At 67.2% G+C, this 56,371-nt stretch carries 51 protein-coding genes and 1 pseudogene (1 of these 52 cut by a window edge); 32 read left to right on the top strand and 20 right to left on the bottom strand.

The genetic code is table 11. The features are described 5' to 3' along the window. The 17 genes from AVHM3334_RS08845 to AVHM3334_RS08765 form a co-directional block, all read left to right on the top strand. On the top strand, positions 1–1,173 hold the 3' portion of the coding sequence (locus AVHM3334_RS08845) for a peptidase (RefSeq protein ID WP_284411482.1). It extends 6 nt beyond the left edge of the window; only the last 1,173 of its 1,179 coding nucleotides appear in the window; its start codon lies off the left edge, out of view; it ends in the stop codon at positions 1,171–1,173. 28 nt (positions 1,174–1,201) lie between these two features. Next, positions 1,202–2,137, top strand: a complete 936-nt coding sequence (locus AVHM3334_RS08840; protein WP_284411480.1) for a major capsid protein — start codon at positions 1,202–1,204, stop codon at positions 2,135–2,137. A gap of 35 nt (positions 2,138–2,172) precedes the next feature. Further along, positions 2,173–2,592, top strand: a complete 420-nt coding sequence (locus AVHM3334_RS08835; RefSeq protein ID WP_284411478.1) for a hypothetical protein — start codon at positions 2,173–2,175, stop codon at positions 2,590–2,592. Beyond that, the gene (locus tag AVHM3334_RS08830) at positions 2,582–2,908 is read left to right on the top strand and encodes a DUF2190 family protein (RefSeq protein ID WP_284411476.1); all 327 of its coding nucleotides are present in this window, start codon (positions 2,582–2,584) and stop codon (positions 2,906–2,908) included. Before AVHM3334_RS08835 ends, AVHM3334_RS08830 begins: the two co-directional genes overlap by 11 nt. 474 nt (positions 2,909–3,382) lie before the next feature. Then, a complete protein-coding gene (locus AVHM3334_RS08825) occupies positions 3,383–3,856 on the top strand; it encodes a phage tail terminator protein (protein WP_284411475.1) in 474 nt (157 codons plus the stop codon). 18 nt (positions 3,857–3,874) lie between these two features. Further along, on the top strand, positions 3,875–4,639 hold the full coding sequence (locus AVHM3334_RS08820; RefSeq protein WP_284411473.1) for a phage tail tube protein: 765 nt from the start codon (positions 3,875–3,877) through the stop codon (positions 4,637–4,639). A 91-nt stretch (positions 4,640–4,730) separates the two neighbouring features. Continuing rightward, on the top strand, positions 4,731–8,852 hold the full coding sequence (locus tag AVHM3334_RS08815; RefSeq protein ID WP_284411471.1) for a tape measure protein: 4,122 nt from the start codon (positions 4,731–4,733) through the stop codon (positions 8,850–8,852). 14 nt (positions 8,853–8,866) lie between these two features. After that, positions 8,867–9,262: a hypothetical protein gene (locus AVHM3334_RS08810; protein WP_284411469.1), complete on the top strand. Its 396-nt coding sequence runs from the start codon at positions 8,867–8,869 to the stop codon at positions 9,260–9,262. A gap of 3 nt (positions 9,263–9,265) precedes the next feature. Continuing rightward, a complete protein-coding gene (locus AVHM3334_RS08805; RefSeq protein WP_284411467.1) occupies positions 9,266–12,838 on the top strand; it encodes a hypothetical protein in 3,573 nt (1,190 codons plus the stop codon). 32 nt (positions 12,839–12,870) lie between these two features. Then, positions 12,871–14,046, top strand: a complete 1,176-nt coding sequence (locus AVHM3334_RS08800) for a hypothetical protein (RefSeq protein WP_284411465.1) — start codon at positions 12,871–12,873, stop codon at positions 14,044–14,046. Then, positions 14,046–15,443, top strand: a complete 1,398-nt coding sequence (locus AVHM3334_RS08795) for a LamG-like jellyroll fold domain-containing protein (RefSeq protein ID WP_284411463.1) — start codon at positions 14,046–14,048, stop codon at positions 15,441–15,443. Before AVHM3334_RS08800 ends, AVHM3334_RS08795 begins: the two co-directional genes overlap by 1 nt. Then, positions 15,440–15,871 (top strand): hypothetical protein, encoded by a 432-nt coding sequence (locus tag AVHM3334_RS08790; RefSeq protein WP_284411461.1) that lies wholly within the window; start codon positions 15,440–15,442, stop codon positions 15,869–15,871. The genes AVHM3334_RS08795 and AVHM3334_RS08790 overlap by 4 nt, the downstream gene beginning before the upstream one ends. An 8-nt stretch (positions 15,872–15,879) precedes the next feature. Further along, entirely contained in the window at positions 15,880–17,775 is a 1,896-nt protein-coding gene (locus AVHM3334_RS08785) for a hypothetical protein (protein WP_284411459.1), read from the top strand. Next, positions 17,768–17,989 carry a hypothetical protein gene (locus tag AVHM3334_RS08780; protein ID WP_284411457.1) on the top strand — a complete coding sequence of 74 codons (222 nt, stop codon included), beginning with the start codon at positions 17,768–17,770 and terminating at the stop codon, positions 17,987–17,989. The genes AVHM3334_RS08785 and AVHM3334_RS08780 overlap by 8 nt, the downstream gene beginning before the upstream one ends. Before the next feature lie 12 nt (positions 17,990–18,001). After that, entirely contained in the window at positions 18,002–18,199 is a 198-nt protein-coding gene (locus tag AVHM3334_RS08775) for a hypothetical protein (protein WP_284411454.1), read from the top strand. Positions 18,200–18,375: 176 nt separating this feature from the next. Next, positions 18,376–19,044: a lysozyme inhibitor LprI family protein gene (locus AVHM3334_RS08770; protein ID WP_284411452.1), complete on the top strand. Its 669-nt coding sequence runs from the start codon at positions 18,376–18,378 to the stop codon at positions 19,042–19,044. A 126-nt stretch (positions 19,045–19,170) separates the two neighbouring features. Beyond that, positions 19,171–19,620, top strand: coding sequence for a lysozyme inhibitor LprI family protein (locus AVHM3334_RS08765; RefSeq protein WP_284411451.1), 450 nt, complete (start codon positions 19,171–19,173; stop codon positions 19,618–19,620). 54 nt (positions 19,621–19,674) lie between these two features. On the opposite strand, the gene AVHM3334_RS08760 is transcribed toward AVHM3334_RS08765, so the two are convergent. Together AVHM3334_RS08760 and AVHM3334_RS08755 are read right to left on the bottom strand one after the other, a co-directional pair. Next, positions 19,675–20,085, bottom strand: coding sequence for a structural protein P5 (locus AVHM3334_RS08760; RefSeq protein WP_284411449.1), 411 nt, complete (start codon positions 20,083–20,085; stop codon positions 19,675–19,677). A gap of 393 nt (positions 20,086–20,478) precedes the next feature. Beyond that, positions 20,479–20,805 carry a DUF1840 domain-containing protein gene (locus tag AVHM3334_RS08755; protein ID WP_284411447.1) on the bottom strand — a complete coding sequence of 109 codons (327 nt, stop codon included), beginning with the start codon at positions 20,803–20,805 and terminating at the stop codon, positions 20,479–20,481. A gap of 253 nt (positions 20,806–21,058) precedes the next feature. Here AVHM3334_RS08755 and AVHM3334_RS08750 point away from each other — a divergent pair, with 253 nt between their 5' ends. The 8 genes from AVHM3334_RS08750 to AVHM3334_RS08715 all read left to right on the top strand — a co-directional run bounded on the left by AVHM3334_RS08750 (position 21,059) and on the right by AVHM3334_RS08715 (position 29,353). After that, complete coding sequence (locus tag AVHM3334_RS08750; RefSeq protein ID WP_284411445.1) at positions 21,059–23,491, top strand: bifunctional salicylyl-CoA 5-hydroxylase/oxidoreductase; 2,433 nt, start codon at positions 21,059–21,061, stop codon at positions 23,489–23,491. A gap of 5 nt (positions 23,492–23,496) precedes the next feature. Further along, a complete protein-coding gene (locus tag AVHM3334_RS08745) occupies positions 23,497–23,994 on the top strand; it encodes a MarR family winged helix-turn-helix transcriptional regulator (RefSeq protein ID WP_284411443.1) in 498 nt (165 codons plus the stop codon). Next, positions 23,991–24,845: an enoyl-CoA hydratase family protein gene (locus AVHM3334_RS08740; RefSeq protein WP_284411441.1), complete on the top strand. Its 855-nt coding sequence runs from the start codon at positions 23,991–23,993 to the stop codon at positions 24,843–24,845. Before AVHM3334_RS08745 ends, AVHM3334_RS08740 begins: the two co-directional genes overlap by 4 nt. 4 nt (positions 24,846–24,849) lie before the next feature. Continuing rightward, entirely contained in the window at positions 24,850–26,196 is a 1,347-nt protein-coding gene (locus AVHM3334_RS08735; protein WP_284411439.1) for an acyl-CoA dehydrogenase family protein, read from the top strand. 6 nt (positions 26,197–26,202) lie between these two features. Next, on the top strand, positions 26,203–27,876 hold the full coding sequence (locus tag AVHM3334_RS08730) for an AMP-binding protein (RefSeq protein WP_284411437.1): 1,674 nt from the start codon (positions 26,203–26,205) through the stop codon (positions 27,874–27,876). Positions 27,877–27,878: 2 nt separating this feature from the next. After that, positions 27,879–28,274: a RidA family protein gene (locus tag AVHM3334_RS08725; protein WP_502869884.1), complete on the top strand. Its 396-nt coding sequence runs from the start codon at positions 27,879–27,881 to the stop codon at positions 28,272–28,274. 108 nt (positions 28,275–28,382) lie between these two features. Beyond that, positions 28,383–28,553, top strand: coding sequence for a hypothetical protein (locus AVHM3334_RS08720; RefSeq protein WP_284411433.1), 171 nt, complete (start codon positions 28,383–28,385; stop codon positions 28,551–28,553). Positions 28,554–28,804: 251 nt separating this feature from the next. Beyond that, positions 28,805–29,353 (top strand): hypothetical protein, encoded by a 549-nt coding sequence (locus AVHM3334_RS08715; RefSeq protein WP_284411431.1) that lies wholly within the window; start codon positions 28,805–28,807, stop codon positions 29,351–29,353. A 15-nt stretch (positions 29,354–29,368) separates the two neighbouring features. Here AVHM3334_RS08715 and AVHM3334_RS08710 read toward each other — a convergent pair whose 3' ends face one another. After that, positions 29,369–30,058 carry a DNA-3-methyladenine glycosylase I gene (locus AVHM3334_RS08710; protein WP_284411429.1) on the bottom strand — a complete coding sequence of 230 codons (690 nt, stop codon included), beginning with the start codon at positions 30,056–30,058 and terminating at the stop codon, positions 29,369–29,371. 128 nt (positions 30,059–30,186) lie between these two features. On the opposite strand from AVHM3334_RS08710, the gene AVHM3334_RS08705 reads away from it, so the two are divergent. Continuing rightward, the gene (locus tag AVHM3334_RS08705) at positions 30,187–31,368 is read left to right on the top strand and encodes an aminopeptidase (protein WP_284411427.1); all 1,182 of its coding nucleotides are present in this window, start codon (positions 30,187–30,189) and stop codon (positions 31,366–31,368) included. Continuing rightward, on the top strand, positions 31,361–31,669 hold the full coding sequence (locus AVHM3334_RS08700) for a polyhydroxyalkanoic acid system family protein (protein ID WP_284411425.1): 309 nt from the start codon (positions 31,361–31,363) through the stop codon (positions 31,667–31,669). Before AVHM3334_RS08705 ends, AVHM3334_RS08700 begins: the two co-directional genes overlap by 8 nt. A 71-nt stretch (positions 31,670–31,740) precedes the next feature. Here AVHM3334_RS08700 and AVHM3334_RS08695 read toward each other — a convergent pair whose 3' ends face one another. From AVHM3334_RS08695 to AVHM3334_RS08680, 4 genes are all read right to left on the bottom strand, one after another. Continuing rightward, on the bottom strand, positions 31,741–31,995 hold the full coding sequence (locus tag AVHM3334_RS08695; protein WP_092744899.1) for an acyl-CoA-binding protein: 255 nt from the start codon (positions 31,993–31,995) through the stop codon (positions 31,741–31,743). A 180-nt stretch (positions 31,996–32,175) separates the two neighbouring features. Further along, entirely contained in the window at positions 32,176–34,050 is a 1,875-nt protein-coding gene (locus AVHM3334_RS08690; RefSeq protein WP_284411420.1) for a methyl-accepting chemotaxis protein, read from the bottom strand. A 153-nt stretch (positions 34,051–34,203) separates the two neighbouring features. After that, the gene (locus tag AVHM3334_RS08685; RefSeq protein ID WP_284411418.1) at positions 34,204–35,307 is read right to left on the bottom strand and encodes a M14 family metallopeptidase; all 1,104 of its coding nucleotides are present in this window, start codon (positions 35,305–35,307) and stop codon (positions 34,204–34,206) included. Between the two features lie 163 nt (positions 35,308–35,470). Then, positions 35,471–36,676: a M20 aminoacylase family protein gene (locus AVHM3334_RS08680; RefSeq protein WP_284411416.1), complete on the bottom strand. Its 1,206-nt coding sequence runs from the start codon at positions 36,674–36,676 to the stop codon at positions 35,471–35,473. Between the two features lie 81 nt (positions 36,677–36,757). On the opposite strand from AVHM3334_RS08680, the gene argE reads away from it, so the two are divergent. After that, positions 36,758–37,912, top strand: a complete 1,155-nt coding sequence (gene argE / locus AVHM3334_RS08675; RefSeq protein WP_284411414.1) for an acetylornithine deacetylase — start codon at positions 36,758–36,760, stop codon at positions 37,910–37,912. Between the two features lie 22 nt (positions 37,913–37,934). On the opposite strand, the gene AVHM3334_RS08670 is transcribed toward argE, so the two are convergent. Beyond that, a complete protein-coding gene (locus AVHM3334_RS08670) occupies positions 37,935–39,077 on the bottom strand; it encodes an ABC transporter substrate-binding protein (protein ID WP_284411412.1) in 1,143 nt (380 codons plus the stop codon). Between the two features lie 96 nt (positions 39,078–39,173). On the opposite strand from AVHM3334_RS08670, the gene AVHM3334_RS08665 reads away from it, so the two are divergent. Beyond that, positions 39,174–41,270 (top strand): molybdopterin-containing oxidoreductase family protein, encoded by a 2,097-nt coding sequence (locus tag AVHM3334_RS08665; RefSeq protein WP_284411411.1) that lies wholly within the window; start codon positions 39,174–39,176, stop codon positions 41,268–41,270. A 236-nt stretch (positions 41,271–41,506) separates the two neighbouring features. On the opposite strand, the gene AVHM3334_RS08660 is transcribed toward AVHM3334_RS08665, so the two are convergent. Together AVHM3334_RS08660 and AVHM3334_RS08655 are read right to left on the bottom strand one after the other, a co-directional pair. Continuing rightward, the gene (locus AVHM3334_RS08660; protein WP_284411409.1) at positions 41,507–42,160 is read right to left on the bottom strand and encodes a DUF4276 family protein; all 654 of its coding nucleotides are present in this window, start codon (positions 42,158–42,160) and stop codon (positions 41,507–41,509) included. Then, positions 42,157–43,257 (bottom strand): AAA family ATPase, encoded by a 1,101-nt coding sequence (locus AVHM3334_RS08655; protein WP_284411631.1) that lies wholly within the window; start codon positions 43,255–43,257, stop codon positions 42,157–42,159. The genes AVHM3334_RS08660 and AVHM3334_RS08655 overlap by 4 nt, the downstream gene beginning before the upstream one ends. Before the next feature lie 458 nt (positions 43,258–43,715). Between AVHM3334_RS08655 and AVHM3334_RS08650 the strand changes: the two genes are divergently transcribed. Next, positions 43,716–44,153: an Hsp20/alpha crystallin family protein gene (locus AVHM3334_RS08650; protein WP_284411407.1), complete on the top strand. Its 438-nt coding sequence runs from the start codon at positions 43,716–43,718 to the stop codon at positions 44,151–44,153. 36 nt (positions 44,154–44,189) lie between these two features. After that, positions 44,190–44,651 (top strand): Hsp20/alpha crystallin family protein, encoded by a 462-nt coding sequence (locus AVHM3334_RS08645; protein WP_284411405.1) that lies wholly within the window; start codon positions 44,190–44,192, stop codon positions 44,649–44,651. 169 nt (positions 44,652–44,820) lie between these two features. Here AVHM3334_RS08645 and AVHM3334_RS08640 read toward each other — a convergent pair whose 3' ends face one another. The 5 genes from AVHM3334_RS08640 to AVHM3334_RS08620 form a co-directional block, all read right to left on the bottom strand. Continuing rightward, a complete protein-coding gene (locus tag AVHM3334_RS08640; protein ID WP_502869882.1) occupies positions 44,821–46,521 on the bottom strand; it encodes an MFS transporter in 1,701 nt (566 codons plus the stop codon). Then, a complete protein-coding gene (locus AVHM3334_RS08635; RefSeq protein WP_284411401.1) occupies positions 46,454–46,918 on the bottom strand; it encodes a DoxX family protein in 465 nt (154 codons plus the stop codon). The genes AVHM3334_RS08640 and AVHM3334_RS08635 overlap by 68 nt, the downstream gene beginning before the upstream one ends. A gap of 17 nt (positions 46,919–46,935) precedes the next feature. Continuing rightward, positions 46,936–48,828, bottom strand: coding sequence for an amidohydrolase (locus AVHM3334_RS08630; protein ID WP_284411629.1), 1,893 nt, complete (start codon positions 48,826–48,828; stop codon positions 46,936–46,938). A 56-nt stretch (positions 48,829–48,884) separates the two neighbouring features. Beyond that, on the bottom strand, positions 48,885–49,580 hold the full coding sequence (locus AVHM3334_RS08625) for a hydrolase (RefSeq protein ID WP_284411399.1): 696 nt from the start codon (positions 49,578–49,580) through the stop codon (positions 48,885–48,887). A 102-nt stretch (positions 49,581–49,682) separates the two neighbouring features. Beyond that, positions 49,683–50,411 carry a pirin family protein gene (locus tag AVHM3334_RS08620; protein WP_284411398.1) on the bottom strand — a complete coding sequence of 243 codons (729 nt, stop codon included), beginning with the start codon at positions 50,409–50,411 and terminating at the stop codon, positions 49,683–49,685. A 186-nt stretch (positions 50,412–50,597) separates the two neighbouring features. On the opposite strand from AVHM3334_RS08620, the gene AVHM3334_RS08615 reads away from it, so the two are divergent. Further along, positions 50,598–51,500, top strand: coding sequence for a LysR family transcriptional regulator (locus tag AVHM3334_RS08615; protein WP_284411397.1), 903 nt, complete (start codon positions 50,598–50,600; stop codon positions 51,498–51,500). Positions 51,501–51,630: 130 nt separating this feature from the next. Here AVHM3334_RS08615 and AVHM3334_RS08610 read toward each other — a convergent pair whose 3' ends face one another. The 5 genes and pseudogenes from AVHM3334_RS08610 to AVHM3334_RS08590 all read right to left on the bottom strand — a co-directional run. Further along, positions 51,631–52,245 (bottom strand): chorismate--pyruvate lyase family protein, encoded by a 615-nt coding sequence (locus tag AVHM3334_RS08610; RefSeq protein ID WP_284411395.1) that lies wholly within the window; start codon positions 52,243–52,245, stop codon positions 51,631–51,633. A 48-nt stretch (positions 52,246–52,293) separates the two neighbouring features. Further along, positions 52,294–53,550 (bottom strand): FAD-dependent monooxygenase, encoded by a 1,257-nt coding sequence (locus AVHM3334_RS08605; RefSeq protein WP_284411394.1) that lies wholly within the window; start codon positions 53,548–53,550, stop codon positions 52,294–52,296. A gap of 259 nt (positions 53,551–53,809) precedes the next feature. Beyond that, the gene (locus AVHM3334_RS08600) at positions 53,810–54,493 is read right to left on the bottom strand and encodes a type 1 glutamine amidotransferase domain-containing protein (protein ID WP_284411392.1); all 684 of its coding nucleotides are present in this window, start codon (positions 54,491–54,493) and stop codon (positions 53,810–53,812) included. A gap of 184 nt (positions 54,494–54,677) precedes the next feature. After that, positions 54,678–55,841: an iron-containing alcohol dehydrogenase gene (locus AVHM3334_RS08595; protein WP_284411390.1), complete on the bottom strand. Its 1,164-nt coding sequence runs from the start codon at positions 55,839–55,841 to the stop codon at positions 54,678–54,680. 230 nt (positions 55,842–56,071) lie between these two features. After that, positions 56,072–56,245 (bottom strand): annotated as a pseudogene (locus AVHM3334_RS08590) (integrase core domain-containing protein); the annotation flags it as partial. Between the last annotated feature and the right edge of the window lie 126 nt (positions 56,246–56,371).

Here is a 56,371-nt window from a genome sequence, read left to right as displayed (position 1 = left end):
CAAGTCGCCCCCGCCACCAAGCCCCTGCACATCTTCAAGCCCGGCCGCTGGACGACCGTCGCAGGCGAGACCATCGAGTTCGGCGATGCCGATCTGGCCGCCACCGCCGCCGCCTACGACCCCAAGATTCACAAGGCCCCCATCGTCAAGGGCCATCCCGCGCTTGACGCGCCTGCCCAGGGCTGGGCGGATCAGCTGGTTGTGCAGGCCCGCGGCCTCTACGCGCTGCCGTCCAAGGTCGACCCAGCGTTTGCCGAAGAGGCACGCACTGGCCGCTGGGGCACGGTCAGCGCCAAGTTCTACCGGCCCGATGCCACCAACAACCCCGTGCCTGGCGTGTGGTACCTGCGGCACATCGGCGTGCTGGGTGCGCATCCTCCCGGCGTCAAGGGCCTGGACGACCCCGAGTTCGGCGATGCAGACGACGGCTGCGTTTGCTTTGCGGAGGGCGTGGCCTTCGGCGAGTGGGACGCCATGACGACTGCCAATCTGCTGCGCAACCTGCGCGAGTGGGTTCTGGGCAAGTTCGGCCAGGAAGACGCTGACAAGGTGCTCCCCAACTACGACGTGCGCGCTCTTGAGCTGAGCGCTGCCGAGACGGTCAACGAAACCCGCCAGGCGCAAGGCCTGCCCGTGGCGTTCGCCCAAGGCGAAGCCTCCCCCACCGATCCACCACCAAAGGAGTCCGCAGTGACCGAAGAAGAAGCCGCGCGTTTGCGCACCGAAAACGAGGCCCAGGCACGGCAGATCGCCGTGCTGCAGGCCGCTGACAAAGAGCGCAAGCAGGCCGCAGTGCTGGCCGAGAACGCTGCCTTCGCCGAAAGCATGGCCGGCGAAGCACGCATCCCCACCGCCCTCAAGGGCCAGGTGGCGGCCATCGGCGCGCAACTGCAGGCCGCTCCCGACGTGGCGTTCGGCGAAGGCGCTGACAAGAAGCCGCTGCACCAGGTGTTCCGCGACCTGCTGCAGGCGCTGCCCAAGCAAGTGGAGTTCGGCGAGCAGGCCACCCGCGAACGTGCCGCGGGGGATGGCGCCGACGCCACCACGCCCGTGGAGTTCGCCGAAGGCGCCGACCCAGACCGCGTGGCCCTGGACAAGCGCATCCGTGCGCATGCCAAAGAGCACAAGGTGGACTACGCCACCGCGGCCCACGCCGTGATGCGCAACAAGTAACCGACCCCCATACCTCAAGGAGAAACACATGGGACGTTTGAGCAAACTGCGCGTGGTGGACCCGGTCCTCAGCGCGCTGGCCATCGGCTACAGCAACGCCGCCTTCGTGGGCGACCAGTTGCTGCCGTTCGTGACGCTGGACAAGGAAGGCGGGAAGATCCCGCGCTTTGGCAAGGAAGCGTTCAAGGTCTACGCGACCGAGCGCGCGCTGCGGGCCAAGTCCAACCGGATCAACCCGGAAGACCTCGACGGCATCGACGTCAGCCTGGACGAGCACGATCTGGAATACCCGATCGACTACCGCGAAGACGCTGAAGCCGCCTTTCCGCTGCAGGCGCATGCCACCAATCGCGTGGTGGAGGGCATCCGCCTGCGCCACGAAGCCATGGTGGCCGGCATGACCCAGAACCCGGCCAACTACCCGACGGGCAACAAGGTCGTCCTGTCTGGCACGGACGTGTTCACCAACGAAGAAAGCGACCCCGAGGGCGTGGTGGACGATGCCAAGGCCGCCGTGCGTAACAAGGTGGTCAAGGAGCCGAACACCATGGTGATCGGCTACAAGAGCTGGCGCGCCCTCAAGCGCCACCCCAAGCTCAAGGCGATCCTGAGCGACACACGCTCGCGCCTGGTGCAACTGGCCGACCTGCGCGAGATCTTCGAGATCGAGAACATCGTGGTGGGCAAGGGGGTGTATGCCACCGATGCGGGCGCGGTGACAGACCTGTGGGGCGGCACGCTGGTGCTCGCCTATGTCCCCACCGCTGCCCCGGCCGCTGCTGGCGATGCACCCGTGCGCTCGGCCTACGAGCCCAGCTTCGGCTACACGCTGCGCAAGAGGGGCAATCCGGTGGTGGACACCCGCACCGAAGACGGCAAGCTGGAAATCATCCGCAACACGGACATCTTCCGCCCCTACATGCTCGGCGCGGAAGCGGGCTACCTCGTGGCGGGAGCGGCTTGATCATGGCCACCGCAAAGAGATCCACCCCGAACTCCGTGGCCGCCGGTTCGACCGCTGACACGCAAGGCGCAGCCGATGCCAGTACCACCCCGACCGAAGGCGCCCCTGCGGCCCAAGACGCCAGTACCGCGCCGGTGGCCCAGGCGGCCGGCACGGCAGCGCTGGAAACGCCGCAGAACGGGCAAGCCAGTGCAGGCGATGGCCCGATCGGCCGCGACCTCGGCGAGTCGAGTGACTCGGGCGACCTGGGCGGCGCGCCGGCAGTAGCAGGCGATCCACCGGTGCCTGGTCGTGAAGCCTTCGGCATGCGCACCTACATCGTGGGCTCGGTGCCCATCCGCCACAACGGCCGCGTCTATGGCGTCGGCTACGACATCGAACTGTGGGGTGCCGAGGCGCAGCGCCTGGCGGGCCTCGTGATTCCGATCCCTGAAGGAGCAACCCATGTTGACTGAGAAAATTCTCATGGCCACCTCGGTGCTGGCCACCGGTGCGCTGCAGCGCTTTCGCTTTGCCAACTTCGCGGGCGCCACCGCGGTCGCCACCGATCCGGCGCTGGGTGTGCCCAACACCAACTACGACATCGGCGAGCAAGCCGGAGTGAGCACGCACGGTGAGATCCTGGTGGAAGCCGGCGGGGCGATCGCGCTGGGTGCCCAGGTCCAGCCGGACGCGCAAGGCCGGGCCATCACGCTCGCCAGTGGCGCAGCCTTTGGCCGTGCCCGCGATGCGGCGACGGCCGCTGGCGACCTCATCCGCGTACAGCGCTGAAGCCTGGTCCCACGATGGCCGCCTATGCCACCTTGACCGACCTGGCCAACGCCGCCACCGATGGCTGGCGCGAGCTGGCACAGCGCGGCGCTCCGGAAGCAGTGCTGGACAGCGCGCTACTTTCGGTAGCGGCCGGCGGTGGCGACACTAGTGCCTGGGAGCCCGAGGCGGTGGCGGTTGCAGCCGCCGCCCTGGCTCGACTGCAGGACGCACTGGATCGTGCCAGCCGCCATGCCGACACCTACCTCTTCCCGCGCTACCGCGTGCGCATGCCGCTGCCGGATGACCTGGTGAAGGGCAGCAGCCTGCCCAGCGCCGTCGCGGCGATCGCGCTCAAGCGCTTGTATGGCAGTTCCGTGCCCGAGGATCTGCGCCGCGGCGCAGCCTGGGCGGCACCGATACCGAGGTGGCGCAACCCGCCGGCCACATGGTCACCCGCGCCCCTGGTAGCGCCTTCGACTGGGGGGCCTATTGATGGCCACCGCCCCGGTCGTACCGGCGCATCCCAACAACTTCCTGGAGCCCGAGCCGCACATCGTGGATCGGCTCAAGGAAGCGCTCAAGGGGCTGCAGCCAGCCGTGCACGTGCTCACCGCCACCGACCTGTCCGGCATCAAGGAAGAGAACCAGCCCACGCCCGCCGTGCATGTGGTGTGGAACGGCTTTCGGGTGCTGGAAGCGCGGGCCGATGGGGCGGCCGCCCGGCTGGACCACACCTGGCTGATCGTGGCAGCGGTGCGCAACGTCCGCACCCTCAAAACGGGGGAGGCCGTCCGTGCCCAGGCCGGCGAGCTCGCAGCCCGTGCCGGTGCCGCCCTCATGGGCTATCGCCCCCCCAACGTGGCCGGGCCGATGCGCCTGGCACCCGCACCAGGCTCCGGCATCAGCGCCGCGGGCTTCATGTATCTGCCGCTCGCCTTCCTGGTCGAGACGGTGTTTCAACGCTGATTTTTTACAGGAGCCACCATGGCCATCGAAGTCACCAAGCAAATCTACAAACCCAGCATGACGGTGGGCCAGGTCTACGCCCGCGCCTACGGATCTACCGTGCTGCCCATGCCAGTGGGCAACGTCCTTGAGCTGGGCCTCGAGCACAGCGAGGACGTGCAAACCCAGGAAGACATGACAGCGATCGGGGGCGGCACCCACGCTGAAGTGAGGCGTGTGAAGGAGGTCAAGATCAAGGCCAAGTTCGCGGACCTGAACGTGATCAACCTGGCGCGCAGCGTGCTTGGTACCGTCGAATCGATCGATGCTGGTACCGAAGCCGATGAACCACATGTCGCCACCCTGGGTGGCCTGCTGCCGCTGCAACACATCAGCCCTACGGCCGTCGTGCTAAAGAAGGGGGCGACCGCTGCGGCAGCGGCCGTGGTGGACATGGCCGGCAACTATGAGGTGCGGCCGGAAGGGGTCTTCCTGCTGGCGGATGCCGCGGATGTGGCCAGCGCCGACAAGCTCTGGGTCAGCTACAGCTACGGGGAATACGCAGCGATCGAGGCGCTCACCACCAAGGCCGTGGAGCTGGAACTGATCTTCGGTGGACTGAACGAGGCAGACAGCGGCAACCCGGTGGTTGTGAACATCTTCCGGGCCAGCCAGGGCATCACGAAGAACCTGACCTTGATCGGCAAGGGCTTCAATGCGCTGGACGTCGAGGGAACGGTGCTGATGGATCCAACGAAGTCCGGCGCCGGCATCAGCCGCTACTACCGCACCCGCATGGGTTGATCGCACCGCGACGGCACCTGGGCCGCCCGCCGCAGTTCCAGGCGGCGCGCGGCCTTCTCTGTTCCCCCTCCCGCATCCCTGACCTCCTGCCATGGCCAACGAAAACGAGATCGAATTTACCGTCCGGGTGAAAAACGCCGGACTGGGCGAACTCGCCAACGACGTGGCCAAGGTCGAGGACAGCACCAAGGAGCTGGGGTCGGCCGCCACAGCCGCAGGCACCGGGTTGGACAAGCTCGGCGATGCGGCTGGCCAGGCGGGTGGAGGCCTGGACCAGTTGGCCGCGGCCGAGGACAAGGCACAAGCCAACAGTGCGGAGCTGGGCAGCAGCGCCGCGACCACGGCGCAAGAGGTGGACGGCGTGGGCCAGGCTGCGGCGCAGGCAGGAGGCGGCCTGCAGCAGCTGGCTGCGGCCGAGGGACAGGCCAGGCAGCAGGCAGCAGATCTGGGCGCGGGCAGCAGCGCCGCGGGCCAGGCCGTGGCCGAGCTGGGCGCAGATGCCCAGCAGGCGCAAGGCGGCATTGGCCGGCTGACTACCGCCGAGGCCCAGGCTGAAGCGCAAGCGCATGCACTGGGCACCGGCTCGCAGGCCGCGAGCAAAGGCTTGGCTGACGTTGGCCAAGCCTCGGACAAGGCCGGCAGCGAGCTGGCGGAGCTCGCCACGTCGGTGGACGCGAAAACCCGCGCCATCAAGGCCGGACTGCAGGTGGACCAGTCCGAGATCGAGTTGCAGCGCCAGCACCTGGTCCTTGCGCGCGAAGAGCAGCAAGGCCGGCTGCAGACCGCCCAGGCGCTGGGCGACCAGGCGGCCGCCATACAGGCGCAGAACCGGCTGCGGCAGATCGAGTCGGACCAGCTGGCCCTGACTGCCCGGGGTCTGCGCGCGGAGGCCACTGCGGTCGCTCAGGTGGCGCAGGCACGGCGCGAGCAGTTGTCGGCACTGGGCCCACTGACCCAGGCGCAGAGTCAGGAACTCCAGGCCGCAGACAACACCGCGCGGGCGCTGCGGGTGCAGTCCGCTGCCACCGACCAGGCCGCGCAGCGTGCTCGCGAACTCGGAGCGGCGAGCGAGACGGCCGCGGCTGGCCAGGTGAAGATGGGCAACGAACTGGCCCAGGCCACGCAGATGCTCACCCGGTTTGCGGCAGGTCTTGGGGTGGTGCTCAGCGTCAAGGAAGTCGGGCAGATCGCCGACCAGTTCAATAACCTGCAGTCGCGCATCAAGCTGGTCACCGGAGAAGGCGACAACTTCACCCGCAGCTGGCAGGGCGTCACCGAGGTGGCGCTGCGCACGCACAGCGCCCTCGAAGACACGGGGGTGCTCTTCACCCGCCTGGCGCAAGCCGGTAAGGATGCCGGGCTGTCCACGGCCCAGGCGAGCGCGCAAAGCCTGGCGCTGACCGAGACGATCAACCAGGCCATCCAGCTGAGTGGCGCTGGCGCCCAAGCCTCCAGCGCCGCCATCACGCAGCTGGTGCAGGGTCTGCAAGGCGGCGCGCTGCGGGGCGACGAATTCAACTCCGTCATGGAGCAAAGCCCGCGCCTGGCGCGTGCCCTGGCCGATGGGCTGGGCGTCACCACCGGCGAGCTGCGCAAGATGGCCGAAGCCGGCCTGCTCACCAGCGACACCGTCATCAAGGCGCTCAAGGGCCAAAGCCAGACGGTGGCCGGCGAGTTCGCCAAGCTGCCGCCCACCGTGGGCCGCGCCTTGCAGGATCTGTCCACGCAATGGACGCTGTACGTGGGCGAGACCGACAAGGCCACGGGTTCCAGTGCACTCGCGGCGAAGGGGATCGAGGCGCTGGCAAACAATCTACGGACCGTTGCAGGCTTGTTGATTGATGCTGGGCAGGCGGTGGCAGCGTTTACTGCGCTGCGCTTGGCGCAGCATTTTTTGGGCATCGGCGCGGCAGCACAAGGGGCGGCGACTGCAACAACAGGGAGCACCGCCGCCACTGCAGCAAACACCGCTGCCACAGTGCAAAACACTGTCGCCATCGTTGCCAACGCTGCAACAAAAGTAGCCAACACGGCAGCGACCAGCGCCAATGCCACAGCCAATGCCGCTGCGGCTTCGAGTGCGAACCGGTTTGCTGGTGCGTTCTCAGGGCTAGGCGCACAGGTGCGCGCCGCCTCGGGAGCGGTATCTGCTGGCACGGGTGTCCTGGGGCGGTTCGCGGGGATGCTGGGTGGCCTGCCTACTTTTGTCTTGGTTGCCATCGCCGCGAACTTCAAGGACATCGGCACCTGGATCGGCGAGAGCGCTGCAAAGCTGGCGGGTTACAAGGACCGCACGGAGGAACTCGTCCGGGCGGAGAAGCTGCAGGCGGACATCGCCAAGGAAGCGGCCGCAGATCGGGAGCGATTGGCCGTATCCATCCAGGCAGCAATTGACCGCACGTTTGATCTTTCGAAGGCAGCGCGTGCCAGCGTGGCCGAGTTTGAGCAACTCACCAAAGAAGGCAACAGCACAGCCGAGGCCTTGAAGAAGGCCACGGACTCGTTCGACCTGACGAAAGTCCAAGGCATTCGTGACTTCTCTGCGGTACTGGAAAAGCTCTCTGCCGATGGAAAGATCACCGCCACCGAGTTGCAGGCGGCTTGGGCGCAAGCGCTCAATGGCAAGGATTTGGCCGACTTCGAAGTGAAGGCGCGGCTGGCATTCGGGGCAGCGCAGGCAGAGGCCGAGAAGGCGGCAGTTGCGGTGCAAGCCGCAATCGCACGTGGTGTGTCTGGCGATGAGTTCACGGCGTTGAAAGCGAAGTCGGAAGCGGCGTTTGCGGTGCTGACCCGGGAGAGTTCGCGGGCTGCGCAGTTGATGGACAGCTTGCTGCGCGAGGCTGTGCGTCGAACCGGCCTGGAGTTTGACCAGCTTCAGGGGAAGATCGGAGCGGCTTCCCGTAGTGCGATCAACGATGTAGAAGCCATCGTGAATGGGCTGGATAGCCTCAAGGCGCAGGGAGTAGATACCGGTCGGGTGCTGGTTGCAAGTCTGTCCAAAGCGATCGAAACGACCGATGGCCAGGCTGCGATCGACAACCTGCGCGGTCGTATCGAGCAACTGCGCAAAGTGCTCGGAGACAAGATCACCGACGGGCTGCTTGACCAGGCGCGGGAGAAAGCCAACGAGCTGAAAGATGCCATGGACAAGGCGACTCCGGCGATCAACAGCGTGCGAGAAGCAATGAAGCAACTCGGCATCACGTCCGATGAGTCGCTCAAGAAAACCGCGACGAATGCCAAGGATGCCTACGACACATTGACGGCCAGCGGTACGGCCAGTGCTCGCGAGCTCGGCGAGGGCTTCAAGAAAGCAGCCGAGGCGGCCATCGCTGCCAACAAAGGTATTGCACCCGCCTGGGTTGAAGGCCAGGCCGCCGTGCGTGGCTTCGAAGTAGTCATCGACAGCGCCGGCAAGAGCACGCTCAAGCTGCGCGACTCGCTCGCGGACGTCGCAAACTCCAGCAATCGCGCGGCAGGCAGCATGGTGAAGGACTGGACTGGCGTCGGCTCCTCGATCAACGTTGCGAGCCGTGCCCTGCAGGAGTACCAGCAACGCATGGCCGAGAAGTACGGACGTCCGGGCGAAGGTGACAAAGGCTTGTTCGAATCTGGCCGGCGCAGCACCCGTGGAGAGGAACTGAGTCCTGGCGTCCAAGAAGTGGGCACGGGCGGCTACCAGTTCCGCAACAAGGACGGCATGACGTCGGATGCCAAGGGCAACGTTCAGCAGCAGTGGGTATGGACCCGCGCCGCCATCATTGACTACCTCAAGCAGGCCGGTATGGACGAACTGCTCGCAGAGCGCCTGGCCGCTCAGTTTGTCCAGCCCGACGGCTCCGTGCCATACGTGGCCAGCGAAGCGCAAAAGAAATGGGGTGGCCCATCTTCCACCCTGGCCGAGGCGCTGGGAAAGATGGTGGATTACTACCAGTACGGCAATGGCAAATCAGAAGCCAACACCATGCTGGAGTACGAGCGCAACAAGAACAAGACGCCCTCCACCAGCCCGTCGCCCGCTCCATCGCCAACCCCGTCGCCCGCGCCAGCCCCAGGCACCGGCGGCGCCACCTACGTCAACAACATCACGATCAACGGCGCAGGCGACTGGGGCGTGGTCCGCGGCACCACGCGCCACGTCGATGCCCAGAGCGCTCAGACCGAGATCGATCTGCTGCGCGACCTCGCCCAGGCCAAGGGCGCCGCCATCTGAGGCACTGCAACACCATGATCACCCTCACATACAACGGCACCACGGCCCACATCAGCGATCGATTGCAGTGGACCGACGAATTCGGCTGGAGCCCGGTCGATCAGGCCACGGCCTACAGCACCACCGGCGCGCTGCTCGTGGACGTCGCCGTCAAGCAGGCTGGCCGGCCCATCACGCTGGTCGGTACCGACACCGCGGCCTGGATCACCCGGGCGCTGTGCACCACGCTGCAGGCCTGGGCCAAGTTGCCCGGCATCGAGCTCGACCTGGTGCTGCGCGGCGACACCTACCGCGTGATGTTCGACCACGGCGCGGGCGGCTTCCAGGCCCAGCCGATCCACAAGCTCGAGGACGGCGAGATCACGCCCGAGCTGCTCTATCTCCCCACCTTCAAGTTTTTCGAGGTCTGAACCATGCCCATCCAGGACGGTGACATCCACCTTTTCTCAAGCCGCGTCATGGCCGACGTGCCGGAGGGCGGCGGCGGGCCGACCGGCACCGTGATCCCCTATGGCGGCAACAACAACATTTTTTTGGACGTCACGGAGACCGATCGCGCTGGCGGCAACGTGTCCATGCGCCAGCTGCACGTGGGCGTCCTCACGCCCAACACCGACGTGTACATGGGCAGCAACATCGTGCTGTCGCAGCTGCCCACCGATCCGCAGGTGAGCATCACGCTCGCCAAGTGCGGCCTGTTCGCGCGGCGCACCGAGATCGCCGCCGCGATCGCCGCGTACCTGATCGAGGGCACCCAGTGGTCGGGCTACCTGCTGGAGGACCACGTGGTCGGCATGCGCTCTATCCAGATCTTCCATCGCCCCGGCACACCGTCGCCGGACATCGGGCGCACCCTCGTGCTGACGTATCAGGCAGGCACGCCGACCGAGCGGGTTCAGTTCGTGCGCGTGACGCGCACGGAGACCGAGCAGCGCACCTACACCTACGGTTCCAGCGGCGGCTTCGTGGACTATCAGGGCGCGGTCACCAAGGTGGACCTGACCGACGCGCTGCGCTATGCCTTCCCTGGCTCGCCGCCATCGCGCGAGTACGCTCCTGCTGCCGGCAAGGCCGTGATCCGCGACACCACCGTGGCCGATGCAGCGGTGTACTACGGCGCATCGCCCCTTGCGGCGCCCGCCGCGCTGGGCGACTCGGTGGTGCGCGTCGCCAGCATCTACACCCAACTGGTGCCCAGCTCGCGCACCGAGACCACCGCGCTGGACCAGCGCCCTGCAGCGGAGCGCACGATCGTGCTGGCCGAGGCACCCCGCCGTGTGGAAGTCGCCGTGGCGGCCCACACCCAGCGCGTCAAGATCGGGCAGAGCAACCGCGGGTTTTCATACGTCGCGATGCTCAAGCCGCTGCCCGAGCCCGGCACCGTGGTCATCAGCTACCGGGCACTCGGCAACTGGTACACGCTCACCGACGACGGCACCGGCGTGCTGGCCGGCTCGGGATCTGGCCGGGTGATCTACGCCACCGGCAGCGTGGACATGACTCTGCTGGCAATGCCGGACGACGCGAGCAGCATCCTCATCCAGTGGGCCGAGCGCGTGGGCTACAACAACCGATCGGCACAAGGCGCGCAGGTGCGGGCGCCGGAGTACTCGTGGACGCTGGCCCATCCGGGCGCCACCCCGGGCGCCGTCACCATCACCTGGCTGTCCGGCGGTCAGATGCGCACCGCCACCGACAACGGCGCCGGCAAGTTCGCTGGCGATGCGGCCGGCGAGATCGACTACCCCAGCTCCAGCATCTTCCTGCGCCCGGCCGCCATGATCGACGCGGGCGGGTCGTTTTCCACGAGCTACACGGCGGCATCAATGCAGGAGGAGGTTTTTACCGGGCCTGCCTTGGACCCGACTGGCTCGGCCACGATCACGCTGGCCCAGCAGCCCATCGCGGGCAGCATCGAGGTCGCATGGTCCACGGCGCAGGAGGTGAGCAGCACCAGCGGCGCCAAGCTCACCAGCGCCAGCATGTCAAAGGCGCCCGAGGCGATCACCGCCTTGAGCTGGATGGAGGAGCCACTTTGGGAGCGCTACGGCAACCTGGTCCCCGGCATGGCGGTCGAGCGCAAGGTCATCGACGGCCGGCCGTATGTCTCGGGCTTCCTCAACGTGATCGGCACGCTGAACACCACAAGCCGCTACAGCCGCACGTCGGGCAGCGACACCACGAACTCCAACCGCGTCATCACGCTCCATCGCGCCACCGATGACGGCGCGGGCGGCTTCGTGGCGGGCCTGGGCACGGTAGCCTATGCGGCCAAGACCGTGGTGCTCAAGCTGGTCAGCTACAACAAGACCACGGAGAGCTACAGCAGCGACTACGAGGACGCCCAGGAGTTTGACCGGGTGGCATCCACGTCTTCGTCCGGCAGCAGCTCCAGCAAAGGCGGTGAGTACAGCACCGCCGCTGTGGGCGAACAGATGCTGGGCACGGTCATCGTGCGCTACAAGGTCGCGCCGCTCGCGCCCGATGCGTACGAAGAAGAATTCGCGCCGCCCGAAGTGGTGATCGACCTGTGCCGCTACACGACGGATCGCATCGTGCCAGGCAGCGTGCGCATCGTGTGGATGGGGCAGAACTACGACGACTTCGAAGGCGTGCTGTACCGCGGCCGCACCAATGCCGCGCCTGGCGTTGTGAGTGGCACGGTGGACTACGGCCGGGGTCTCGCCCGCATGACGGACTACGTGGTGGCGGGTGCCCCGACCGCCTTCGCCCTTGCCAGCCTGTGGACCCAGCGCAGCGCCTGGAACACGGCGAGCGTGTTTTTCCGGACGCAGAGCGCGCCGATCAAGCCGGGAGGCCTGGTGCTCACGCTGCTGGACCTGCAGGGCAATGCGCTCACGGCCACGGCGGGCCTGGATGGCAACTTCACGGGCGAGCACATGCGCGGCCGGATGGACTACGAGGCCGGCGTGGGAGAACTGCAGTTCGGCGACTTCGTTCCCGACGCGGACCTCACCCCCGCGCAAAAGGCCGAGTGGTGGTACCGCGCGGCCGACGTGGGCGCGGTCGAGGCTGGCAAGATCTGGCGCCCCTGGCCCGTGGACCCGACCACGCTGCGGTACAACAGCGTGGCGTATTTCTACCTGCCGCTGGACGCGGACATCCTGGGCCTCGATCCCGTGCGCCTGCCGCCCGATGGCCGGGTGCCGATCTACCGGGTGGGCAGCTACCTGGTGGTGGGCCACACCGGCACCGTGCCGGCGGCCACGTACGCCGCGGGGCAGACGGTCTCCGCGGCCCGCACGCGGCTGTCTCGCGTGCACCTGGTCGGCGCCGACGGCAAGCTGATCCAGGCCGGCTGGACGGCGGATCTGGACGCCGGCACCGTGCAGATCGTGGACCCTGCCACCTGGGTGCAGCCGGTGCGGGTGCTGCACCGCATCGAGCAGATGGTGCGGGCGGCCGACGTGCAGATCGACGGCACGATCAAGCTCACGCAGCAGCTTTCGCACGCGTTCCCGGCTGGGACTGTGGTGTCCTCGGCCCTCATGTCCGGCAACCTGGCCGCCCGCGCGCTGCCGGTGTGGGACCAGCTCAATTGGGACGGCGTGACCTGGCTCGATGCCGTCGGGCCCGCGGGTCCGGCACCGGCGACCTACAACGACGGCGCTTTCCCCGTGCAGGTGACCAATGCCGGCGCGCTGACCGAGCGCTTCGCGCTGCGCGTGCTGACCGGCGGCACCGACGTGGAGGTGATCGGCGAGCACGTGGGCAACGTCGGCACGTACAGCCGCAACACCGACATCGCTCCCATCAACCCGATCAGCGGCGCGCCTTACTTCACCTTGCGGTCTGCGGGCTGGGGCAACGGCTGGGCGGCGGGCAACGTGCTGTTTCTGCCCACCGTGGGCGCGTATTACCCATTCGCCGCCATCCGAGCGGTGCAGCCCGGTGTGGCGAGCGCCATCGACTATTCCTTTGAGCTGCTGCCCCGCGGCAACGTCGATCGTCCACCCTCGGCCTGAGCCCTTCCCATCACCAGACACCAAGGACCATCATGAGTACCTCCATCAAAGTTTTCGACTCCGGCCAGGCTGGTGCGCCCGTACTGTCTGGCACGGCGGGCGCGCTGCGCGCCGTTCTCAAAGCCTGCCTCGTGGACGGATTCGGGGCCGGCGCCGTGGCGTCGCTCACCGTCACCGCCGGCGTGGCCACGGCCGTCTACGCCTCGGGCCATCCCTACCGCGTGGGCTCGGTTGCCCTCTTTGCCGGAGCGACCGGAGACGGCCTCAACGGCGAGCGGCGCATCCTCACGGTCGCCGCCGACCGGGTCACCTTCGCGGCGCCCGATGCGGCGGCAGGCGCGGCTGCGGGCAGCATCACCAGCCGCATGGCCCCGGCAGGATGGCAAGAGCTGTACGCGGGCCAGGCCGACAACGTGATAGCCCTCAAGCCCGCGGCGGTGGAGGCGACGGGCTGCGTGCTGCGGGTCGATGACACGGGTACCACGAATGCCCGCGTGCGTGGCTACGAGTCCATGAGCGACATCGGCACGGGCCTGGGCGCGATCCCGCTCGATGCGCAGGTGGCGGGGGGCCTGTACTGGCCCAAGAGCGGCGCGACCAGCACCGCCGCCCGCCCGTGGATCGTGGTGACCGACGAGCGCGGCCTGTACCTGGCCGTGAGCCCGCAGGGCATCGACCGCTACACCTTGCTGTACGCGGGCGATATCGCCAGCTTCAAGAGCGGTGATGCCTATGGCTGGCTGGTCAGTGGCAACCAGGCCGACCAGGTGGCACAGACCACGACGCCGGACGGCTGCTGTGGGTTCAGCCACCGCAGTGCGCGGGGCGGTGCTTACCTCGCCCGGGCCCATACCGGGGTCGGGCAGGCGATCGCGGCCCAGCGCATCGGCGCGCATCACACTGGCAGCACGCCCGACGTGTACGCGGGCGTGGCAGGGTACGCCTGGGGCGTGTACCCCAATTCGCCCAACAACGGCCTGCTCACCGGGGCGCTGGAGCTGGTCGGCCAGGGCATCCGCGGCACGCTGCCGGGCCTGCTGCACCCGATCCAGGACATGGGCGGGGCCTTCGTTACGCGCGGCACGGTCCTGGGTACGCAGGACTACTCCGGCCGCACGCTGATGGCGGTGCGCGTGGGCTCGCCCGTGGCTGGCGCCGAGGCGAGCGGCACGGTGTTCGTGGACCTCACCGGCCCCTGGAGCCGCTGATGGCCGCGGCACGCTACTGGCGCCTAGTCGCCGTGCGGCCCTGGGGCCTGGGGGCGCTCTCGATCAGCGAGGTGGCGCTTTACACCGGCGCCGGGCGCGCCGACCTGTCGGCCACGCTCACCAGCCGCATGGCGCCGGTGGCAGGGGCGCTGGCGGCGCTGCAGGATGGGTCCGCAACCGCCGCGGTGACCTGGGATGCGGCGCAAGTGGCGGCGCCCGGCTGGGCACTGGTGTGGGACTTCGGGAGCGCGGTGGACATTCTGTATCTGGCGATCGGCGCCGGTTCTGACCAGGCTCGCTATCCGTGCGACCTGCGTCTGGAATCCTCGACCGATGGTCGCGCGTGGTCGGTCCTTGGCGAGGTCAGTGGGCTGCTGTTCCCCGGAGCGCACACGCTGGGTTCGGTAGACGATCTGCGCCAGCACGTGTTCGCGATGGATTTCAACGGCCCGGCGATCACGGACGCTTACGGTCATGCAATCACTACATTCGGCGGGGCGCACATCGAGAGCACGGCACCGCTGCAGGACGGCACGCCCTATCTGGTCCTGTCAGGAGGGGATGACTACCTCGAGATCGCTAACAGCCCTGACCTGCATCTGGGCAACGAGTACGAGATCGGTTTCGATCTGTTCATTCCCAGTGCGGCGGGTGAGGTCCTGGGTGCGATTTGGCACCATGGCTTCTACGACACCAACTCGCTGAGCTGGACATCGCCAGGGCTATCGATACGCGTGCTCCCTGGATACCTGCGCTTTTACTTCTGGGTCCAGACCAATCCAACAGATCAATTCGTGGATGCCACCTATACCGCCGATGTCGCACAGCGTTGGCGGATGGTACGTGCGGGCACCAATGGCGCGATCTACCGAGATGGCGTGCAGGTTGCCTCACGCAGCGGCCTGGGGACCTTGCCCGCTCCCACGCGGCCGTTGCAGATCGGTCGATGGGCATTCAGTGCCGGTACGCCGACGCTCAATGCCAAGGTGGACAACCTTTATGCAGACAGTGGCGTGCGGATCGCGCGCGCCGGGGCATTGCGCGCTGTGCCCGTGCTGGGATCCAGAGCCCAACTGCTCACGGCGAGTCCAGTTCCGGCGTTCAGGGCGGGGGCGCCCGCCGCCGCCGCGATCGCGCGCGACATGGAGTTCGGCGGCGCGGGGCGGATCTGGGGCACCACAAAGACCAAGGGCGTGACCAACCTGCCCACGCGATCGCGCGTGGTGCTGCTGCGCCAGCGCGACAAGCTGGTGGCCCGAGAGACGTGGAGCGATGCCGCCACCGGCGCCTTCGAGTTCACTGACATCGACATGGCCCACCAGTGGCTGGTGCTGGCCGAGGACCAAGCCGGCAACTACCGGCCCGTCGCGGCCAACCGGCTGGAGGCACAGCCATGAGTACCTGGCGCATTGGTCCCGAGGTGGCGTTCGCGCAGCTGGAGGCCACGATCGCGCGTGCGGACGCCGGCAGCGGCCGGGCCCGGGTGCGGCTGCACACCACCGCCCGGCCGACGACGATTGCCGGGGCCGCGGGCGGCACGCCCCAGGCCGAGATCGTGCTCGCCAAGCCCTGCGCCTCCATCGTCAACGGCGCCCTGGTGTGGCATGCCGAGGACGCGGGCGGGGCGCTGGTGATGGTGGCGGGCGTGCCGCGCTGGGGTGTGTGGATCGGCGCCTCGGGCATCGTGGTGAGCGAGGGCAGCGTGACGGATGCCGACCACGGGGGCGACTTCCGCGTGGTCGGCGGCACTACGCCCGAGGGCGACGACAGCCCGCTGCTGCTGGCCGGCGGGCTGGTGGTCCTGGCCGCCTCGGCGTTGACGTAAGGCCGGACGTGGCGGGCGATCTGGATCTGATCTTCGGCCAAGCGGCCAACTCGGCCGGGTCGCCTGTCGAGATCGTCTTCGGCGACGACGGCGGCGACGGCCCGGGCGAGGCCGTCGAGCTGCTGGCAGCCGGGTCGATCACGGGCCTGCGCGCGCCGATCCTGCTGCGTTCGGCGGTGCGCGCCCGCGCCGCGGGGCAGATCACCGGCCTGCGCCTGGTGGCCTCGGTCGGCTACGACGTCAATGTGACCCGCCCAGTGGCAAGCACGGTGCCCCAGCGCTGGCAGGACGCGGTGCGCCGCAGCGTGCCGGTGCGCGAGCGCTATCAGGCGGCGCTGCCTTTGCAGACAGCCGTGCGGCAGCACTGGCAGGACACGTCTGCCCTGGGCACGGCTGTCCTGGCGCGCTACGAGGCCGCCGCGATCCTGAGCGCTGCGGTGCGGCAAGTCTGGCAGGAGGCGGCCCGGGTATCCAGCCCCGGTGTGCGCCAAGGGTTCCAGGAGGCGCTGCCGCTGCGCCATGCGGTCGCCCAGCACTGGCAGGACGCTGCACGCCGCTCCATGAGTCGGGTGCAGCGGTTTCAGGAGGCGCTACCGCTGCGCCGTGTGATCGCCCAGCACTGGCAGGAGGGCCTTCGGGTGTCGGCCGTGGTGGCCGACGGCATGGGGATCGCGTTGGCGCGATCGCGCACTTGGCGCAACCATTACCAAGAGGCCTGGGTGCCCCCGCCAGGGGTGTCCACGCCCGCGCAGCCGCCCCAGCCGGACCCGTGTTACGTGCCAGAGGTGCCGGTGCACCTGGTGTTCGATGCGCTTGCCGATCACGGTGTGCCGGCGCACCTGGTGTTCATCTGCGATGGCCACTCCACCCCGGAGCCAGGCGCAACTGTCATCGTCCCCGTTCGTAGGACCTATATCGTGGCCAACAACATCACCCTGCATCGCGTCGATACGGGCGCCGAGCTGAGCGCCCACAGTTTCAGCATGTCGCTGGACCACCAGAGCTGGACCTGGTCGTGGTCGGCCTCACTGCACCACGATGCCTCCGCGCACCTGGGCCGCGACGGCCAGGGCGATCCGGCCGAGCTCGAGGTGGTGGTCAACGGCGTGCCGTTTCGGCTGCGCCTGGAGCGCACCGTCAAGGACCGGCGCTTCCTGCCCCAGGTTCGCTGGTCGGTCTCCGGCAAGGGCAAGGCGTCGATCCTGGGCGCTCCCTACGCTCCAGCGCTGTCGTTCAGCCTGGCGGTGCCCCGCACGGCCCAGCAGCTCGCGGCCGACGTGCTCACGGTCAATGGGGTGAGCATGGGCTGGGCGCTGGACTGGCAGATCGTGGACTGGCTGGTGCCGGCGGGCGCCTGGGCGCTGCAGGGCACCTACATCGACGCGATCAACGACATCGCCACGGCCGCGGGCGGCTATGTCCAGCCGCACCCGACAGATCCGGTGCTGCGGGTGCTGCCGCGCTACCCGGCCGCCTCCTGGGCCTGGGGCGGCATCACACCGGACTTCGAGATTCCAGGCGCGGCCGCCGAGGTGGTCGGTACCGAGTACGTGGACCGCCCAGGCTACAACCGGGTGTTCCTCGGGGGCGTGAGCGCGGGCGTGTTCGGGCCTTTCAGCAGGGCCGGGACCGCAGGCAACGTGCTGGCGCCCCAGGTCACACACGCGCTGATCACGCATGCAGACGTCCACCGCGCCCGCGGCATCGCCGAGCTGTCGGACACCGGCCGCCAGGGGCATGTCACCTTGCGCATGCAGGTGCTGCCAGAGACTGGCGTGATTGTGCCGGGCCAGTTCGTGCGCCACGTAGGCGACCAGACGGTGATGGGCATCGTGCGCAGCACGTCCATCGAGTGGAGCCGCCCGACCCTGCGCCAAACCCTGTCGATCGAAACCCATGCGTAACGCCTACCGAGAGTTCCTGGACCTGATTCCAGCCCGTCCGCTGCAGGTGGGCGATGTCACCGCCGTCGTGGAGGGCGTGGCCACCGTGGCCATGCCTGGCGGGGGCGTGCTGCAGGCCCGTGGAGACGTCCAGGCGGGGCAGCGGGTTTTCGTGCGGGACGGCGTGATCGAAGGTCCGGCCCCTTCACTGCCCTATGTGGAGGGGGAGGCATAGGACAATGCGTCCATGACTACCTTTCAAAACAACGACATTGTTCGGATCACGTCCGAGGGCGCATCGGGTAGTGAATACACCGTGGTGGGGCAGGTTGGCAACCAAGTGATTTGTCAGCCTGGTGCAGGACATGCGGAACACATCGCTGCAGACAAGCTGGAGCTTGTACCGCCGCCCCGTTCGAAACTGATCGTCCCATCCCGCCCGTAATGCAATTTACTTTCGCCACGCGAAAGTAGGCCGCTGTCGATTTATCTCAGTTCTGTGAGATCAAATATCGCGGCGCGCTTCACCGAGGAGACTTCGAGCGCCAGGGGGGCGACTGACGAACACACGCTCCCTTCCCCTACTACACTGCAGCCGCTCAAACCACCTATTGATAGAACATGGCAGCTCAGGGGAACAACAAGACAGGGATGGAGAAATGGCAGGATGGCGTCGATGCAGCGGAGCAAAACCCCCGTTGGGCCAGTCACGATTGCGAAATCCAGGCAGCGGTAAACGAGTTCAACCGACACCTCGCAGGCACTTCCGGTTATGTGCCGCTCGATTGGCAGATGATCAAGGCGATGCTGTGGGTAGAGTCGGAAAGGAAAGGCCCCCGCATGCGCACCATGACCGCCATATTGGCTTTAGCTGCTGCCATGGCCGCGCCCACAAGCGCTGGCGCGACCACTTCTGGTCAAACACAGAACGAACGTGAGTTGCGCGAGGAGTGCAGCGCAGCAGGCTCACAGGTCGGCATGCGCGACTGCTTACGGGATAAGGCTCGGGAAAGCGAGAATTCGCTCAAGGACGCGCAAGCAAAAGCCTTGCGCACCATCGCCACGTGGGATGAAGACGCCAAATACGTCAGAGCCACAAAAGACCGTTTGGCAGCGGCAGAACTGGCGTTTTCGCGCTACCGCGAGACGGAATGCGCCTTCCAGGCATCGCTTGGAGGCGGTGCCATCGGGGCAGCGCTGGAATTGCAGCGTCTGGCTTGCACGGCCGCGCTCAACCAGCAGCGAGCGCAGGACCTGAGCCGGTCGGTATCGAGTCTCCCTCAGCGGTAGAGCGGCGCCGTCACTCTGGCGGCCTCCCGCGTTGATCGCAGAGCGCTACAACGGTGGCGGCGAATCCAACTACGCCAAAAAACTGGACTACGCAATCAAACTTGTTCGCAAAGGAAAGGCTTCCGTATGCACTCCATAACCGCCACCCTGAGCCTCGCCGCCATGCTGATATGGCCGTTAGCCGCCAGCGCGGCCACCGCTCCCCACACACCTAACGAATGGGAGTTGCGCGAAGAATGCAGCGCCGCAGGCTCGCAGGTTGACATGCGCGATTGCCTGCAACAGAAGGTCCGCGAGAGCGAAAAGGCGCTGAAGGACGCGCAAGCAACCGCACTGCGCGCAATCGCCGGGTGGGATGAGGACGCTAAATTCACCAGGGCTACGAAAGAACACTTGGCAGCGGCAGGACAGGCATTTGCTCGCTACCGCGAAACGGAGTGCGCTTTCGCGGCCTCGCTAGGAGGTGGTGCCATTGGAGCGGCGCTAAACCTGAGGCGTTTTGCCTGCACGGCCGCGCTGAACCAGAAGCGAGCGCAGGACCTGAGCCGGTCGGTATCGGGTCTCCCTCAGCGATAGAGCGGTGCCGTCACTCTGGCGGCCTGCCCCGACACGCCATCGAACCGTGCCGCCTCAGAACACGCTCACGGCGCGGGCGATCAGCGCATCGGGATACGGCTGCATGCCGTTTTCACGGCCGATGATCGCGCGCATGACCTGGGGCAGGGTCGCTGCGTCGAGGCACACGAAAGCGTGCCGGCTGATGCCCAGGCCATCGGCCACTTCGCGCACGTAGTCGCACGCGTCGCCTTCGCGGGACTCCGCCCAGCGGCGGATGATGCCGTCGATGGTGCACAGCTGGTGTTTGGCCTGGTAGTTGCGCAGCAGCAATGCCATGGCGCGCAGGCCCCAGTAAGGCTCGGTGAACACCGCGAAATGCGCGTCGGCCGACTGGTCGTCGGCCATGCCGCGCCAGCCGATGTGGCTGCGAACGATGTTGCCAGGGTTGTGGTTTAGGATTCCCCGGGGGACGAGTGTCAGCATGGAAGGCGGTTCAAACGCAGGGAGGATGGGCGGGATCAGCGGCGGGACGGGCGATGTTGCTGGGTTGGTCTTCATGTCGTTCACGCCCCGCCGCTTCGGACCGTGGACTTTAGAGGCACGGACGCGAGAAATCACCGTTTCACCGCCGTTTTGAAGCAGGATTCAGAACTTTTAAGGCCGGGCGATTCTCCGCTCGCCCACCCCCGTCCGGCCCAGTACGGCCCGGTCCATCCAGGAAGATCCGCATGCATTCATCGACCGTTGCCACGCTGGCAGCGGCTGCCCTGCTTGCGCAGCGCTGACGCGAAGCAAGCCCCACCGCATCCGCCGCCCTCCGCTGCCCTCCGCTGCCCGCGCCAGGAGACGTGGCCCGGCGCGGGACCGGGCGCCGCGTTACCAGACCACGTCGTGGCCTTCGGCTGCGCTGCGCTTGAGCATGTCGATGATGGGGGCCGCGCGCTGGCGAAGGCGCACGGTATCGGAGCGCTCGCCCGCAGCATCGTCCTCGCCGGCGGCGTCTTCCTCGGCTGCATCGGGCCGGCCCTTGGCTTCGTCGGCAGCGATGGCGGCCTCCAGCGCCTGGAGCGCTGCGGGGATTTGCGCTGCGGTGACGATGCCGTGCGGATCGGTGGACTTGCCCATGATCTGCAGCAACTGGCGGCCATTGGGCTCCAGCATGATGACATCGGCCGTGGCGCGGGATTTGAATTTGTAGAGCATGGCAGTCAGGGATTCCGTCGATAAAAAAGGGAGTGGCAGCCGTCGAGGTCCGGCGGGGCCGGTGCGGCCGTACAGGTCGTCGCGGGTGAAAGGATAGTCCGACTGCGCGCCGGCCACTGCGCCAAGGGCAGGAACGCCGCCTCGGCATGCCTTCGATTCTTCAGCCGGTGCCGGGCAGCGTCAATGGGCGGTTGTCCGACAGGCCGGCTAAATCCCGTTGACAGCATTTTGTTTAAGCCTAAAATTTTCTCGCATGAACATCCTGTGCATCGGTGGTGGTCCCGCCGGCCTTTATTTCGCCCTGCTGATGAAACGGCAGAACCCGGCGCACCGCATCGTGGTGGTGGAGCGCAACCGCCCGTTCGATACCTTCGGCTGGGGTGTGGTGCTGTCGGACCAGACGCTGGCCAACCTGCAGGCGGCGGACCCCGAGAGCGCCGCGCAGATCGGCGACGCGTTCAACCACTGGGACGACGTCGAGGTGTTCCTGCGCGGGCGCAGCGTGCGCTCCAGCGGCCACGGCTTTTGCGGCATCGGGCGCAAGCGGCTGCTGAACATCCTGCAGGAGCGCTGCCTGGCGCTGGGGGTGGAGCTGGTGTTCGAGACCGACGTGGCCGACGACCAGGCCCTGGCCGCCCGCTACGGCGCCGACCTGGTGATCGCCAGCGACGGCCTGAACAGCCGCATCCGCACGCGCTATGCCGAGGTCTTCCAGCCCGACATCGACCTGCGCCTTTGCCGCTTCGTGTGGCTGGGCACGCACCAGAAGTTCGACGCCTTCACCTTCGCCTTCGAGGAAACCGAGCACGGCTGGTTCCAGGCCCATGCCTACCAGTTCGATGCGGACACCTCCACCTTCATCGTCGAGACGCCCGAGGCCATGTGGCAGGCCCATGGGTTGGACCGCATGGAGCAGCCCGAGGCGATCGCGTTCTGCGAGAAGCTCTTCGCGCCCTACCTGGGCGGGCACGCGCTGATCAGCAACGCCACGCACCTGCGCGGCTCGGCCAACTGGATTCGCTTTCCGCGCGTGATCTGCAACACCTGGGTGCACCGCGAAACCGTTGGCGGCAAGTCCGTGCCGATCGTGCTGATGGGCGACGCCGCCCACACGGCGCATTTCTCGATCGGCAGCGGCACCAAGCTCGCGCTGGAAGACGCCATCGACCTGGCCCAGGCGCTCGCCACGGGCGCGCCGCTCGATGCCGCCCTGCAAGACTACGAGGCGCGCCGCAGCGTCGAGGTGCTCAAGATCCAGAACGCCGCGCGCAACTCCACCGAATGGTTCGAGAACGTGGCGCGCTACAGCCGCCTGCCGGTGGAGCAGTTCGCCTATTCGCTGCTCACGCGCAGCCAGCGCATCAGCCACGAAAACCTGCGCCTGCGCGATGCGCCGTGGCTGGAGGGCTACGAGGCCTGGCTGGCCCAGGCGCGCCCCACCGTGGGCCGCGGCCCGGTGGAAGCCGCCCCGGCCCCGGCCGCTTCAGGGCAACGCGGCGCGGTGCCACCCATGCTCACGCCCTTCACGCTGCGCGGCCTCACGCTCGATAACCGCATCGTCGTCTCGCCCATGGCCACCTACAGCGCGGTCGATGGCGTGCCGCAGGATTTCCACCTGGTGCACCTGGGCGCCCGCGCGCTGGGCGGCGCGGCGCTGGTGATGGTGGAGATGACCAGCCCCACGCCCGACGGCCGCATCACGCCCGCCTGCACCGGGCTGTGGACCGATGCCCAGCAAGCCGCCTTCGCGCGCATCGTCGCCTTCGTGCACGGCAGCAGCCGCGCGAAGATCGGCCTGCAGTTGGGCCACAGCGGCCCCAAGGGCTCCACCCGCGTGGGCTGGGAAGGCACGGACGAGCCCCTGCCCGAGGGCGACCCGCACGGCAACTGGCCGCTGCGCGCCGCCAGCGCCCTGCCCTACGGCCCGCAGAACCAGACACCCGCCGCCCTGACGCGCGCCGACATGGACGGGCTCACCGCCGCCTTCGTGGCCAGCACGGAGCGCGCCGCGGCCTGCGGCTTCGACTGGCTGGAACTGCACTGCGCGCACGGCTACCTGCTGGCCAGCTTCATCAGCCCGCTCACCAACCAGCGCACCGACGACTACGGCGGCAGCCTGGAAAACCGCTGCCGCTTCCCGCTGGAGGTGTTCGCGGCCCTGCGCGCCGCATGGCCCGCCGAGCGCCCCATGAGCGTGCGCATCTCGGCCCACGACTGGGCGCCCGGCGGCACCACGCCGGACGACGCCGTGGCCATCGCGCGGTGGTTCAAGGCCGCGGGCTGCGACCTGATCGACGTCTCTTCCGGACAGACGACCCGCGCGGCCCGGCCGGTGTACGGGCGCATGTACCAGACGCCGTTCGCAGACCGCATCCGCAACGAGGTGGAAATCGCCACCATGGCCGTGGGCGCCATCAGCGAGGCCGACCATGCCAACGGCATCATCGCCGCCGGCCGCGCCGACCTGTGCGCCATCGCCCGACCGCACCTGGCCGACCCCGCCTGGACGCTGCACGCCGCCGCGCAACTGGGCGAGGCGGCCAGCCGCCAGGTGCACTGGCCGCGCCCCTACTGGGCCGGCCGCGACCAGATGCTGCGCGAGGCATCCAAGCAAAAACAGGCCCTGGCGCAATCACCACTAGGGAGCATAGCTATCAAAAAAATAGCAACCGAAGCGACGGATTGAGAGCGATGGACCTCGAAGCCCGCCTGCACGACGCCGCGCCCAGCGAGCACCCGGAGGCCCTGCGCCTGTGGCTGCGCCTGCTCACCTGCACGCAACTGGTGGAAAAGCAGGTCCGCACCCGGCTGCGCGACCAGTTCGGCACCACGCTGCCGCGATTCGACCTGATGGCGCAGCTGGAGCGCGCGCCCGAGGGCCTGAAGATGAAGGATCTCTCGCGCCGCATGATGGTCACCAGCGGCAACGTGACGGGCATCACCGACCAGCTCGTCGCCGAAGGCCTGGTCGAGCGCGTGGACGTGGCGGGCGACCGCCGCGTGTTCCTCGTGCGGCTCACGCCCCACGGGCGCGAACAGTTCGACGCGATGGCCCACGCGCATGCGCAGTGGATCGTCGATGCGTTCGGCCCGCTGGGCGAGCGCGACATCGCCACCCTGCACCGGCTGCTCGGCAAAGTGAAAGCGCACGCGCAGCCCGCCCCCACCTTTCAGGAAAGCAAGGCATGAAGCACTACATCTCCGCAGGCAACCCCATGCGCCCGCAGTTCGAGCCCCGGGCGCCCTACGCGGCACAGCATTTCGCATGGCACTTCGACGGCGGCGTGGGCACCATCACGCTGGACCGGCCCGAGCGCAAGAACCCGCTCACCTTTCAAAGCTATGCCGAGCTGCGCGACTTCTTCGGCGCGCTGCGCACGGCCACCGATGTGAAGGCCGTGGTGGTGACCGGCGCGGGCGGCAACTTCTGCTCGGGCGGCGACGTGCATGAAATCATCGGCCCGCTCACCGGCATGACCATGCCCGAGCTGCTGGAGTTCACCCGCATGACGGGCGACCTGGTGAAGGCCATCCGCGCCTGCCCGCAGCCGGTGCTGGGCGCCATCGACGGCATTTGCGCGGGCGCCGGCGCCATGGTGGCGCTGGCCTGCGACCTGCGCTACGGCACGCCCGCGGCGCGCACCGCCTTCCTCTTCACCCGCGTGGGGCTGGCCGGCGCCGACATGGGCGCCTGCGCGCTGCTGCCGCGGATGATCGGCCAGGGCCGCGCGTCAGAGCTGCTGTTCACCGGCCGCGCGATGACCGCGCAGGAAGGGCTGGCCTGGGGCTTTTTCAACGGCCTGCACGAATCGGCCGACCTGCTGGCGCAGGTGCAGGGCATGGCCCGCACGCTGGCCGAGGGCCCCACGTTCGCGCACGGCATGACCAAGACCATGCTGGGCCAGGAGTGGAGCATGACCATCGACCAGGCCATCGAGGCCGAGGCCCAGGCCCAGGCGATCTGCATGCAGACGCAGGACTTCCGCCGCGCCTACGAAGCGTTCGCGGCCAAGCAGAAGCCCGTGTTCGCGGGGGATTGAGCCCATGCACATCGCTACGCCCCCCGCACCCGCCGCACCCTCCACGGCGCACCTCGCCCTGCCGTTCTTCGGCGAAGAACACCGCACGCTGATCGACGGCCTCGTTCCCTGGGCCGCCGCGCAGGCGGTGGACGAGTCGGACGACCGCGCCGCCTGCCGCGACTGGGTCCGCCGCCTGGGCGATGGCGGCTGGCTGCGCTATTGCGTGCCCGCCGAGCATGGCGGCGCGCTGGCCGAACTGGATTCTCGCGCGCTCGTGCTGCTGCGCGAAACGCTGGCCTATCACTCGCCGCTGGCCGACTTCGCCTTCGCCATGCAGGGCCTGGGCAGCGGCGCCATCACGCTGGCCGGCAGCGCGGCCCAGCAGGCGCGCTACCTGCCCGCCGTGGCGCGCGGCGAGAAGATCGCCGCCTTCGCGCTCAGCGAGCCGGACGCCGGCTCCGACGTGGGCGCTATGCAAACCATAGCAACACAGGCAATGGATACGCCGGCACAAGGCCAGAACGGCTCCGACGCGGCAGGCGATGCCCCGGGCGCCTACACGCTGAATGGCACCAAGACCTGGATCAGCAACGGCGGCATCGCCGACTTCTACTGCGTCTTCGCCAAGACCGATCCGGCCGGCGGCACGCGCGGCATCAGCGCCTTCGTCGTCGATGCACCCACGCCCGGCCTGGACGATTCGCGGCACATCCACGTGATGGCGCCGCACCCGCTGGCCAAGCTCGCGTTCGACGGCTGCACCGTGCCGGCCGATGCGCTGCTGGGTGAGCTGCATGGCGGCTTCAAGCTGGCCATGCGCACGCTGGACATCTTTCGCGCTTCGGTGGCAGGCGCCGCACTGGGCATGGCGCGCCGCGCCCTCGCCGAGGCCGTGCACCACGCGCGCACGCGCCGCATGTTCGGGCAGACGCTGGGCGACTTTCAGCTCACGCAGGCCAAGCTGGGCGAAATGGCGGCATTGGTCGACAGCGCCGCACTGCTCACGTACCGGGCCGCCTGGATGCGCGATGAATCGCTGTCCGCAGGCAACACACCCAGCCCCGCCGAGGCTCGAAATCGCAGCGTGGCCGCAGAGGCTCGGAGTCGCAGCGTCGCCGCAGAGGCTCGGAATCGCAGCGTCGCCGCAGAGGCTCGGAATCGCAGCGTCGCCGCTGCGATGGCCAAGATGACCGCCACCGAGAACGCCCAGCGCGTGATCGACATGGCGCTGCAGATGCACGGCGGGCGCGGCGTGGAAGTGGGCGCCAAGGTCGAATCGCTGTACCGCGACATCCGCTCGCTGCGCATCTACGAAGGCGCCACCGAAGTGCAGCAGCTCATCATCGGCAAAACCGTCTTGCAGGAGTAGCAGACCATGATTCCCAGCGCACAGACCGACCCATTCGTCCACGACCGCCTTCCCCCCCGGGAACAGTGGCCCACGCTGCTGTACGACCTGCCCGAGCTGCAGGTGCCGCCGCAGGCCAACCTGGTGCAGGTGCTGTTCGAGCGCGCGGCGCAGGCCGGCCACGGCGGGCGCCCGCTGCTGCGCTCGCCCGCCCGCACCTGGACCTACGCGCAGGCGCAGGACGAGGTGGCGCGCATCGCCAGCGTGCTGGTCAACGGCCTGGGCCTGGTGCCCGGCAACCGCGTGCTGCTGCGCGGCGGCAATACGCCCGAGATGTCGCTGGCCTGGCTGGCCGTGGTGTACGCCGGGCTGGTCGCGGTGGCCACCATGCCGCTGCTGCGCGCGCGGGAGCTGTCCGACGTGATCGAACGCGCCCAGCCCGCTGCCGCGCTGTGCGATGGCCGGCTGCTGGACGAGCTGCAGGCCGCGCAGGCCCAGCACCCGGTGCTGCGCACCATCGTGCCGTTTCACACCGCGCCGGCGGCCGGTGACCTGCTGGTGCGTGCGGCCGGGTGCGCGCCGTTGCCCGCCTGCCCCACATCGGCCGACGACATCGCGCTCATGGCCTTCACCTCCGGCACCACGGGGCACCCGAAAGCGCCCGTGCACAGCCACCGCGACGTGCTCGCGGCCTGCGGGGCCTGGCCGCACCATGTGCTGCGCTCCACGCCCGAAGACATCGTGGTCGGCTCGCCGCCGCTGGCGTTCACCTTCGGCCTGGGCGGGCTGCTGCTCTTTCCCATGGCCGCCTGCGCGAGCGTGTACTTTCCCGACGTGCCCTACACCCCCGAGGTGATGGTGCGGCTGATGCGCGAGGTGGGCGCCACCGTGTGCTACACCGCGCCCACGTTCTACCGGCAGATGGCGCCCTTCGCCAAGGCCCTGGGCCTGCCGGCGCTGCGCACCTGCGTGAGCGCGGGCGAGGCCCTGCCGGACGCCACGCGCCAGCTGTGGAAGGACGCCACCGGCATCGAGATGACCGACGGCATCGGTGCCACCGAGATGTTCCACATCTTCATCTCGTCGGCCGGCAGCGACGTGCGGCGCGGCGCCATCGGCCGCGTGGTGCCGGGCTACCAGGCCAAGGTGGTGGACGGGCGCGGGCGCGAGTTGCCGCGCGGCACGGTCGGCAAGCTGGCCGTGATCGGCCCCACGGGCTGCCGCTACCTGGACGATGCGCGCCAGGGCAACTATGTGAAGAACGGCTGGAACCACCCGGGCGATGCCTTCGTGCAGGATGCCGACGGCTACTTCTTCTACCAGGCGCGCGATGACGACATGATCATCACGGCCGGCTACAACGTGGGCGGCCCCGAGGTCGAAGACGCCCTGCTTCGCCACCCTGCCGTGGCCGAATGCGCCGTGATCGGCGTGCCCAACGAAGAGCGCGGCATGGTCGTGAAGGCCATCTGCGTGCTGCGCGCCGGCCACACCGGCGACGGCGCCATGGCCAAGGTGCTGCAGGACCACGTGAAGGCCAGCATCGCCCCGTTCAAATACCCGCGCATCGTGGAGTTCGCCGCCGCGCTGCCGCGCACCGAAACCGGCAAGCTGCAGCGCTTCAAGCTGCGCCAGGCCGCCGCGCTGGCACGCGACAGCGCTGCGGCCGCCGCACCGTCCGAATCCGCCCCCAAGCCATGACCCTGCACACCCGACTCCAACCGCCCGACTGGGCGCCCCCCAAGGGCTACGTCAATGGCGTGGCCGCCCGCGGCACGCTGCTCTTCGTGGGCGGCCAGATCGGCTGGAACGCCCGCCAGGAATTCGAGAGCGACGACTTCATCGCCCAGGCGCGCCAGACCTTCCTGAACGTGCGTGCCGTGCTCGAAGCCGGGGGCGCCGGCCCCGAACACCTGGTGCGCATGACGTGGTACGTGGTGGACCGCGAGGAATACAACGCCCGCCTGAAGGAGCTGGGCGCCGCCTATCGCGAGGTGCTGGGCAAGCACTTTCCGGCCATGGCCTGCGTGCAGGTCGCAGGGCTCATGGAAGCGCGCGCGCGCATCGAGATCGAAGCCACCGCCGTGCTGCCCGAATAGGCCGCGCGTGCTGCCGCCGCAAGCCCCCCCGGCACCCGCCGGGACAAAGGGCGGCCGCACTATGGCCTAATAGCGTGTTTTTCACTTTTCTCTCCAGGAGCCTCCCAAATGGGCAACAAGATCGTTACCGAAGCCGACCGCAAGCGCGCCCCCCGTCCACAGCCACTGCCCGGCGTGACCCTGTCCACCCCCGGCCGCGGCCAGCGCGTGAGCCTGGAGCGTGGCGTCGCCACCCGCAGCAAGAAGAACCCCGGCAAGCGCTCCAAGAAGGGCGGCTGAACAAGCCCCCTTCGCGCCCAGCGCGATGCCAAAGCCCTCTCCGGAGGGCTTTTTTCATGGGCGACGGCTGAGCGCTGCACGGAGGTCACCGGGACCGGCAGCAACGCGATCCCACCAGCCACGACCGCAGCGTTGGGCTGGGCTTCGGCATGGAGCATGGATGCGGTGCATGCCCGTGCGGCCTGATCGGGGACCAGCGATCCGCCAGCAGGCACAATCGATCCACCCTTTCCATCTGCCGGGACCGCACCATGTCCACCCACCTTTCACCCAACGACGCCGGCGCCCTGTACCAGGCGTTGCAGGCGGGCCCGCTGGCCGGCAGCCCGATCACGGTGCTGCGCATCGGGGCAGGCCACTCCTCCATCGCGAGCGGCACGCAGGCCCAGGCCCGGCTGCTGCGCACCCTGGAAGTGGGCTACTACGCCACGGCGGCGGCGTGCTTGCGGCACGATCCGCCGGCCGAAGGCGAGCTGGAGCACGCGATCCAGATGGTGGAGGACGCGGTGATGCCGGTGTACGCCGTGCTGCCGCCGGGCACCACGCTCTACACGGCCGATGCAGGCATCCGGCAGGTGGCGCTGGCAGCGGGCGTCGAAGCCCAACCCGAAATGGCCTTGCCGCTCGATGCCGTGGAACGCACCTTCCAGCGGCTGGCCGCCGTGGCCATGGGCCGCCCGCCGGCGCAGGAAGGGCTGCCCGAAGGCACGGCCTTCGCCGCCACGCTGCTCATCCTGCGCGAGTGCATGCAGCACCTGGGTTTCGACCGCATCGTGATCCGGTCCGATACGGTGGTGTAGCCCGCGTCCCGGCGATCAGCCCGGACCGGGCACCGCGAACGCCGCACGCGCCGCCCCGGCCGCCGCGCGCGCGCTGCAGCCTTCGAAATGGTCGTTGACCAGCCCCATGGCCTGCATGAAGGCATACATCGTGGTCGGGCCGACGAAGCTGAAGCCGCGCTTCTTCAAGTCTTTGGACAGCGCCACCGATGCCGGCGTGGTGGGCATGGCCCGCACCGCCTCCAGCGTGATGTGCTCGGGCCGCCCTTCGGCGGCGGCCGGCGCGAAGCGCCACACGTAGTGCGCCAGCGAGCCGAACTCGCGCCGCAGCTCCAGCACGCGCTGCGCGTTGTGGATGGCCGATTCGATCTTGCCGCGGTGGCGCACGATGCCGGCATCGGCCAGCAGGCGATCCACATCGGCCGAATCGAAACGGGCGACCTGCTCGGCCTCGAAATTCGCGAAACCCGCGCGAAACGCCTCGCGCTTGTTCAGGATGGTGAGCCAGCTGAGCCCTGCCTGGAAACCCTCCAGACACAGCTTTTCGAACAGGCGCCGGTCATCCGCGACCGGAAAGCCCCATTCGTGGTCGTGATAGTGGCGGTACAGCGGCGTGGCGCTGCACCACTGGCAGCGAGGACAGCCGGCCTCGTCGGTGAACAGGCCGGCGCTGGCGTGCACGGGGATGGGCTGAGGTTCCGCAGGAAGAGGGGCTTTGGCAGGCATGGCGCAATTTTGCCCGCTGCGGGGCCGGCGAAGGCCCATGCACAGGCGCGCATCGGCCCAGCCCCCTTGGCACCAAGGGCGGCTGCGGCTTCGCTATCCTCGGGGGCCCGTTGCCGAACCCAAATCGCATGCCCCTGACTCCCTCTTCGACGCCGCTTTCCCGGTGGCCACGGCGCTGCCTGCTGGCCTGCTCGCTGGTTCTCTCCGGCTGCGCGAGCACGGGGCAATCGCTGGCCTACTACTGGCAATCGGTGCGCGGGCACCTTCAGCTCATGCACGCGGCCGAACCCATCGATGCGTGGCTGGCGCGCGGCGATACCTCGCAGGCCCTGCGCGACCGCCTGGCGCTGGCGCAAGAGGCCCGCCGCTTCGCGGTGACCGATCTGGGCCTGCCGGACAACGCCAGCTACCGGCGCTATGCCGACCTGGGCCGCCGCGCGGCGGTGTGGAACGTGGTGGCCGCGAAACCCTATTCGCTCACGCTTTACCGCTGGTGCTTTCCGATCACGGGCTGCATCGGCTACCGCGGCTATTTCAGCGAGGCCGATGCCCGGGCCGAAGCCGCCCGTTTGGCAGCCCAAGGGCTGGAAGTGGGGGTGTATGGCGTTCCCGCCTATTCCACGCTGGGCTACATGAACTGGGCGGGGGGCGACCCGCTGCTCAACACCTTCATCGGTTGGCCCGAAGGCGAATTCGTGCGGCTGCTGTTCCATGAACTGGCGCACCAGGTGGTCTATGCCAACGGGGACACGCTGTTCAACGAATCATTCGCCACCGCCGTCGAGCGCCTGGGCGTGGAGCGCTGGCTGGCCGAGCGCGCCACTGCGCAGGCGCGTGCCGACTACGTGCGCGGCGATGTGCGGCGCAATGCGTTTCGAACCCTCACGCGCGCCGCCCGCGAACGGCTGGCGGCCATCTATGCCGCCCACGGGTCCGATGCTTCGGAAGGCCCGGCTTCGCCCCCGGCCAGCGCGCAGGCCGAGGCCCTGAAAAACGATGCCATGCAGGCGTTTCGCGCCGATTACGCCGCGCTGCGCGCTCGATGGATCGCCGAAGACGGCGCCACGCCCGCACAGCTGTCGGGTTACGACCGCTGGGTGGCCGAGGCCAACAACGCCGCTTTCGGCGCGCAGGCGGCCTATGACGAATGGGTGCCGGCCTTCGAGGCGCTGTTCCATCGCGAAGGCCGTGATTGGCCGCGCTTTTATGATGCGGTCAAACGCCTCGCGGCGCAGCCGCCAGAGCAGCGCCAGGCCGCCATGCGCGCCCTGCTGCCCGCCGCAACGTCTCCGGAGAAACCCATTGCCTGACATCCACATCCAACGCCCCCACCAGCTCGGCCTGCCCGAAGCGCGCAAGATCGCCGGCCTGTGGGCCCAGAAAGCCCAGGCCAAGTTCGAAATGGAATGCGCCTACGAAGAGGGCTCGGCCCAGGACACGCTGCGCTTTCAGCGTCCGGGCATCGAAGGCACGCTGCAGGTGCATGCCGACCGCTTCGAACTGCAGGCGGAACTGGGCTTTCTGTTCGGCGCGTTCAAGGACCGCATCGCCGCCGAGATCGATGCGCAGTTCGACAAGCTGCTGAGCCGCCCTTCGCCCACCGCGGCCTGAGCCCCTCACGCAGCCGGCAACAACGCGGCACCGCAGCAGGCTCTTGCGACCAGGGCGGCTCGCCCGGGCGTTCAGCTCAGCGATTCGATGAGGTCGATGTACTGCTGCTTGGCCGCATCGGCCTGCGTGCCCTTGACCTTTTCCCAGGCGTCCCACTTGGCCCGTCCGACCACGTCGGAAAAGCTGGGTTTCTTTTCGGCGTTGTCGCCGGCCGTGGCCTGCTTGTACAGCGCGTAGATCTTGAGCAGCGTGGGGTTGTCGGGGCGTTCGCTGAGGTTCTTGGACTGGGCGACGGCGGCTTCGAACGCCGTGTTCAGATCGGACATGGAAAAGGTCTCCGTTGATGGTGAAACTTCCATCTTAGGGCCTCAGGCACGGCCTTTAACGCAGGTGCCGGCCGCTCGGCGAGGCGGTTACGTGCCGCCTGCCGGCGGGTTTGCGCATCAAAAAATGGCTGCCAGGAATGCAGGGGCTGCCCGCGGCGTCCTGGCTGGGACCGCAAGGGCTCAAAAGGTTTCCCAATCGTCGTCCGCCCCGGACTTGCGAGCCGCTGGCGCCGGTGCGGGCGTGGCCGGCTTGCCCTCCGTCGCTGATGCCGCCTTTCCAGCCGGGGGCGCTGGCGTGCCGGCAGGCTTGGACGAAGGCGCAGCCGAGGCCCCCGTGGATCGGGCCGAGGCACTGGCCGACCCCAGCCGCTTCGCTGCGACCGGTGCCTTGACCGCCGCAGGGGCTGCGAATCGCGGCGCCGGAGCGGGCATCGGGCGGGCCGGTGCGCTGGCGGCACGGGCCGGGGCCGCCGCCGGGCCTGCGTGCAGCGTGCCCTCATCTCCCAGGTGAAACACGGCGGTGGCGCGCACCAGCTCGCTGGCCTGGGCATTCAGGCTGCTGGCGGCCGCCGCCATTTCCTCGACCAGCGCGGCGTTCTGCTGAGTGGACTGGTCCACATGCGTGATGGCTTCGCTGATCTGATCGACGCCGCTGCTTTGCTCGGCGCTGGCGGCGCTGATCTCGCCCATCAGGTCGGTGGCGCGGCGAATGGACGCCACCACTTCGGCCATGGTGTGGCCGGCCTTGTCCACCAGCGCGCTGCCGCGCTCCACGCGGTCCACGCTGGCGGTGATGAGGCCCTTGATTTCCTTGGCGGCGTCGGCACTGCGCTGTGCGAGGCTGCGCACTTCGCTGGCCACCACGGCGAAGCCCCGACCCTGCTCGCCCGCGCGGGCCGCTTCCACCGCCGCGTTCAGCGCGAGGATGTTGGTCTGGAAGGCGATGCCGTCGATCACGCCGATGATCTCGCCGATCTTGCTGCTGCTGTCCTGAATGCCGCGCATGGTGTCCACCACCTCGGCCACGACCGCACCGCCCTGTTCCGCCACGGAGGACGCCGTCTGTGCCAGTTCGTTGGCACGGCGCGCACTGTCGGCGTTCTGGCGCACGGTGGAGCCGAGCTGTTCGGCCGACGCCGCCGTCTGCTGCAGTGCAGAGGCTTGGCGCTCGGTGCGTGTGGACAGGTCGTGGTTGCCCGCATCGATCTCGCCACTGGCGCCGGACACGCCTTCCGCGCTGGTCCGCACGGTGCGCACCACGGACGCCAGGCGGCCGCTCATGCTGGCCATGGCCGCCATGATGCTGCTCGTGTCCCCCGCGCGCACGGGGATGCGGGAGGCCAGGTCGCCCCCGGCGACGGCGTTCGCGACCCGCTTGAGTTCTTGCGGATCGGCGCCCAGTTGGCGCACCACCGATCGCAGGTACAGGCTCAACCCGGCCAGGCAGGCCACCACGGCCAGCACCGCCACCGTGGCCACCGTCCGGCCTGTCGCGGCGTTTTCCCGGACCTCGTTGATGCGGGCGGACAACCGCTCGCCCTGCCGGTCTTTTTCCTGCCCGAGGGGCGTCAGCAGGCGATTGCGGGCGGGAATGGTCTGGTCCACCAGGAAGGCGAAGGCTTCTTCCTTGCGCCCGGCCTGGATGAGCGCCAGGTTCTGTTCGCCCACCGCCCAGAACGCGCGCATGAGGGCGGGCAACGGCTCGTAGGCCTTGCGGCCGTCGTCGGAGATCATGTTGGCGCCGAATTCGTCGAGCGTCTTTTGCAGCAGCTGGCGCTTTTCGGCGATGTCGGCCAGCGTGGTGCTCAGTTCCTGCGGACTGCGCGCCAGGATCGAGTGGCGCAACTGCAGCGACACCCGCGTCACGTTCAGCTCCAGGGCCGCGATGCGCTGCAGTTGCGGCACATTCGTGGACCGCACCACCTCCGCATCGTCGCGGGTCTGGCCCATCATCACCCAGATCGCCACCGCCAACGCCACCAGCAGCAGCAAGATGGTTCCGTTGATGAGCATCAGCCGGCGCGCCAGCGTGCTCCGTCCTTGTCCAACCTCCATGTCAGCCCCCTCCGTATGGGTGTCTTGGCAGGCACGCTGTGCAGCGGACCATGCGTGGCGCTGCGGGATGCGCGCAAAGACCATTGTTCGCGTTATTCGCGAAAAATGCCAGTCCGGGTTGTCACCGACCGGGCCAGGGGGTGCAAGGGCGCGTCAGGCGGTGCCGGAAAGCCCGTCCACAGCCTGGAACATCGATTGCCGCGCCTGGCTCACCACCTGGCCCTTCCAGGCATCGGTATCGGTGTAGAAGGCAGCGAGCATCTGCGTGCGGATCTGGGCTGCCAGTTCGGCGGGCGCCTCGGGGTGCAGGTTGAGCCAGTGCTCGGCGCGCAGGGCCTGCATGACCTGCAGCACGGGCACGGTGCCGTACTCCATCGCGATGCCCGTGATCTCGGCCTGAGGGCATTCCTCGTACACGCTGCTCCACATCAGTCCCGTGAGAAAAGCGGAGGTGGACGAGCCGTCGTAGATCGACGTGACCGGCGTCGCGCCGCCACCCGCCCACCAGTCGCGCGCACGCTGCACCGAGGCCGCATCGTCGCGACCGGCATAGATGCGCTCGCCGTGGCCACTGGGCCCCAACCCCGTGTGCAGGTCGATCCAGGCGATGCGCGTCGCATGCTCGCCTTGCTCGCGCAGCACTTGCCGCAGCGTGCGATTGCTCCAGGTGGGTGCCGTGCCGCCGAAGAACAGGCCACCCGGAAATTCATGCTGGCCGCGGGTGATGGCGGCCTGCCAGGCGGCCTCGCCCCGGGTTTCGATGAAGCGCTGCACGGCCTCGCGGTTGTCGGCCGTGGGCGGCCACTGGTCGGGCAGCAGCAGCGGCTGGATCTCGCGGTAGGCGTCGTTCTTCGGCAACGGCTGGGTGAAGTCGTGGAAGTTGCGGTTCAGGTCCACGTTCTCGTGCGTGGCCCGGCGGATGTGCGAGAAGCCATACGGATTGAGCCCGTGCACGTACAGCACGGCCACGCCCTGCTCGCGCGCCTTCGCCCGCCAGGCCGCGTCATGCAGCGCGCAAACCTGCACGCCGCTGCCGCAGTAGCCCTCTACGCCATGGCAGGCGCTGGTCAGCAAAAGCAGGTGCTCGGCGTTGGCGGGGCCGTCGCGCACCACGTCCATCGCGAGCGTCTCCCCATCCCGGCCCTTGAGGGGGTGCGTGTGCGACTCCACCAGCAGCCCCGCCTGTGCGGCGGCCTCCAGAAACTGGGTGCGGGCGCGCGCATAGCTGGGGGAAAACGCCGGGACGATATCGATCATGAAGATCTCCGTTCGAGAGGGAGCCGATGGACTGAAGAGAAAGAAAAAAGCGAAAACGCCCTGCCGTCGCCGGCAGGGCCCCGGGGTGCGCCAGGCACCGGATGCGAAGAGGGTGGGCGCGGCCCGGGCGCCGAAGCGCTGCGGGCACACGTTGCCGGAAAAATCAGCCGGCCGGCCGGGACAGCCAGGTCTGCGCCAGCTGCACCCAGTAGGTCGCGCCGAGCGGAATCAGGTCGTCGTTGAAGTCGTAGCTCGGGTTGTGCAGCGTGCAGGGGCCGCCGCCGTGGCCCATGGCGCGGTGATCGCCGTCGCCATTGGCGATGAAGCAATAGGCGCCCGGCTTGGCCTGCAGCATGAAGGCGAAATCCTCGGCGCCCATGGTGGGCTCCTGCCGCACCACGTTGGCCTCGCCCACGATGCCGGCCATGACCTGCCGTGCGAAGTCGGCCTCGGCCGGCGAATTGACGGTGGGCGGATAGTTGCGCACGAACTCGAACTCGCACGTGGCTTCATGCGCGGCGCAGGTGTGCTCGGCCACTTGCCGCATGCGGCGCTCGATCATGTCCAGCACTTCGATGCTGAAGGTGCGCACCGTGCCCTGCAGTTCGCAGCTGTCGGGCACCACGTTGGTGGCCTCGCCGGTGTGGATCATGGTGACCGAGATCACGCCTGCGTCCACCGGCTTCTTGTTGCGGCTGATGATGTTCTGGAACGCCTGCACCATCAGGCACGCCACCGGCACGGGATCGGTGCCCATGTGCGGCATCGCGGCGTGGCTGCCCTTGCCGCGGATCACGATCTTGAACTCGTTGCTCGACGCCATCACCGGGCCGGGGCTCACGGCGAACTGGCCGGCCTTCATGCCGGGCCAGTTGTGCATGCCGAACACGGCCTGCATGGGGAACTGCTCGAAGAGGCCGTCTTCGATCATGACGCGGGCACCGCCGCCGCCTTCTTCGGCCGGCTGGAAGATCAGGTACACGGTGCCGTCGAAATCGCGGTGCTTGGCGAAGTGCTGGGCCGCGGCCAGCAGCATCGCCGTGTGGCCGTCGTGGCCGCAGGCGTGCATCTTGCCGGGGTGCGTGCTGGCATGCGCGAAGGTGTTGAACTCGGTGATGGGCAGCGCGTCGATGTCGGCGCGCAGGCCGATGGCACGGCCCGAAGCCCCGCCGTCGCGCCCATGCACGATGCCGACCACGCCGGTCTTGCCCAGGCCGCGGTGAATGGGAATGCCCCACTCGGTGAGTTTGCCGGCCACCACGTCGGCGGTGCGCACTTCCTCGAAGCACAGTTCGGGATGGGCGTGGATGTCGCGGCGCACGGAGGCAATCGAGGCCGCCTCGGTCACGATGGAATCGATGAGTTTCATAATGTCTGCCTGTTCCTTAGCGGTCTCACAGTCTAGCCCCGGCGCATAAAGCCCGACGACCGGGAATCGGAAACTCCACCCATGATCTCTGACCACGCCCTCTCGCTCGCTCAAACCCTGGTCCGCATGAACACGGTCAGCCACAACCCCAATCTGGCGCTGATCGACTTCGCGCAGCAGGAACTGGCCCGCTTCGGGGTGAAGTGCCGGGTGACTTACAACGCAAGCAAGACCAAGGCCAATCTGTTCGCGACGCTGGGAGAGGGCAAGCCCGCAGGCATCATCCTCTCCGGCCACACCGACACCGTGCCATGGGACGGCCAGGACTGGACGTTCGATCCGCTGGGCGCCACCGTGCAGGACGGCCGCCTCTACGGCCGTGGCAGCGCCGACATGAAGGCGTTCATCGCCATCGCGCTGGCGCACGCCGAAGCCTTCCTCAATAGCGATGCCCCCTTCGCCATTCACTATGCTTTCAGCTATGACGAAGAAGTGGGCTGCTTCGGCGTGAAGGAACTCATCGCCGACATGAAAGACGCCGGCATCCGCCCGGTGGCCTGCATCGTGGGCGAGCCCACCAGCATGGTGCCGGCCATCGCGCACAAGGGCGTGTACCGCTACAAATGCTGCGTGCGCGGCAAGGAGGCGCACTCCTCGCTCACGCCGCATTCGGTGAACGCCATCGAGATGGCGGCCCGCGTGGTGGGTCGCGTGCGCGACATGGCCGAAGGCTTCGAGCGGGACGAGCCGCGCTTCGAAGGCTTCGATGTGCCGTTTTCCACCGCCAGCGTGGGCCAGTTCCACGGCGGCATTGCCGACAACGTGGTGCCGCGCGACGCCGAGTTCCGCTACGAATTCCGCGATCTGCCCACGGCCGACGCCGCGCGCATGCAGGCCGAGGTGCGCGACTATGCCAAGTCGCTCGAACCCGCCATGCAGAAAGTCGCGCCGAACACCGGCATCACCTTCGAGACGATCTGCGAGATTCCGAGCTTTCTGGGCAACCGGGACGACCCCGTGACGCGGCTCGCGCAGCGCCTGGCCGGCGAGCAGGGCACCACGCTGGTGGCCTTCGGCACCGAAGCGGGCCTGTTCAAGAATGCCGGCATTCCCACCGTGGTGTGCGGGCCGGGCAGCATCCAGCAGGCGCACCAGCCCGACGAATACGTCGCGCTGGATCAACTGGCCCGCTGCGAGGCCTTCATGCAGGGGCTGGCGGCAACGCGCCAGCTTTAGTCATTCCCCAGAGCGCGCCGGGTCAGACGCGCACGCGGCCGTCGCCGGTCAGCATCGACATTTCCACGAACCGCGAGGCAGCATGGTTGGCTGGGCCGAAGGCCACCTGAAAGCCCGACATCTGGTGCGCGCCGAGGCCCTCCAGCGCCGATACCAGCGATTCGCGCGTGGGCCGGGCGCCGGCCTGGCGCAGCCCCTCGGCGAACACGCGCGCGGCGACATAGCCTTCCAGGCTGGAATAATTGGCCTGGACCTTGTTGCCGCCTTTCTTGATGGCGTCCTGGAACTCCCGCGTGAGCGGGCGCGCGGACTGGTAGGGCGAAGGCATCACCTGCGACACCACCACGCCCGCGCCATCGGCCTTGAGCTCGTCCATCAACGCCTGCGTTCCCACGAACGACAGGTTGTAGAACGTGCCGCCGTAGCCCGCCTTGCGCGCCGCGCGCACGAAGGCAGCGCTGGCGGCATACGTGCCGACCTGCACGATGGCCTCGGGCTTGGCCGCGATCAGCGTTCGCACGGCCGCATCCACATCCACCGAATTGCGCTCCACGATGGCCTGGGCCACCGGCTTGAGCTGGTGGGCACCGAGGGCCAGCACGGCGCCTTCCAGGCCGGCCTTGCCAAAGGCATCGTTTTGGTAGAACACGCCGATCTTGCTCAGGCCCAGATAGGTGAGCTTGTTCACGATGGCGGCCGTCTCATCGTTGTACGAGGCCCGCACATGGAACACCAGCTTGTTCAAGGGCTGCCGCAGCGCCTCGGCGCCAGTGAACGGCGCGAAGAACGGCACTTTCGCCTGCGTCAGCAGCGGCAGCGCCGCCAGGCTGGTGGGCGTGCCCACGTAACCGAAGAGCGAAAAAACGTCATCGGCGATGAACTTGCGTGTGTTGGCCGCGCAACGGTCGGGCTCGTAGCCGTCGTCCAGCGTGCGCAGCTCCACCGTGCGCCGGCCAGAGCCGCCCTGGGCATTCCACTGCTCGAAGTACAGCTGCGCGCCCTGGTGGAATTGCACCCCGAGCTGCGCGGAAGGGCCGCTGAACGGTGCGGACTGGCCCAGCACGAGGGGAGTGTCTGCCTGCGCGCGCGCCAGCCCGAAACCGCCGAGCGCTACCGCGCCCAGCCCAATGGAAAAACGTCGGCGCCCCAACGCAAGTTGCTTCATGGTGAAATCCCCTCTTAGATCCAAAAAAACGTCGATGTCTCGGGATTACGACCCCCGCCATCGCGGCTGCGGCGAGTGTAAGTTAGTAGAAACCCTATGTCCACGACTGAAAAAACCCCCGATTCCGAGCCGGTCACGCAAGTTCGGGGGGCTTGTCCCCACGATTGCCCGGACACCTGCGCCCTGCTGACCACCGTGGACAAGGGCGTCGCCACGCGGGTGCAGGGCAATCCCGCGCATGGGCACACCGGCGGAGTGCTGTGCGCCAAGGTGTCGCGCTACGCCGAACGCACCAACCACCCCGAGCGCCTGTTGCAACCCCTCAAGCGGGTGGGGCCGAAGGGTCCGGGCGCGCAGTTCGTGCCCGTGGACTGGGACGACGCACTGGCCGACATCGCCGCGCGCCTTAGCGGTATCGCCGCCCGCGACCCGCAGGCCGTCCTGCCCTACAGCTACGCGGGCACCATGGGTCTGGTGCAGGGCGAGAGCATGGACCGGCGCTTTTTCAACCGCCTGGGCGCCTCGCACCTGGGCCGCACGATCTGCTCCACGGCGGGTGGCGAGGGCCTCAACTACACGCTGGGCGGCAAGCTGGGCATGAAGGTGGAGTTCTTCACCGAGTCGCGCCTCATCATCATCTGGGGCAGCAACTCCATCGGCAGCAACCTGCACTTCTGGCGCTACGCACAGCAAGCCAAGCGGGACGGCGCCCGGCTGGTGTGCATCGACCCGCGCAAGACCGAGACCGCTGAAAAGTGCCACGAACACCTGCAGCTGCGCCCCGGCACCGATGCGGCGCTGGCCCTGGCGCTCATGCACGAGCTGATCGCGAACGACTGGCTCGATCACGACTACATCGCGCGGTACACCGTGGGCTGGGACGCGCTGCGCGAAAGCGCCCTGCAGTGGCCGCCCGAGCGCGCGGCCGAGGTCTGCGGACTGCCCGTGGAGCAGATCCGCCAATTGGCGCGCGACTACGGCACCACGCGGCCTGCCGCCATCCGGCTGAACTACGGCATGCAGCGCGTGCGCGGCGGCGGCAACGCCACGCGCGCCGTGGCGTGCCTGCCCGCGCTCACCGGCGCGTGGCGCCACCGCGCGGGCGGCCTGCTGCTCTCCAGCTCCGGCCACTACCCCGTGCAGCGCGCCGTGCTGCAACGCCCCGACCTGCACACCGGCCAGGTGCCGCGCACCATCAACATGGTGACCATCGGCGACGACCTGCTGCGCGAATCCTCCACCACCTTCGGCCCGAAGATCGAAGCGGTGGTGGTCTATAACAGCAACCCCGTAGCCGTGGCGCCCGATTCCGCGCAGGTGGCGAAGGGCTTCGCGCGCGACGACCTCTTCACGGTGGTGCTGGAGCACTTTCGCACCGACACGGCCGACTACGCCGACTACCTGCTGCCCGCCACCACCCAGCTCGAACACTGGGACGTGCACCTGTCCTACGGCCATACCGACGTGCTGCTCAACCGTCCGGCCATCGAGCCCTTGGGCGAGTCGCGCTCCAACACGCGCATCTTTCGCGATCTGGCCGCGCGCATGGGCTACACCGACCCCTGCTTTGCCGACGACGACGAAGCCATGTGCCGCCAGGCCTTCGGCGACCGGATCGATTTCGCCCAGCTGCTGGAGATCGGCTTCGCCCCCCTGCCCCTGCCAGACGCGCCGTTTGCCGAAGGCGGCTTCCATACGCCGTCGGGCAAGTGCGAGTTCTACAGCGAACGCCTGGCCTCGCAAGGACTGGCGCCCGTGCCCGTGCACGTGCCCAACCACGAACTGCCGCAGCCCGGCGGCCGCTACCCGCTGGCCATGATCTCGCCGCCCGCGCGCAACTTTCTCAATTCCACCTTCGTGAACGTGCAAAGCCTGCGCAACATCGAAACGCAGCCGGTGCTGGAGATCCACCCCGACGACGCCACCCCGCGCGGCATCGCCGACGGCAGCCTGGTGCGCGTGTTCAACGACCGCGGCAGCTACGAATGCCACGCCGCCGTGAACGACCGTGCCCGCCCCGGCGTGGTCAACGGGCTCGGCATCTGGTGGCGCAAGTTCGGCGTGAACGGCACCAACGTGAACGAGCTGACCAGCCAGGCGCTGACCGACATCGGCGCGGCCCCGACGTTCTACGACTGCGTGGTGGAGGTGGAAGCCAGCGGGGCTCACACGACTGCCGGGGCATCCACCTGAGATACCGAGCATGGCGGCGGCAGGAACATTGAGTTGGATTCAATAGCTGCCAGCGCATGACCAAAAAAAACGCTGACAGCCACTCTCATCAAACTCTCAACACGGTTTCCGTCACGCGCTGCCTGGCGTGGTAGCTGCGGGCCCGGTCTTCCAGCGCAATGCGCGGCTCCCGCCGAAGACTTCGGTTTTTTCCGATTCAGGTGAGTTCTGGTTTTTGGTGGTGTGCCATAAGGGATTCAAGGAATGGCTTCCACAGCCAGCAGCCAGGCGTGGAAATGCGGGCATGCCTGCCGCAGAGCGGTCAACCCAATGTCGCAGGCGATCAGTGGGCCGTGAAAAGGTTTCTCGTATTCGGGCATGACAGCCAGGATGCGCTTGGACGGGGCGGTGTGCGGGCCATCGTTCACGTCTTCGGGCGAGCCGGCCTGCGCCACCGCCCGGGCCAACGTGGCTGGCACTCCGGCATTGCTCGTCCATTGAGAGAACTGAGCAGGCTGGGTGAAAAGCAGGGCTTCGTATTCATGCACCATCAGGTTGGGCAGGAAGTTGGGCTCGGCAATGTCTTGCTGGAGCTGAGCCTCCAGATACTGCGCCTTGGCGCTGCCTCTGGCACGGGAAGGGTACGCAGGCGCTGCCTTGCCCGGAAAGTCGGTGGGCAGCGCATACAGGTCGAACAGGGTCGTGACCCAGGCGTCTGCGTCTTGCCTGCACAGCCGCACGATTTGCGGCTTGACCTTGGCATAGCTCACCACGCCGCCTTTGTACCCCGGGCTGGTGCTGACGATGATGGGGGTGAAGAACCGGCCCAGGCGGGCATAGTGCGGCACCAGCAGATTGCTCACGAAGGCCTCTTCGGTTTGGCCCTCCACCACCACGTAGATGCGGCTCATCGCTGCGGCCTTCCGCCCAGGATGTTTTTCTTCCACAACTCGCCCAGGGTGTAGTCCTGCAGCCATTCGCCCAACGATTCGGCGCTGGGCCGGGTGAAGCTGGATGCGCCGCCCTTCTTGTCCACCACGATGAGATCCTCGGCATCGAACTCATTGACCAACTCCACCGACTGGGTGGAGACGATGATTTGGTGCTGCTGCGCGGTGGACTTCATCATGGCCCCGAGCATCGTGATGGCGAAGGGATGCAGGCCCAGCTCAGGCTCGTCGATCAGGATGGTGGCAGGCATGAATTCCTCGGGCTGCAGCAGCACAGTGGTCAAGCAGATGAAGCGCAGGGTGCCGTCCGATAAAGCGCTGGCGGTAAATGGCACGTCGTGCCCGGCCTCGGTCCATTCGAGCTGGATTTTTTCTGGATTGCCCGCATAGGGGCGAAAGAGAAAGTCACCAAAGAACGGTGCCACCAGCTGGATCGACTTGACGATGCGCTGGTAGTGGCTCGCGTGCTGATCTTTCAGGTGCTGGAGGAACGCCGCAAGGTTGCGGGCGTCTTCGCGCAAATATTGGTAGTCGCCTGCGCCATGCACCTGCTTGACCATGGCGCTGATGCTGGTGTCATGGAAGTGGTAGACACGCCAGCTGCGCATGGCAGGGACGGTGTAATCCCAGATATACCCCTTGCCCTGCCCATCTTTGAACCGCGTTTCAAAATGGCCTGACTCAGGTTGCCATTCACCACGCATGTTCCACCACAGCGCTTCATGGGCAAACATCATGCGGTTGTCCTGGGTGGGTTTAAGCCGAAAGCGATAGCCGTTGTTGCCGAAGTACAGCTCTGCACTGAGTACTTCGGTGGTCTTGCGACCAAAATGCAGCATCGCATCGGGTCCGCCAGCGTCGCCCACAAACACCTGGAGCTGCTCATCCAGAATGCGTCCGATGAGTTTGAAAAACCCAATGAAGTTGGACTTGCCTGCACCATTGGCCCCGATGAGCACGTTGATCGACCCCAAGGGAAGATCGCACTCGGCAATCGACTTGTAGCCGTTTAAAACCAGCCTGGAGAGCTGGTTGGGGTTAGTGACATGTTTTGCCATCATCAAAATCTCATAGTTCTTGTGGGCCAGCCTGCGTCAGCGCCCACTGGACGGCAACTATCTTACGGACGTCGGTCTGCAGACAGGCATTCCTCTACGGCGACCATTGATCGCTTTCATTGTCCAGGCCGACCTTCAGGTCGTCGGCTCAGGCACCGAACTCTTGCACCATCTCATCGGCCGGGGCTATGACTTGAGACAGTGAACTGCGAAAGGCAGAACAACGCAGCTTCAACCTGATGGGAATCCAGGTCCACGCGGCCATCGTCCCGCGTAGCGTGGTGATTATGGTTCTTTCAACAGGGTTGAGCGCTGCAACCTGCAGGCTCTCATTTTTTGCACGGTTCCCCTTGAAAACCTGAAACCCGCTGCTAGTTCAGACACCGGAAGCGCCGGAGCTTCGCCGGCGTTCCGTTCTTTTTTTCCATCAACGACACGTCATCCATGGAGGTTTCGCCATGTACCGATCCCTGTTTCCGCGCGACATGTTCGCCGAGATGGATCGCCTGCAGCGCGAGATGCAGCAGGCCTTCGATCTGTCGCCCACCATCCGCGGCTTCGCCCGCAACGGGTTTCCCGCCCTGAACGTCGGCGGGACGCCCCAGTCCATCGAGGTGTATGCCTTCGCCCCCGGCGTCGATCCGGCCACGCTGGAAGTGCATCTGGAGCGCGGCCTGCTGAGCATCGCCGGTGAGCGCAAGAGCGCCATCGCCGAGGCCGATGCCAAGGCCACGGCGCACATCAACGAGCGCTTCGACGGCAAGTTCCGCCGCGTGATCACGCTGCCGGACGACGCCGACCCGGACGCCGTCAACGCCCAGTTGCGGGACGGCGTGCTGCACATCACCGTGCAGCGGCGGGCCTCGGCACAACCGCGGCGCATCACGATCCAGTAACCCGGAGGTTTTCCACAGAAGACAGGAGAAACAGCCATGCGCAACGATATCCAGACTTCGAACAGCAACGGCAACAGCAGCAACAACAGCCACGTCGCCCGCAACGCCCAGCCCGGCACCGCCCGCCAGCAGAGCCCGGCGGCGCAGGACCGCTCCCGCTACGCCGACGCGGCCCTCACGCCGCCGGTCGATGTGATCGAGGACTCGGGCGGCATCACGCTCTATGCGGACCTGCCGGGCGTTGGCCGCGACAAGCTCAACCTGCAGGTGGAGGCGGAGACGCTGACGATCGAGGCCGAATCCGACCTGACCGTGCCCGAGGGCCTGACCTCCAGCCACACGGAAGTGGGCCTGGCCCGGTTCCGCCGCGTATTCACCCTGAGCAAGGAGCTGGACACCGAACGGGTGTCGGCCGAACTCACGAACGGGGTGCTGAAACTGCGCATTCCCAAGGCACAGCATGCGCAGCCTCGGCGCATCGAGGTTCAGTTGGCGTAACGGATCGTCGGTGGGGCGCGAAAGCGCTCGAACCCGCCAGCGGGCACAGCGCAGGTTTGCTATTATTTATATAGCAATACTCCCTAGTGAATATTGCGCTGAAGCCCTTTTTTGCTTGAAGTCGGCACACGAGAGAAGCGCCACCGCCCAAGCATCGCGGCCGCAAGCATCAACCCGCAGGGGCTGGCGGCGCGGCGACGCTCTGCGCATCCAGCGCCAGGTAGTGGTGCACCACGGGCCGGCCCGGGCCCACGTGATAGCGCAGCGCATCGGCCTGCAGGTCGGCATCGGCCCTGGAAACACGCCCGTGCTGGCGCAGGTGCTCGGCCCACGATTCGACCAGGAACCACTCGATCACGCGGCCCGGCTCGGCCGTGTGCTCGGCCACGCCCCAGGCGTAGGCGCCATCGCGGCGGCGCTCCCGCGCCACGTGCTGCATGGCCTGCAGGAAAGCGGGCAGATCGGGCTGGCGGATCTGGTACTCGATCTGCACCATCACCGGGCCGCGGTCGTGCGCGACGGGTTCTGCCAGCAAAGGCTCGGGCCAGTGGTTGGACGGCTGCAGGTCGGCTTCGCCGGTGGGCAGCTTGACGCGGTGAAAGAGCACGGCCGCCAGCACCAGGCCGCCCGCACCGACCAGCAGCGTGGCCGGCAGGCCGGCCTGCCCCGCGACCAGGCCCCAGCCCAGGCTGCCGGCCGCCATGGCGCCGTTGAACACCATGAGGTAGATCGCCAAGCCCCGCCCGCGCACCCAGTTGGGCAGCACGGCCTGGGCCACGCCATTCAGCGTAGTGAGCGCGATGATCCAGCCCAGGCCCAGCACCAGCATGAGCGCCACCGCAGCTTCGCGGGGCGGTGCCAGGGTGAGCACGCCCATCACGCCGGCCGTGAGCAGCGAGGCCAGCAGCACGAGGCCGTCGGCGTCGAACCGCTTGCGCAGGCGCGGCAGCAGGACCGCGCCCAGGATGGCCCCCGCGCCGACCGCGCCCAGCATCACGCCGTAGAAGCCCGCCGTGCCGCCCAGCATGCGCCGCGCCACCAGCGGCAGCAGCGCCCAGACCGAGCTGGCGAAGAGAAAGAACACCGCCGCGCGCAGCAGCACCACATGCAGTTCGCGGCTGGCGCGGGCGTAGCGCAGGCCGGCGCGAAAGGCGCCGAAAAACTGCTCGTTCAGCCCCGTCGATTCGGCCTTGGGCCGCTTCCACCAGAGCAGCGCCGCGATCACGAAGGCATAGCTCAACACATCCAGCCCATAGGCCGCCGCCGCGCCGAAGCTGGCCAGCAGCAGGCCGCCGGCCGCGGGGCCGATGGCCCGCGCGATGTTGATGCCCAGCGAGTTCAGCGCCACCGCGCTTTTCAGCTCGCTGCGCGGCACCAGCTCGGGCACGATGGACTGCCACGTGGGCCCCATGAGCGCCGCGCCGATGCCGCCCACGAAGGTGAGCGCGATGAGCGATTCCACGGTGAGCGTGTTCGTGCGGGCCATCACCAGCAGCGTGCCGCTCACGCAGGCCAGCAGGATCTGCACGGCGATCAGAAAGCGCCGGCGGTCCAGGATGTCCGACAGCACGCCCGCTGGAATGGCAAGCAGAAAGATCGGCAGCGTGGCCGCCGTCTGCACCAGCGCGACGGCGGCGGGGCTGGACGACAGCTCGGTCACCATCCACGAACTGGCCACGTCGCGCATGAAGCTGCCGATGTTGCCCATCACGGTGGCGGCCCACAGCACCGCGAACAGGGGAAGGCGCAGCGGGGCGAAGCTGCCCGAAGGCGCGGACGCCGGCACGGATGCAGATGCGGATTCAGGTCCGGATGCCGCGCCAGCGGGCGGTGTGGACGAAGAAGACGTTGAATGATGGCCATGCGGCATGGTGGCCTCCCAGGTCGTGCCAGGCGACGAGCAGCATGCCACCCACCAGGCCCCAATGTTCGAAGAATGCGTTGGCGCTGCGCTGCCGCTCGGCGGGCGCCGCCTGCCAGAAACGGTCGGCCAGAAAGGCCGCCAGCACGGTGAAGCCCGCGAGTGCCAGGGCGCCCAGCCAGCGGTACCAGCCCGAGACGATCAGCACCGACGCGCCCAGTTGCAGCGCGATGGTGGCAGCCGCCACGGGTGCGGCGGGCGCCAGGCCGAAGCCGCGCATCTCGGCCACCGCGCCCGCGAAATCGCGCGCCTTGTCGATGCCGCCCTGCAGGTAGGCCGCGCACAGGCACAGCAGCGCGAGCGACTGCACCCAGGGCGCGGTGAAGGCGCGGCGCAGCGCGTCCATGGCATCCGCCAACACGGTCACACCGCCCAGCAGGCGCAGCCCAGGGCGCCCCAGAAGCCTTTCAGGTCGGCGATGGGCAATTGGCTGCTCCATGCCGTGGCGTGCTGGTGGCCGTGCACGTTGCAGTCGTTGGCGCAGGCGCACGCGGCGGCGGCACGGCGCACCACGGCTTGCAGCGGCGCGCCCTCCTGCGTGCCCCAGCCGGCGTAACCGCCGAAGGTACGCACGGGCGACCAGTCGGGCATGGCGGGCGGTGGTGCGGCGTCGTCGAAACGGGCGAATTCGCCCACGCCATAGACCACCTTGCCGCCCACCACCGTGAGCAGCGCCGTGGTGTCGGCGATGTCCGATTCGGGGCAGCCGAAGAAGTCGCGGTCGGGCACGGTCAGGTCGGCCAGCTGGCCCGCCTGGATGCGGCCCTTCTTGCCCTCTTCGTTGCTGAACCAGGTGACGTTCTCGGTCCACAGGCGCAGTGCCGCCTCGCGGTCCAGGCAGTTGCGCTGCGGGGTGATCTGCAGGCCACCCACCGTCTTGCCGGTGATGAGCCACGACAGCGATACCCACGGGTTGTAGCTGGCGACCCGCGTGGCGTCGGTGCCGGCGGACACCTTCACGCCCTTTTCCAGCATGCGCTTGACGGGCGGCGTGGCCTCGGCCGCTCCGGCGCCGTAGCGCTCGACGAAATACTCGCCCTGGTAGGCCATGCGGTGCTGCACGGCGACGCCGCCGCCCAAAGCGGCGATGCGGTCGATGGATTTTTCGGAGATGGTTTCGGCATGGTCGAAGAACCAGTTCAGGCCGGCAAGGGGCGTGTCGTCGCGGTTCACCGTCTCGAACACGTCGAGCGCGCGCTCGATGGTCTCGTCGTACGTGGCGTGCATGCGCCAGGGCCAGCGGTTTTGCGCCAGGATGCGCACCACGCCTTCCAGGTCGTCTTCCATCTCGGGCGCCATGTCGGGGCGCGGCTGGCGGAAGTCTTCGAAATCGGCCGCCGAGAACACCAGCATCTCGCCCGCGCCGTTGTGGCGAAAGTAATCGGTGCCCTGCTTGTACTGCGACGTGGCCGTCCAGTTCAGGAAGTCTTCCTTTTCCTGCTTGGGCTTTTGCGTGAACAGGTTGTAGGCCAGGCGAATGGTGAGCTGGTCGGCATCGGCAAGCTCCTGGATCACCTGGTAGTCGTCGGGGTAGCTTTGAAAGCCCCCGCCTGCGTCGATCGCGCCCGTCACGCCCAGGCGGTTCAGCTCGCGCATGAAGTGGCGCGTGGAGTTGACCTGGTATTCGTGCGGCAGCTTGGGCCCCTTGGCCAGCGTGGCGTAGAGGATGGCCGCATTGGGCTTGGCCAGCAGCAGCCCCGTGGGATTGCCGGCGCTGTCGCGCACGATTTCGCCGCCCGGCGGAGCGGGCGTGTCGCGCCCGTAGCCCACGGCGCGCAGCGCGGCGGCGTTGAGCAGTGCACGGTCGTACAGGTGCAGGATGAAGACGGGCGTGTCCGGTGCCGCGGCGTTCAGCTCGGCAATGGTCGGCAGCCGCTTTTCAGCGAACTGGTGCTCGGTGAAACCGCCCACCACGCGCACCCACTGCGGCGCGGGCGTGATGGCGACCTGGCGCCTGAGCATGCCCATGGCATCTGCCAGGCTCTTCACGCCGTCCCATCGCAGCTCCATGTTGAAGTTGAGCCCGCCCCGGATGATGTGCAGGTGGTTGTCGATCAGCCCCGGCAGCGCGCTGCGGCCGTTCAAATCGATGCGCCGCGTGCCCGGCCCGGCCAGCGCCAGCACCTCGCGGTCGGTGCCCACCTGAATGAAGCGACCGTTGGCAATGGCCACCGCGCTGGCCGTGGGATTGGCGCGGTCCAGCGTGGTGAAGCGGCCGTTGTGCAGGATCAGGTCAGGGGCAGTGGGCGAGGTCATGGACGGATTCATGGGCAGGTTCCTTGGGGGATCGGCAACGCGAAGGGAGCGTTCTTTCAACCCTCGTGGGCGTTGAACATGGCTTTGGCGTAGGTGATGCCCAGACCATAGCCGCCGCCGAACTTCCTGGCGATGCCCGTCGTCATGTCGTACGTTTCCGTGCGCGCCCAGTCGCGTTGCAGCTCCAGCAGGTATTGCAGCGACGTGATGGGGCGGGCACCGGCCTGCACCATGCGCTCCATGGCGCGGTGGTGCGCTTCGGCGGAGATGTCGCCGCTGGCATCGGCGATCACGTACACCTCGAAGCCCTGGTCGAGCGCCGACAGCGCCGGGCCCACGATGCACACGCTGGTCCACAGGCCGGCCAGCACGATGCGCGGCTTGCCGATCTCGTTGATGCGGCGGATCACGGCCTCGTCTTCCCAGGTGTTCATCGATGTGCGGTCCAGCAGCGCCTGGCCGGGAAACGGTGCGGTCACTTCGTCGAACATCGGGCCGCTGAAGCTCTTTTCCGCCACGGTGGTCAGGATCGTCGACACCCCGAAGCCGGCCGCCGCACTGGCCACCAGACCGGCGTTGGAGCGCAGCGTGATCGCATCGATGGAGTGCGTGGCAAACGCCATCTGGGACTGGAAGTCGATCATCACCAGCGTGTGGTCGTGCGGATTGAGCAGCATGGCGCCGGGGGTGGCGGTGGCGACCGGCTTGGCGGTGTTCCTGGCGTTGGCTTGGGTGGTGGTTGCAGCGGTCATGGTGAAGCTCCGGAATGTCGGTGGAATGAAGAAAAAAGGCGGGAGGCCGAAGAAACGAGAAAGGCTGGAAGGGGCGGCGGCAGGGCCGCCCCTCATCACACATCAGTGCGGCATGGCGGGCAGTTCGTTGGGGCGCAGGTCGAACACCAGCACTTCGGCGTCGTCGCCTTTGGCAAAGCGCAGGGCACCACCGGCATTGCGGATGCGGGCGCCGTCGCCTTCGTCCAGCAGTTCGCCGTTCACTTCCACACTGCCGCGGGCCACGTGCACATACACGTTGCGGCCGGGGCCCACATCGAGTTCGGCGGTTTCGTTGCCGTTGAACAGGCCCGCATAGACCCGGGCGTCCTGGTGCACGGCCAGAGAACCATCGGTGCCTTCCGGCGAGATGATCTGGCGCAGCCGGCCGCGCTTTTCAGCCTCGCTGAAATGCACCTGCTGGTAGCGGGGCGCCGCGCCGACCACGCCGGGCACGATCCAGATCTGCAGAAAATGCACCGGCTCCTCGGCAGAGTGGTTGAACTCGCTGTGGCGCACACCGGTGCCGGCGCTCATCATCTGCACATCGCCGGGGCGGATGACCGAGCCGGTCCCCATCGAATCCTTGTGCTCCAGCGCGCCCTCCAGCACGTAGGAAAAGATTTCCATGTCGCGGTGGGGATGCTCGCCGAAGCCCTTGCCCGGAGCCACGCGGTCGTCGTTGATGACCAAGAGGTCCGAGAAACCTTGCTGCTTGACGTCGCGGTAGTGGCCGAACGAGAAGGTGTGGCGCGAATGCAGCCAGCCGTGGTTGGCGTTGCCGCGTTGGTGGGCTTTGCGGATATCGAGCATGGTGCGTTTCCTTTCGGGGTCTTCGATGAAATTCACACTGTGGGCTTCTCGCTGAAATCTCCTTGATTTCATTGGGCTTCAGTGCTGCGGTGAAGAAAGTATCCCGCAGCAGGCAGGGCCTCAGGTTGAAAGGTTTCGCCATTCATCATCGATAATTTCGATGATTCAATCCATCGCCCGCAAGCCATGCTGAAACTCACCCTCGAAGCCATCGAACTGGTGGACGCCATCGCCCGCCACGGCTCCTTCGCCGGCGCCTCGGAGCGGCTGCACAAGGTGCCCTCCACCATTTCGTACGCCATCGGCAAGTTGGAAGAGCAACTGGGCATCGCCCTCTTCACGCGCAACGGCCCGCGCGTGGCGCTCACGCCCGCAGGCCAGGAGATGCTCAAGGAAGGCCGCTGGCTGCTCACCGCCGCGCACCAGCTGGAATCGCGCATGCGGCAGATCGCCACCGGGTTCGAGTCGGAGCTGCGGCTGGTGCACGACTCGCTCATCCCCACCAGCGCCTTCAATCAGGACATCTGCGCCTTCGAAGACCTGCACTGCGGCACGCGCTTGCGCATCGGCTGCGAGGCGCTCACCGGAACGTGGGAGGCACTGCGCGAAGGCCGCGCGGACATCGTCGTGGCTGCAGGCGAAGGGCCGCCGGGCGGCGGCTACAAGGCGGCGGCGGTGGGCAGCCTGGCCTTCGCGTTCTGCGTGACGGCCACTCACCCGCTGGCGCAATTGCAGCGCCCGCTGACCCGCGCCGACCTGCTGGACCACACGGCGGTGGTGGTAGGCGACGGCGCGCGCTCGCTCACCGACCGCACGGTGGGCCTGCAATCGGGCCAGCGCCGCATCACCGTGCCATCGATGCAGGCCAAGATCGCCTGCCAGGCCGCAGGCCTGGGCCACGGCTTTCTGCCGCGCGCGTGCATTAGCGTGGAACTGGAAACGGGCGTGCTGGTGGAGCTGCCGGTAGAGGAATCCCGGCCCGACGAAACCTTCTGGCTCGCGTGGAAGCCCGACCACATGGGGGAGGCGCTCAAATGGTGGCGCCAGCGGCTGGACCGGCCGCTGCTGCCGGGCATCCTGCCGCTGTAGGGCAGAAAGCGCTGTTCGTTACCGGCGTTCGCGAGACCGGTCCTCCCATGGATGTGCTACCCCTTTGATCGCCTCCAGCGGTGCGACGGCCGCGCGGGCCTTGTTTTTCCGAAACAGGGCGGTCTACAGATCAGATGGGCCCCGTCTCCGCACTATCCTGCAGCGTGCTACTCGGCAGGAGCGCCACCGTGCGCCAGAACCCTTGCAGAAAACACTCGCTGACCAGCAAGGGGGTTTGGCGGCGAACGAATGCGGAGCGTCGCGCGAACAGCGATTCGCTATCAGTGTCAAAGCGGCGAGAAAGCAGGCTCAGAGGGTCGCCAGGACTGAGCTCCGCGCATTCGAAAGGCATACGGGTGACAGCGTCAGGGCCAAGTCGATGCTGGTGTAGCAGGTCTCCCAAGGGCCGCTGGCCGTAATCCGCCAGTTCCGCCCAGGGCCCTTGAAGCGCGTGGATCCCCGTCACGCTCCGCGCGGCGATGCAGGGCACGCCATTGATCCGCATCAACACTTCGCGTGTCCAAACGGGGGAGCCGGCTGCCAGACGCAGCGCATGCGCATCAAAATGATCTGCCGGTGCAACTCGCTGGTCCACCACCTCCAGCGAATAGTCGCCCAGTGCTTTGACTTTCAATGTGAGCGACCCCGGCGCGAAAAGCCAGGTCAATTTGTCTTCCGGAAAGGCCTGGAGAGGAAAAGACACCCAGTTTGTCGAGAATTTAGCGCTCAGCATTTTTTCATTCATGGTTGCAAATCCAATTTCATCCGTTCGCGCCGATCAAGGCCATCCATCTCATGCATGGGTCAACAATCCGGCACCCTGGTTTTTCGAATCCCACGGCCGGGCCTGATAATCCGGCGTGGCCCATCGGACAGCCTCTTCTGGAGAGAGAACTTCTTCTATTTTTGCAAAAGCGCGTCCGCCGGTTCTTCGGTCAACAATGTCTATTAATTGGTCCGGAATGCCCTGCCGGTCGGTCATCACGATATTCGAAGTCAGGGGACGGCGTTCATTTTCATAAGCCCGGAAAGCCTCTTCCACGCTGTCTTCAGCAAGCCTGACACTCAGGCTGTAAGCGTCCAACAGCGCCTGCCCAGCGCCATTCGAACCCACGGGAGCCATCGGATGGGCGGCGTCGCCGATCAGCGTGATGCATCCGGACTGCCATCGTTCGACCGGATCACGGTCCATCATGGGCATACTGATGATCGGAGCCACCGATTGGCCGATCAGCTCCGGGATATTGATCCAGTCGAATTTTCGGGAGGCAAAGAAATCAACGAGATATTCTTTGTGTTGAAGGGCGGGCGCCTCCGTTTTTTTGTAAATCTCCGAGTCGATTTCAGCGACCCAGTTGATGAGTTGGTCACCTTGGGCATTGACGTTGTTCTTGACGGGGTAGATGACCAGTTTTCCGTGCGAGGGCACGCCGACCCGTGCCATGGTCGCCCCTGTCAGAAAGCAGGGCGCCACCGTCATGCCACGCCACATCTGAACGCCCACCTCCCGCAGTGGAGGCCCCTCGGGAAAGGCTGATCGATACACCCTTGAATGGATGCCATCGGCGCCGATGAGGGCATCACATTCCACTTGGCAAATCGTTTTCTCTCCCGCCGCCGTCAAAAAATTCGCCCGAAGGCAACGACCCTCCTGGGCTGCAGAGATGAATGAATGGCCGGTGAAAAGGAATTGATCCCCCAACCTTTCCTTCGCCACTTCCAATAATGTCTGCTGCAATACTCCCCGATGTACAGATATCTGAGGGTATGGGTGGCCGCCGTATCGCCCCAAGGGCAACGCATGGATTTGTTGCCCTTGCCGGTTGAAAAATGCCATCTCCTGGGTGAGGATGGCCTGATGCGCGATTCTGTCCAATACCCCGAGTTTATGCAGTATTTCTACCGCATAGGACTGGAGATTGATGCCGACACCAAGGGGCTTTATTTTTGGAGCGGCCTCAAACACCTTTGCATTAATACCCTTCAAATGCAGAGCGAGTGCCAAGGTGAGCCCTGATATTCCACCTCCCACAATGACTATATTTTTCATGGCTACTAATTATTTACCCATCAAGAAGAATCTCTTTCCAAGAATTTAAATGATAGCCCCATCATGCGAAAAATTTCCGCGATGATTTCGATTTTTTTTATGCAAGCCAGTAGAACGCCTTATCTACAGACTGCAAATTCAATACATGATTGAAATCAATTTATTTAATATGCAAAAAACATTCCAACAAAACAAAGCCCCCAGGCGGGCATCCGCCTGGGGGCTTTGCGATGGCCTGCGTAAGCAGGTTCGTGTGAACTCAGCCCAACAGCTTCAGCAGCGCATGCGCCGCCGGCTCGGACGATGCGGGGTTCTGCCCCGTCACCAGCAAGCCATCGGTCAGCACGAAGGGCGCCCAGTCGGGGCCTTTGGCGTATTGGCCGCCGCGCTCCTTGAGCATGTCCTCCACCAGGAAGGGCACGACCTTGGTGAGCTGCACGCCCTCTTCCTCGGTGTTGGTGAAGCCGGTCACCTTGCGGCCCTGCACCAGCGGCAGGCCGCCCACGGTCTTGGTGTGGCGCAGCACGCCTGGGGCGTGGCACACCAGGGCCAGCGGCTTGCGGTCCGCGAAGGTGTTTTCGATCAGCGCGATCGACTGGGCATCTTCCGCCAGGTCCCACAGAGGGCCGTGGCCGCCGGGGTAGAACACGGCGTCGAAGTCGTCCGGGTTCATGCCGGACAGCGGAAGCGTGCTGGCGAGGTGCTTTTGCGCCTCGGTGTCGGTCTTGAAGCGGCGCGTGGCGTCGGTCTGCGCATCGGGCTCGTCGCTCTTGGGGTCCAGAGGGGGCTGGCCGCCCTTGGGCGATGCGAGCGTGATCTCGGCGCCGGCGTCCTTGAACACGTAATAGGGCGCGGCGAATTCTTCGAGCCAGAAGCCGGTCTTCTTGCCGGTATCGCCCAACTGGTCGTGGGAGGTGAGGACCATCAGGATTTTCTTTGCCATGGCTGTGCTTTCGTAAAGGGGTCGAAGACGAATGGAGTGGAAGTGGAAGTAGGTCGAGGCTGGCGTGATCGCCGGCGCGCAGTGAAGGCATTTGGGGTCGCGCCCCGCAAAAGAAAGAGACGCGGCCTTCGAAAAAGGTGAGCGAACGTCTCCGACCACCCGCCCTACATCGCGCCAGGCCGCCTCACAGCGCTGCTTCGAGCACGCGGCGGCTGACCTCGGGCGTCACATCGCGGTGCTCGCCCAGCCGCACCATTCCGTGCGCCTCCAGTTGCGCCACCAGCGTGTCCACGCTTTCCGCGCCCACCCCGTAGGCCGACAGGCGGGTGGGGATACCCATGCGCTCGAAGAAGTCGCGCGTGGCGGCGATGGCGGCATCGATGCGCTCATCCTCGGTGCCCGAACGAATCCCCCAGACGCGCTCGCCGTACTGCAGCAGCTTGGCCCGCTTGGGGCCCCGCTGCGCCTGCAGCAGCGATGGCAGCACCACGGCCAGCGTGCGCGCATGGTCGATGCCGTGCAGCGCGGTGAGTTCGTGGCCGATCATGTGCGTGGCCCAGTCCTGCGGCACGCCGGCGCCGATCAGGCCGTTGAGCGCGAGCGTGGCGGTCCACATCAGGTTCGCGCGGTCGTCATATACCGGCTCGGGCGCGGCCAGAATGCGCGGGCCCACGTCGATCAGCGTTTGCAGAATGCCTTCGGCGAAGCGGTCCTGCACGGCGCCGTCCACGGGGTAGGTGAGGTACTGCTCCACCGTGTGCACGAAGGCATCGACCACGCCATTGGCCAGTTGCTGCGGCGGCAGGGTGTAGGTCTTGGTGGGGTCCAGCACCGAGAACACCGGGTAGGTGTGCGAGCTGCCGAACGCCAGCTTGGCGCCCTTGGCGCGGTGCGTGATCACGCCGCCGTTGTTCATTTCGGAACCCGTGGCGGGCAAGGTCAGCACCGTGCCGAACGGCAGCGCACGGGCGATATTGCTGCCGCGCTTTTCCAGAATGGTCCACGGGTCGCCCGCCTCGAACGGCACGGCCGCGGCGATGAACTTCACCGCGTCGATCACCGAGCCACCACCCACCGCGAGCAGAAAATCGAACCCGCCCTCACGAATCTGCGCCACGGCGTTCATCGACGTCTCGTAGCTCGGATTGGGCTCGATGCCCGCGAACGTGGCGTGCTGGCGCGCACCCAGCGCCGCCCGCACCTCGGCCAGCGTGCCGGTCTTCTCGGCACTGGCACCGCCCACCAGGATCAAGACCTTGGCCTGCGCCGGGGCCAGCCGATCCAGGTCGGCGATGCGGCCTTTTCCGAAAGCGATGTGGGTGGGGTTGTGGAAGTCGAAATTCAGCATGGGAAGTTTTCTCCGGGTGGGGTTGATATAGGGCCGCAGTTCATCGCGCATCGGTGAGAGCCCTGCCGTTGCGGCCAAAGGCGATCCACGGGCAGTCCGTGACAGATCTTCCTACACGGCGATAGAGGAGAGGTAGGGACGAAAGCCAGGTTGTAAAGCCGTAGCCTGCGCTTGGGTTCATCGCCATCTTTGAGGGCGGGAACACGCTCCGATGGATCGCCACACGCTACCTAACTGTCGAGTTGCAATAGGTTATACCCGGCAAGTCGGGAAGCTGGAGGTCTGTAGCCCAAGGCCGAGTGGGGCCTTCTGGCGTTGTAGTAGCTCAGGAACGCAGGCAACCATGTTGTGCGTTCCTTGCTGTTAGCCCATACGCGCCCATAGGCCCACTCGCGCAAACAGGTCTAGTGTCCCGTCCCGTTATTTTCTGGCATTAATCGTGCATGCCATTGAGGTATGTTGGAACCGGAGATACCGCGATGAGAATGGGCAGACCGAAGGTCGAGTTGGCGCTCTCTGACGAGGAGCGA

It is taken from the genome of Acidovorax sp. SUPP3334 (genome assembly GCF_030159055.1).
GTDB lineage: Bacteria > Pseudomonadota > Gammaproteobacteria > Burkholderiales > Burkholderiaceae_C > Paracidovorax.
Note: the sequence above shows the minus strand (reverse complement) of the source record. Positions and strands in the feature narration are given on the sequence as shown.

Coding starts and splice junctions, on each gene's coding strand:
- AVHM3334_RS08840 (WP_284411480.1), top strand. CDS start 1,202: ATGGGACGTTTGAGCAAACTGCGCGTGGTGGACCCGGTCCTCAGCGCG.
- AVHM3334_RS08830 (WP_284411476.1), top strand. CDS start 2,582: ATGTTGACTGAGAAAATTCTCATGGCCACCTCGGTGCTGGCCACCGGT.
- AVHM3334_RS08825 (WP_284411475.1), top strand. CDS start 3,383: ATGGCCACCGCCCCGGTCGTACCGGCGCATCCCAACAACTTCCTGGAG.
- AVHM3334_RS08820 (WP_284411473.1), top strand. CDS start 3,875: ATGGCCATCGAAGTCACCAAGCAAATCTACAAACCCAGCATGACGGTG.
- AVHM3334_RS08815 (WP_284411471.1), top strand. CDS start 4,731: ATGGCCAACGAAAACGAGATCGAATTTACCGTCCGGGTGAAAAACGCC.
- AVHM3334_RS08810 (WP_284411469.1), top strand. CDS start 8,867: ATGATCACCCTCACATACAACGGCACCACGGCCCACATCAGCGATCGA.
- AVHM3334_RS08805 (WP_284411467.1), top strand. CDS start 9,266: ATGCCCATCCAGGACGGTGACATCCACCTTTTCTCAAGCCGCGTCATG.
- AVHM3334_RS08800 (WP_284411465.1), top strand. CDS start 12,871: ATGAGTACCTCCATCAAAGTTTTCGACTCCGGCCAGGCTGGTGCGCCC.
- AVHM3334_RS08795 (WP_284411463.1), top strand. CDS start 14,046: ATGGCCGCGGCACGCTACTGGCGCCTAGTCGCCGTGCGGCCCTGGGGC.
- AVHM3334_RS08790 (WP_284411461.1), top strand. CDS start 15,440: ATGAGTACCTGGCGCATTGGTCCCGAGGTGGCGTTCGCGCAGCTGGAG.
- AVHM3334_RS08780 (WP_284411457.1), top strand. CDS start 17,768: ATGCGTAACGCCTACCGAGAGTTCCTGGACCTGATTCCAGCCCGTCCG.
- AVHM3334_RS08775 (WP_284411454.1), top strand. CDS start 18,002: ATGACTACCTTTCAAAACAACGACATTGTTCGGATCACGTCCGAGGGC.
- AVHM3334_RS08770 (WP_284411452.1), top strand. CDS start 18,376: ATGGCAGCTCAGGGGAACAACAAGACAGGGATGGAGAAATGGCAGGAT.
- AVHM3334_RS08765 (WP_284411451.1), top strand. CDS start 19,171: ATGCACTCCATAACCGCCACCCTGAGCCTCGCCGCCATGCTGATATGG.
- AVHM3334_RS08760 (WP_284411449.1), bottom strand. CDS start 20,085: ATGCTGACACTCGTCCCCCGGGGAATCCTAAACCACAACCCTGGCAAC.
- AVHM3334_RS08755 (WP_284411447.1), bottom strand. CDS start 20,805: ATGCTCTACAAATTCAAATCCCGCGCCACGGCCGATGTCATCATGCTG.
- AVHM3334_RS08750 (WP_284411445.1), top strand. CDS start 21,059: ATGAACATCCTGTGCATCGGTGGTGGTCCCGCCGGCCTTTATTTCGCC.
- AVHM3334_RS08745 (WP_284411443.1), top strand. CDS start 23,497: ATGGACCTCGAAGCCCGCCTGCACGACGCCGCGCCCAGCGAGCACCCG.
- AVHM3334_RS08740 (WP_284411441.1), top strand. CDS start 23,991: ATGAAGCACTACATCTCCGCAGGCAACCCCATGCGCCCGCAGTTCGAG.
- AVHM3334_RS08735 (WP_284411439.1), top strand. CDS start 24,850: ATGCACATCGCTACGCCCCCCGCACCCGCCGCACCCTCCACGGCGCAC.
- AVHM3334_RS08730 (WP_284411437.1), top strand. CDS start 26,203: ATGATTCCCAGCGCACAGACCGACCCATTCGTCCACGACCGCCTTCCC.
- AVHM3334_RS08720 (WP_284411433.1), top strand. CDS start 28,383: ATGGGCAACAAGATCGTTACCGAAGCCGACCGCAAGCGCGCCCCCCGT.
- AVHM3334_RS08715 (WP_284411431.1), top strand. CDS start 28,805: ATGTCCACCCACCTTTCACCCAACGACGCCGGCGCCCTGTACCAGGCG.
- AVHM3334_RS08710 (WP_284411429.1), bottom strand. CDS start 30,058: ATGCCTGCCAAAGCCCCTCTTCCTGCGGAACCTCAGCCCATCCCCGTG.
- AVHM3334_RS08705 (WP_284411427.1), top strand. CDS start 30,187: ATGCCCCTGACTCCCTCTTCGACGCCGCTTTCCCGGTGGCCACGGCGC.
- AVHM3334_RS08695 (WP_092744899.1), bottom strand. CDS start 31,995: ATGTCCGATCTGAACACGGCGTTCGAAGCCGCCGTCGCCCAGTCCAAG.
- AVHM3334_RS08690 (WP_284411420.1), bottom strand. CDS start 34,050: ATGGAGGTTGGACAAGGACGGAGCACGCTGGCGCGCCGGCTGATGCTC.
- AVHM3334_RS08685 (WP_284411418.1), bottom strand. CDS start 35,307: ATGATCGATATCGTCCCGGCGTTTTCCCCCAGCTATGCGCGCGCCCGC.
- AVHM3334_RS08680 (WP_284411416.1), bottom strand. CDS start 36,676: ATGAAACTCATCGATTCCATCGTGACCGAGGCGGCCTCGATTGCCTCC.
- argE (WP_284411414.1), top strand. CDS start 36,758: ATGATCTCTGACCACGCCCTCTCGCTCGCTCAAACCCTGGTCCGCATG.
- AVHM3334_RS08670 (WP_284411412.1), bottom strand. CDS start 39,077: ATGAAGCAACTTGCGTTGGGGCGCCGACGTTTTTCCATTGGGCTGGGC.
- AVHM3334_RS08665 (WP_284411411.1), top strand. CDS start 39,174: ATGTCCACGACTGAAAAAACCCCCGATTCCGAGCCGGTCACGCAAGTT.
- AVHM3334_RS08660 (WP_284411409.1), bottom strand. CDS start 42,160: ATGAGCCGCATCTACGTGGTGGTGGAGGGCCAAACCGAAGAGGCCTTC.
- AVHM3334_RS08655 (WP_284411631.1), bottom strand. CDS start 43,257: ATGGCAAAACATGTCACTAACCCCAACCAGCTCTCCAGGCTGGTTTTA.
- AVHM3334_RS08650 (WP_284411407.1), top strand. CDS start 43,716: ATGTACCGATCCCTGTTTCCGCGCGACATGTTCGCCGAGATGGATCGC.
- AVHM3334_RS08645 (WP_284411405.1), top strand. CDS start 44,190: ATGCGCAACGATATCCAGACTTCGAACAGCAACGGCAACAGCAGCAAC.
- AVHM3334_RS08640 (WP_502869882.1), bottom strand. CDS start 46,521: ATGCCGCATGGCCATCATTCAACGTCTTCTTCGTCCACACCGCCCGCT.
- AVHM3334_RS08635 (WP_284411401.1), bottom strand. CDS start 46,918: ATGGACGCGCTGCGCCGCGCCTTCACCGCGCCCTGGGTGCAGTCGCTC.
- AVHM3334_RS08630 (WP_284411629.1), bottom strand. CDS start 48,828: ATGACCTCGCCCACTGCCCCTGACCTGATCCTGCACAACGGCCGCTTC.
- AVHM3334_RS08625 (WP_284411399.1), bottom strand. CDS start 49,580: ATGACCGCTGCAACCACCACCCAAGCCAACGCCAGGAACACCGCCAAG.
- AVHM3334_RS08620 (WP_284411398.1), bottom strand. CDS start 50,411: ATGCTCGATATCCGCAAAGCCCACCAACGCGGCAACGCCAACCACGGC.
- AVHM3334_RS08615 (WP_284411397.1), top strand. CDS start 50,598: ATGCTGAAACTCACCCTCGAAGCCATCGAACTGGTGGACGCCATCGCC.
- AVHM3334_RS08610 (WP_284411395.1), bottom strand. CDS start 52,245: ATGAATGAAAAAATGCTGAGCGCTAAATTCTCGACAAACTGGGTGTCT.
- AVHM3334_RS08605 (WP_284411394.1), bottom strand. CDS start 53,550: ATGAAAAATATAGTCATTGTGGGAGGTGGAATATCAGGGCTCACCTTG.
- AVHM3334_RS08600 (WP_284411392.1), bottom strand. CDS start 54,493: ATGGCAAAGAAAATCCTGATGGTCCTCACCTCCCACGACCAGTTGGGC.
- AVHM3334_RS08595 (WP_284411390.1), bottom strand. CDS start 55,841: ATGCTGAATTTCGACTTCCACAACCCCACCCACATCGCTTTCGGAAAA.